We start from the raw sequence: 56,334 nt of genomic DNA on the forward strand, positions 1-56,334 counted from the left end.
TCCGGCCGCGACGACGCGACCTCCGGCCAGCACGACGAGACGCTCGCAGAGCCGCTCGACGAGGTCGAGCTGGTGGGACGAGAAGAGCACCGGGACGCCGGCCGAGGTGTGTTCGCGCAGCAGGTCGGCCATGCTGTCGACGGCTGCCGGGTCGAGCCCGCTGAACGGCTCGTCGAGCACGAGCGCGCGTGGTCGGCCCATGAGCGCGGCGATGATCTGGACCCGTTGCTGGTTGCCCAGCGAGAGCTTCTCGACGTGGTCCTTGGCGCGCTCGGCGAGGCCGAGCCGCTCGAGGTGGGTGGTCACCGAGGCCCGCGCCGCCGAGGCGCCGAGCCCGCGGAGCCGACCGAGGTAGACCAGCTGGTCGAGCACCGGCTGCTTCGGGTAGAGGCCGCGCTCCTCCGGCATGTAGCCGAAGCGGCGGCGGTCGAGCCGTGTGATCGGCCGGCCGTCCCAGATGACCTCCCCGGCGGTGGGGGACAGGACCCCCATGAGCATCCGCATCGTCGTGGTCTTGCCCGCACCGTTGCCGCCGACGAAGCCGGTGAGCCGGCCCGCCGGGACGGTGAAGCTGACGTCGTCGACGGCCCTGATGTCGCCGAACGTCCGTGTGAGGTGGCGCAGCTCGATGGCGGCCGTGGGCCGTGGCGTGGTGAGTCGTTCCCCGTTGTCGCTCATGACGCCAACGCTAGGCGGACGTGCCGCTCGACGGATCACCCCGGCGGGTGAGCCTCGGCCTCCCCCGGGAGGATGAGGCCGGCCTCGTAGGCGAGGACGACCGCCTGCACGCGGTCGCGCAGGTGCAGCTTGGCGAAGACGTTGGACAGGTGCGTCTTGACCGTGGCCTCGCCGAGGTGGAGGCGCGCGGCGACCTCACCGTTCGACAGGCCGCGGCCGACGAGCCCGAGGACCTCGAGCTCGCGCGGCGTGAGGTCCTCGAGGCGATGGTCCCGGTGTGGACGGACGCGTGCTCCGGCGCCGTCGCGCGACGTCATCTGCTCGATGACGCGCCGGGTCACCTCCGGTGCCAGCAGCGCGTGGCCGTCGGCCACCGTGCGCACCGCCTCGACGAGGTGCTCGGCGTCGGAGTTCTTGAGCAGGAAGCCGCTCGCACCGGCCGAGAGCCCGGCGAAGACGTAGTCGTCGCGGTCGAAGGTGGTGAGGATGACGACCTTCGACAGCCCGTCCGCGACGATGCGGCGGGTCGCCTCGATGCCGTCCATGACCGGCATCTGCACGTCCATGAGGACGACGTCGGGCCGCAGGTCCCGGGTCAGGAGCACGGCCTCCTCGCCGTCGCTGGCCTCGCCGACGACCTCGAGGTCGTCCTCCACCGAAAGGATGAGCGAGAAGCCCGAACGCACGAGCCGGTGGTCGTCGACGAGCAGGACGCGGGTGGGCCGCCCGGCCCCGGCGGCGGTCACGACAGGTCCTCGGGGAGCGGCATCCGGACGCGCACCCGGTAGCCGCCCGTGATGCGCGGGCCGATCTCGCTGACGCCTCCGTGGGCGGCGAGGCGCTCGCGGATGCCGAGCAGGCCCAGCCCCGTGCCGGACGTGCCCGTGCGTGGGCGGCCGTCGTCGAGCACCTCGACCTCGGCGTAACCGTGCGCGAAACCCGGCTCACCACGGCGATCGACCCGGACGAACACCGAAGCGGTCGAGGCGGTCGAGTGTCGGCGCACGTTGGACAGGGCCTCCTGCACGGTTCGGTAGAGCGAGAGCCCGACGGCGTCCGGGACCTCCGCGACGGCGCCCGGGGAGTCCTCGACGACCCGGCACACGACGCGTACCTCCCGGGTGGCCACCTGCTCGACGAGCGCCGGCACGTCGAGCAGACGGGGCTCCGGGGCGCGCCCCGCGGTGGTGGGCCCGTCCTCGCCCGTGCGCAGGGTGCCGAGGAGCTCGCGCATCTGCGTCACGGCCTCACGTGACGACGTCTCGACCGAGCGCAGGGCCGTCTCGGCCGCATCGGCGTCCCGTCGGAGCACGCGCCGGGCAGCGGCGGCCTGGATGCCGATCACCGAGACGTGGTGTGCGACGACGTCGTGCAGCTCGCGCGCGATGCGCAGCCGCTCCTCGACGACGGCCTGCCGTTGCAGGCTCGTGGCCTGCTCGTCGATGGTGCGGGCCTGCTCGGCGAGCCGGTCGCGCTGGAGCGCGGCCCGCCGGGCGGCCTGGCCGCCGAGGATGGCGCCACCGAAGTAGAAGAGGTTGATGGTGAGCGTGTAGACGACGTAGGCCGCGGCCGGGCTGAAGAGGCCCTGCCGGACCAGCGGCTCGTCGGTGTGGCTCATCGCCTCCTCGACGCCGCTGCCGACCGCGAACTGCCACGTCAGCCAGCCGAACATCAGCAGGACGACGCCGACGACGACCCACACCATCGCCCGGCGGTCGCGGGCCCACGCGACGCCGGTGAAGAGGGCGACGAAGTAGACGACCTGCATGGGCACCGACACCGCCACGGCGGGCATGGCCAGGCCGAAGCCGAACAGGTGCAAGGAGAGCCCCGCCGCGACGAGCAGCGGCCACCGTCGTCGCCAGACGAGCGGGACAGTGCCGACCGCGACCGCGACGTGGGGCCAGACCCACGAGTCCTGCAGCTGGCCGAGCGAGTCGATGCTGCGCAGGAGCTCGATGCCCAGCGACCCGGTCACGAGGAAGCCGACGGCGATCCACGTGTCGAGCCGACGGGTGCGCGCCGGGTCCGCGGGCACCCGCTCCCAGTCGGAGTCGGCGCCCGCCCACGTCTCGACGCGTTCGAGCAGCGTGCGACCCCGGGACATGCGGCCCAGCCTAGGCAGGCTCGCGGCCCGGCGGATCCGCCGGGAGGAGGAGCCGGTTCGCCCCGGGAGCGGCGGCGGTACCGTCGGCACATGGCCGTCACCACCTCCGCCCTCGACGTCCCGACCATGCGTTCCCGGCTGGACCGGCTCCGTCGCCACGCGTCGGACGCCGGTGTCTCGGCGACCGTCGTGTCGCCGGGGTCCGACCTGCGCTACCTCACCGGGGTGGCGGGCTCGTCCTTCGAGCGGCTCACCGTCCTCGTCGTACCGACCGACGACGCGGTCGCACCCGTCTTCGTCTCGCCGGCGCTCGAGTACGCCGGCCTGGGTCACGTGCCGCTCGGCGACCTCGGGGTCGAGGTGCGCACGTGGGTCGACGGCGAGGACCCGTACGCGCTGGTGCTGGCCGGGGTGCCGAACGGGCGTGTCGCCGTCTCCGACATGACGCCGGCACTGCACCTGCTCAGGCTGCGCGACGCGGGGGCTGCGGACCAGCAGCTCGCCGGTCCGGTGCTGCGCGAGCTGCGGATGCGCAAGGACGCCACCGAGCTCGCCGAGCTGCGCGCGGCCGGAGCGGCAATCGACCGCGTCCACGCGCGCGTCGGCGACTGGCTCCGGGCCGGTCGTACCGAGGCCGAGGTCGCGGCCGACATCGCGGCCGCGATCGTCGAGGAGGGCCACGCCGTGGCGGAGTTCGTCATCGTCGGGTCCGGCCCCAACGGCGCGAGCCCGCACCACTCCGTCAGCGACCGGGTCATCCAGGACGGCGACGTCGTCGTCGTCGACATCGGCGGCCCGCTGCCCTCGGGCTACGGCTCCGACAGCACCCGGACGTATGCCGTCGGGTCCCCGCGAGAGCCCGACGTGTCCGAGGCGTACGCCGCCCTTCAGGCGGCCCAGCAGGCCGCGGTCGACACCGTGCGCCCGGGTGTGACCTGCGAGGCCATCGACCGCGCCGCGCGGGACGTGCTGGCCGAGTCGGGACTCGCCGAGCACTTCATCCACCGCACCGGGCACGGCATCGGCCTCGACGGCCACGAGGAGCCCTACATCGTCGCGGGCAACGACCTGCCCGTCGAGCCCGGCATGACCTTCAGCATCGAGCCGGGGGTCTACCTAACCGGCCGGTGGGGCGCCCGCATCGAGGACATCGTGGCCGTGACCGCCGACGGCGTCGAGCGGTTCAACACGAGGCCGACCGACCTCGTCGTCCTCTGAGGGCGCGGCTCGTCAGGAGTCGAAGCCGATCCCGATCCGGTCGAGGGTCTTGAGCCACAGGTTGCGGCGGCCGGTGCGGTCCTCGGCAGCCAGCGACGAGCGCGTGGCCCGCACGGCGGCATACCGAATCGGCTCTGGTGGGAAGGGGATCGGCTTGCGGCGCACCATCCCGAGACGGGTCAGCTCGGTGTCGCGCCCGTCTACGAGGTCGAGCGCGACCGCTGCCCCGAAGCGGGTCGAGGCGACGCCCAGCCCGGTGTAGCCGACGGCATACGCCATGCGGCCGCCGAGGGCCGTGCCGAAGACCGGCGTGAAGCGCGACGTGGTGTCGATGACGCCGGCCCACCGGTGCGTGAAGCGGATGCCGTCGAGCTGCGGGAAGATGTCGACGAAGTGGTCGGCCAGCAGCCCGTGCGAGGCGTCCGACTGCTCGAGCCCGGGGTCGATGCGACCCGGGAAGTGGTAGTTGGCGTCGTAGCCACCGAAGAGCACGCGGTCGTCGAGCGTCCTTCTGTAGTAATGGAACTGGTTGCCGGCATCGGTCAGTCCCTCACGCCCCTCCCAGCCGACGGAGGCGAGCTGCGCGGGGGTGAGCGGCTCGGTCATGAGGACGTGGTCGTAGACGGGGAGAACCCAGGCGTTGAAGCGGCGGAGCACCCCCTGCGAGGCGTTCGTGCCGATGACGACGCGGTTGGCGTGAATCGCTCCACTGTCGAGCGTGATCCGCACGCCGTCGCCGTCGGAGTCGAATCCCGTTGCGCGCGTGTACTCGTGGAGTCTGACGCCGAGCGACTCGGCCGCCCTGGCGAGGCCCCAGACGAGCCGCGCCGGGTCGACCAGCGCAACCTCCGGGTCGTACATCCCGGCGAGGTAGCGGGGCGAGCCGACCCGGGCCTGCGACCCGGCGGCGTCGAGCAGCTCGACCGCGACCCCGTGGCGGCGGTGGAGCTCGTACGACTCGCGCACGGCCGGCACCTGGTGCTCGGTCAGCGCAAGCGTCAGCTCTCCAGGCACGTGGAAGTCGGCGTCGATGGCGTATGCCGTGAGCGTCCTCTCGATGCCGGCGAAGTTCTCCGCCGCGAGCCGGTCGAGCGTCCCCATCTCGCCGGGCCAGCACGCCACGCCCTGCGCGAGACCGTGCGTCAGGGACGGCGCCAGGAACCCGCCGTTGCGGCCGGACGCCCCGTCGGCGAGCCTCCCGGCCTCGATGACGACGACGTCGCGCGCCGGATCGGACTCCTTGGCCTGGATGGCCGCCCACAGCCCGGTGAACCCTCCGCCGACGACCAGCAGGTCGGTGCGGGCCGCGGTCCCGGTGAGGCGCGGACGCGGCTCGGGTCGCTCGGGGCGGTCGGTCCAGAACGGCACCGGCCGGGCATCGGCAAGCGCAGCGGCCGCACGCTCGCTGAGGGCACCCGGCGACCGACCGGGGTCGCGGGACGAGGTGCGGTGAGGGGAAACGGGCATGACGAGACGGATTCGACCATGCTTGGCTGGTGCCTGTGAACCCCAGTTCGTTCCAGAGCGATGGTGGACCGGCAACCTCCGACCTCATGCCGAGCCTCGGCCCCGAGGAGCTGCTGCGCGTCTTCCACGACCAGACCCGCGCCCCCGTGCCGCTCGGGACCGCCGCGCGACCCATCGAGCTCGACGGCCCGGTTCGCAAGCAGTACGACGTCGACCCCGTCGGCCACTTCGCAATGGTCGAGAGTCCCGACGGTCTCGGCGCCGACCCTGACGGGCTGATCGCCCGGGTCCGCGACTTCTTCGCCGACCGCGGCCAGCGCGTCGAGTGGAAGACGTACGACTACGACGGCCCCGCCGACCTCGGCGACCGGCTCGTCGCGGCCGGCTTCGTCCGTCAGGACGACGAGGCGCTGATCCTCGGCGAGGCGGCGCCGCTCGCAGCCCAGGACATCGACCTGCCCGACGGGGTCGTCGTCCGCGCGGCCGACGACTTCGCCGACTTCGCCCGGATGCGCACGATGTCCGAGACCGTCTGGGGTCAGGACCAGGCGTGGGTCACCGAGTCGCTCTACCCGGACTGCGTCGCCCGCCCGGAGTCGATGGACGTCGTCGTGGTCGAGGAGTCGCGCGACGGTCCGGTGCTCTGCGCGGCGCGTGGTGAGTACGACTCCAGCGGTTTCACCGGGCTCTGGGGCGGGTCCACCCTTCCCGGGTGGCGCGGCAGGGGCCTCTACCGGGCCACGTTGCTCCACCGTGCCCGGCTCGGGCTGGAGCGCGGCAAGGACTACGTCCGCGTCGACGCCTCGCCCGACTCCGAGCCGATCCTGCGCCGCCTCGGCCTGCACCGCGTCGCGACGACGACGCCGTACGTGTTCGACCCGCGCGCCTGACGCCCGGTGAGGGGCTGAGCGGGCGCTCACCGCTGGGTGGGCACCCATGGGCTCCTGACGGCATACGTGGCAGGATTCACGGCGAATCGTGAACCAGATCACTCAACAGCAGGAGTAGCAATGCCCATCGCCACCCCCGAGGTGTATGCCGACATGCTCGACCGCGCGAAGGCTGGCTCCTTCGCGTACCCCGCCATCAACGTGTCGAGCTCGCAGACGCTCAACGCGGCCCTGCAGGGGTTCGCCGACGCGGGCTCCGACGGCATCATCCAGGTCTCGACCGGCGGCGCCGAGTACCTCTCCGGCCCGACCGTCAAGAACATGGTGAGCGGCTCGCTCGCCTTCGCGGCGTACGCCGAGGAGGTGGCGAAGAACTACCCCGTCAACATCGCGCTGCACACCGACCACTGCCCCAAGGACAAGCTCGAGGGCTTCGTCCGCCCGCTCCTCGCCGCGTCGACCGAGCGCGTCAAGGCCGGCGGCAACCCGTGGTTCCAGTCGCACATGTGGGACGGCTCGGCCGTGCCGCTCGACGAGAACCTCTCGATCGCGCGCGAGCTGCTCGACCTCGCCAAGCAGGCCAACGTCGTCCTCGAGATCGAGGTCGGCGTCGTCGGCGGCGAGGAGGACGGCGTCGCCCACGAGATCAACGACAAGCTCTACTCGACGCCCGAGGACGCCATCGCGACGGTCCAGGCCCTCGGCGCCGGAGAGAACGGCCGCTACCTGACGGCGCTCACCTTCGGCAACGTCCACGGCGTCTACAAGCCCGGCAACGTCAAGCTGCGCCCCGAGGTGCTCCTCGAGGCCCAGAAGGCGGCGGCCAAGGAGCTCGGCCTGTCCGAGGACGCGCGTCCCTTCGACCTCGTCTTCCACGGCGGCTCGGGCTCGCTGCCCGAGGAGATCGCGGCGGCCGTCGACTTCGGCGTCATCAAGATGAACGTCGACACCGACACGCAGTACGCGTTCACGCGGCCGATCGCGGACTGGATGATCTCCGGCTACGCGGGCGTGCTCAAGGTCGACGGCGAGGTCGGCAACAAGAAGCAGTACGACCCGCGTGCGTGGGGCAAGGCCGGCGAGGCCGGCATGGCCGCGCGCATCGTCGAGGCCTGCACGGCGCTGCGGTCGGCGGGCACGCACCAGTGAGCGGCAACCTGCTCGGCATCCCGGAGACGCGACTCGCCGTCGACCCGGCCGCCGAGAAGCTCGACTCCGGGGTCGACCCGGTGACAGTCGCCTCCACCCACCCGGCGAGCTCGCTCGCGTGGGCGGTGCTCGCCGAGGACGCGCTGGCCGAGGGTGACCGCGACGTCGAGGCGTACGCGTACGCCCGCACCGGCTACCACCGCGCCCTCGACTCGCTGCGCAAGTCCGGCTGGCGCGGCCAGGGGCCGGTGCCGTGGTCGCACGAGCCGAACCGTGGGTTCCTGCGGGCGCTCGCCGCGCTCGCCCGCGCCGCGCGGGCGATCGGCGAGACCGACGAGGAGGCGCGTTGCGCACAGTTCCTCCGCGACTCCAGCCCCGAGGCTGCCCGCGAGCTCGGCTTCTGAACCGTCACCGGGAGGTCCGGGTGTCAGTGGTCAACCACTGACACCCGGACCTTTCCGTTGACACCTGTCCTGAGCGCTGTCCACATCCCCGCGCCCGCGGTCGGCGCTGTCCCCAGGTCGCGACCACTGGCTGGGCGGGCCTACCGTCCCGCGGGACGGTCAGCTCATGGACCTCGACCTGGTAGCGCCCCGGCGCGTGTTCTCGACCGAACGGGCCCGGCAGCTGGGCCTGAGCCGCGCCGAGCTGCGGCGGCACCTGGCCGACGGCACCGTGGTGCGCCTCCACAGGGGCTGGTACGCGGTGGGCCCGGTCGAGAGCGACCTGCACCGACACCGCCTCCGGGTCGAGGCACTGCTTCAGGAGTATGCCGGCACGGCCGTGGCGACGGGCGTCTCCGCACTCGTCCGGCTCGGTCTGCCGACGTACCGTCCCGACCTCGGTCGCGTGCAGCTCGTCCTGCTCGACCCGGCGATGCACCGGCACCGCAAGCCCGACCTCGTCGTCGCGGCAGCGGGCGTCGAGCCGGCGGGCCTCGGCCCGACCCCTCTCGGCACCGTGCACGCGGCCGTGGCCCTCGCGGAGACGGGACTGGCGGGCCACCGCGACCTCCTCGTGCCAGCCGATGCGGCGTTGCGGCGTCGGCTCGTGACGCCGACAGACCTCGAGGCAGCCGTCGCGGTGCGGACCAACCGGACGGGCATCGCCGCACTCCGGACCGCCGTCGGATGGTGCGACGCCCGCCACGAGTCTCCCGGCGAGACCCTGACCGCATACGTGCTCCGGATGCTCGGGCACGACCTCGAGCCGCAGTTCTCGGTGCCCGGGTCGGGGCAGTGGACGCCGGGCGGGCAGGGATACCGGGCCGACTTCCGCATCGCCGGCACGCAGGTCCTGGTCGAGTTCGACGGGCGCCAGAAGTATGCCGAGGCCAAGGACGTGTGGTCCGAGAAGCTGCGCGAGGACCGCATACGGTCGCTCGGATGGGAGGTCGTGCGGCTCACCTGGGCCGATCTGCGTGACCCTGCCGCGGTGGCGCGTCGCATCGAGCAGGCCATGGCCCGTGCAGCGGCCTGACGCAGCGGTCAGCGATCCGGCACCGACGTCAGTGGTAGACCGGCCTCCGACGGCCGCAACGGTGACAGGTGCGCGAAGCGGGCAGCGTCCGGGGCACGGGTCTCGAACCGATAACCTTGCCGTTGGCTTGGACCACAACCGGAAGGCAGACCGATGCCGGCAATCGTGCTCGTCGGAGCGCAGTGGGGTGACGAGGGCAAGGGCAAGGCGACCGACCTGCTGGGCAGCAGCGTCGACTACGTCGTCAAGTTCAACGGCGGCAACAACGCCGGCCACACCGTCGTCATCGAGAAGAACGGCAAGCGCGAGAAGTACGCGCTGCACCTGCTGCCGTCCGGCATCCTCAGCCCCAACTGCGTGCCCGTCATCGGCAACGGGGTCGTCATCGACATCTCCGTCCTCTTCCAGGAGCTCGACGGCCTCGAGGCCCGCGGCGTCGACACGAGCAAGCTGCAGGTCAGCGCCAACGCGCACGTCATCCCGCCGTACAACCGGACGCTCGACAAGGTGACCGAGCGCTTCCTGGGCAGCCGCCGCATCGGCACCACCGGCCGCGGCATCGGCCCGACCTATGCCGACAAGATGAACCGCATCGGCATCCGCGTCCAGGACCTCTACGACGAGGGCATCCTGCGGCAGAAGGTCGAGGCCGCTCTCTCCGTCAAGAACCAGGTCCTGGCCAAGATCTACAACACGCGTGCCGCCGACGTCGACGAGGTGGTGGCCGAGCTCTTGTCGTATGCCGCCCGGCTCGCTCCCATGGTCACCGACACGGCGCTCGAGCTGGGTCGCGCCCTCGACCGGGGCGAGACCGTGCTCTTCGAGGCCGGTCAGGCCACGCTCCTCGACGTCGACCACGGCACCTACCCCTACGTCACGTCGAGCAATGCGGTCGCGGCCGGGGCATGCACCGGTTCAGGTGTCCCGCCGACCCGCATCGACTCGGTCATCGCGATCCTCAAGGCCTACACGACTCGCGTGGGCGAGGGGCCGTTCCCGACCGAGCTGCACGACGACATGGGCGAGTTCCTGCGCAAGACCGGCGCCGAGTTCGGCGTGACCACGGGGCGTCCGCGCCGGTGCGGCTGGCTCGACGTCGTCATCGGCCGCTACGCCCAGCGCATCAACGGGGTCACCGACTTCGTCATCACCAAGCTCGACATCCTCACGGGCCTCGAGAAGGTCCCGGTCTGCGTCGCCTACGACGTCGACGGCGTCCGTCACGACGAGATGCCCGTCAACCAGACCGACTTCCACCATGCGAAGCCGATCTACGAGGAGCTGCCCGGCTGGTGGGAGGACATCACCCACTGCCGCACGTTCGAGGACCTGCCCGCCAACGCCCAGGCCTACGTGCTTCGCGTCGAGGAGCTCATCGGGGCGCGCGTGTCGGCGATCGGTGTCGGCCCGGGCCGTGACGAGATCATCGAGCGCTTCCCGCTCAAGCCCGCCGTCGCATCATGACCGAGCAGGTCGCCCCGCTCGACTGGGTCACCCGGCTGGCCGACGAGGTGGTCGCGGAGGCGCAGGAGCGAAACCCCGGCGAGACCATCGTGTGTGCGTCGGGCATCAGCCCGTCCGGCCCGATCCACCTCGGCAACTTCCGTGAGCTCATCACGCCGCACCTCGTCGCCGACGAGATCAAGCGCCGCGGCATCCCGTGCGAGCACATCCTCAGCTGGGACGACTTCGACCGCTTCCGTCGCGTGCCGAGGAACCTCGCCGGCGTCGACGACTCGTGGGAGCAGTACATCGGTATGCCGCTCACCTCCGTGCCGCCGCCCGCCGGGTCGCCGCACGCGAGCTGGGCCGACCACTTCAAGGCGCCGCTGCTCGAGGCCATGGCCGCGACCGGCATCGAGGTGCGCGAGATCAGCCAGACCGAGCAGTACCGTGCCGGCGTCTACCGCGAGCCGGTGCTCCTCGCGATGCGCGAGCGCACGGCCATCGACAAGGTGCTCGACCAGTACCGCACCCTCGAGGCCGTCGAGGCCGCGCGCCAGAAGTCGACCGGCAAGGGCAAAGGCAAGGGCAAGGGCGGCGGCAAGGCCGCGACGCTCACCGTGGAGCAGGCCGCCGCGGCGACCGAGGCCGAGCGCGGCTCGGGCGCCGCCCTGGAGGACGACGGCAGCGAGGGCAAGGCGGGCTACTTCCCGTACAAGCCGTTCTGCACCGTGTGCGGCACCGACTTCACCACCGTCACGGCCTACGACGACGACACCCACGAGCTGACCTACGACTGCACGAAGTGCGGCCACACCGAGACCGTCGACCTCGACACGTTCACGAACGGCAAGCTCGTGTGGAAGGTCGACTGGCCGATGCGCTGGGCACACGAGCACGTCATGTTCGAGCCGTCCGGCGTGGACCACCAGAGCCCGGGGTCGAGCTTCGTCGTCGGCAAGGACCTCGCGCCGATCTTCGGTTGGGAGCGCCCGGTCGGCCCGATGTACGCGTTCGTCGGCATCGCGGGCATGGCGAAGATGAGCTCGAGCAAGGGCGGCGTACCGATCCCGAACGACGCCCTCGAGGTCATGGAGGCGCCGGTGCTGCGGTGGATCTACGCGCGACGCCGGCCCAACCAGAGCTTCGACGTCGCCTTCGGTCCCGAGCTGCAGCGCCTCTACGACGAGTGGGACGCCTTGGGCCGCAAGGTCGCCGACGGTTCAGCCCAGTCCGGCGACCTCGCCGCGCACCTGCGGGCGACGTCGACCGCGACGGCGACGCTGCCGGCGACGCCGCGCCCCATGCCGTTCCGCACCATCGCGTCGGTCATCGACGTGACGCAGGGCGACGAGGACCAGGCGGTCCGCATCCTGTCGGACCTCGACCCCGACAACCCGGTCGAGTCGACGGAGGACCTGCGCCCGCGCCTCGACTGCGCCGAGCGGTGGATGCTCGGCTACGTGCCGGCCGAGGACCGCACGATCGTGCGGTCCTCGCCCGACACCGAGCTGCTCGGCTCGCTCGACGAGCAGCAGCGCGAGTCGCTGCGCCTGCTCGTCGAGGGACTCGACGACCACTGGTCGCTCGACGGCCTGACCCACCTCGTCTACGGCGTGCCGAAGATCCAGCGCGGCATCGACCCGGAGGCCAAGGTCAAGGACCCGGAGCTGTCAGCCGCCCAGCGCGCGTTCTTCGTCCTCGTGTACCGGCTGCTCGTGGGCAAGGACACCGGACCGCGCCTGCCCACCCTGCTGCTCGCCGTCGGCGCCGACCGCGTGCGGACCCTCCTCGGTCACTGAGCCCGCCGGCCAACGCGCCTCGACGCGAGCCCGGACGAGCCCGGACGAGCCTGGACGAGCCCGGACATGGAAGCGGGCGAGGGGCGAGATGCAGGGGGGTTGCATCTCGTCCCTCGCCCGGTGCGTCGTCCACATTGGGGGGCGGGACTTCGCCGAACGCCAAGGGTCTCAGGGGGGAGGAGACGGCGGGGAGGGTAGGTTCGCACGCCCTGGCGTTGGACCAATCATCCCTCTCGCTCGGGGCCCAGTCGATGGTTCGAGCAATCCTTGAACAACTCTTTACCTAGACGGAAACGCGCCACTGCAGCCCATCCTGCGGATGCACCCGGGGAGAACCTGACAATGGGCGACACGAGCGCTTGACGACGGCGAAGTCTGCGGCGATCGGGCCGGAAATCAGGATCACGCAATCCGGACAGGGCGTCCGCCCCTCGGGCACGGCCTCTGCTCCCGGCTGCTGTGCAATCAGGACAGGACGGTCATCCGGTGCGCGGCCCGTGTCAGAGCGACGTAGAGCACGCGGATGCCGCCGGGCGACTCGCGGGTGATCTCGTCAGGGTCGACGACGACAGTGGCGTCGTACTCGAGGCCCTTCGTCGACATCGGGTCGACGACCTGGACCCGGCCGTCGCCGAGCTCGGCGACCGGCGCGAGCGCTGCCGCGTGGGCGGCCGGCGCGACGACCGCGATGGCGCCCTCGACCTGCGCGAGCAGCTCGACGACGGCGGCACGGACCGACGAGAACGGATCGGTGCCCAGCGCCGCCTCGACGGGCTCGACGCCGGTCTCGCGGACCGCCTGCGGGATGTCCGCGTCGGGCACCTCGCGGCGCACGACCTCGGCGGCGTAGTCGAAGATCTCGCGCGCATTGCGGTAGTTGGTGTCCATGTGGAACTGCTGCCGCGCCTGCGAGCCGAAGGCCTCCTCCCGCGCGTCGGCGGCCTCGGCGGCGTCGGGCCACGACGCCTGCGCGGCGTCGCCCACGACGGTCCACGACGCGTGCCGGCCCCTGCGGCCGATCATCCGCCACTGCATGGGGGAGAGGTCCTGCGCCTCGTCGACGAGCACGTGGGCGTACTCGTCGGGCTTGCCGACACGGCCGGCGAGGAGGCGCTCACGAGGCTCGGTCAGCACGAGGGGCGCGCCCGCCTCGCGGGCGGCGCTGACGACGGGCTGCACCTCGGTGACGCCGTACTGGCTGAGGTCGTCGAGCTCCTCGATCTCGTAGAAGCCGCGCTCCTCCTTCGGGGCGTCCTGCACGGGTCCGACGCGCGCAGCGACGTCGTCGACGAGGGCGACGTCGGCGACCGACCAGGCACCGGTCTCGAGAGCGAGGCGGAACGACGCGGCGAGAGCCTCGACCTCGTCGTCGCGCAGCGTGCCGCGGGCGTGCCGGCGCACGAGGGCGGGGTCGCCGAGCCAGAGCAGCACCTCGCGCGGGTCGACCTGCGGCCACCAGGCCTGCATGAACGACTCGACGTCGAGGTGGTCCTCCCACCGGTCGAGGAACTCGGCCTTGGCCTCACGCTCGCCCGTGATGCCGAGCGAGGCCCAGGCAGCCTCGCCGAGGGCGGCCTGCGCGGCGGCCGTCGCCGTGTTGCGCTGGTGCTGGCGCAGGACCTGCGAGCGCACCCGGTCGAGGTCGCGGGCCTCGAGACGCACGGGTCGGCCGGCGACCATGGCGCGGAACTCGGTGGGTCCGTCCGGGACGCGACCGCGGGACGCTGCACCCAGCAGCGTGCGGATGCGGGTGGAACCCTTGATCCGGGCGACAGCCGGAGGGTCGAGGCGCTCGGTGTGCACGACGTCGAGGACGTCGCCGAGGGCGCGGAGGATGACGCTCTCCTCGCCGAGCGAGGGAAGCACGCGCTCGATGTATGCCGTGTAGGCCCCCGAGGGGCCGACGACGAGGATGCCGCCCGACTCGAACCGGCGCCGGTCGGAGTAGAGCAGGTAGGCCGCCCGGTGGAGTGCGACGACGGTCTTGCCGGTGCCGGGGCCACCGGTGATCTCGGTGACACCCCGCGCGCTGGCGCGGATCGCCTCGTCCTGGTGGGCCTGGATCGTGGCGACGATGTCGCGCATGCGCTCGCCGCGGCTACGGGTCAGTGCGGCCATGAGTGCGCCGTCACCGACGACGACGAGGTCGTCGGGTGCCTCGGGGACCATGAGGTCGTCCTCGACCCCGATGACGGTCGTGCCGCGGCTGCGCAGCACGCGACGGCGAAGCACGCCCATCGGCTGCGTCGGGGTCGCCCGGTAGAAGGGCGAGGCGGCCGGGGCGCGCCAGTCGATGACGAGCGGCTCGTAGTCGTCGTCGCGGACGCCGAGGCGTCCGATGTAGCGGACCTCGCGGTCCTCGCTCGTGGCCTCCGACGCGGGCCGGTAGCCGTTGCCGGAGACGTCGCCGGTGGCGGCGGCTGCAGCCGCTCGCAGCATCGCGTGGTCGATGTCGAGTCGACCGAAGACGAGACCCTCGTACTGCGTGTCGAGCGCGGTGCGCCTCTTGGCGGCGTGGAACATCAGGGCGTCGCGCTCGAACAGGCCGGCGCCCTCGGCGTCGCCGACCTCGACGGACCGGCCGAACTGGCCGCGCGCCAAGCCCTCGGCCTGGACGACGTCCGCCCGCAGGCCGGCCTTCTCGAGCTCCTCGTGGACGCGGTCGACGTGGGCCTGCTCGACGGCGATCTCGCGGGCGAGCTCGTCGGGGATGCTCTTGGTCGCCACCGACGAGACATCGCGCGATCGGGTCGCGCTGCTCCGCTGGGACGATGCGTTCGAAGTGCTCACTGACATCCAAGGACTCGAGGGGTGCCGCAGGCGGCGCGGGAACCATCAAGTCTACTGTCATGTCATGCCAGCCACGCCTTGTGTCCCGCCGACCGGCGCGCCGCTCGTCGGCCGCGTCGTCCGCCTCGACGTGACGACGCCAGACGACGCGGCCGCGCTCTTCGCCGTCTACTCCGACCCGCGTTGCTACGAGCAGGGATACGCGATGACACGGCCGCACGAGACCGTCGCTGAGACGGAGGCGCTCGTGGCGGCGGCGGTGGCGGCTCGAGAGGCCGGCCGGACGGCCTACACGATCAGGCTGGTCGCCGACGGCGACCTCGGCCCGGCCGGCACGGTCGTCGGCACCAGCTCGCTCGGCGACGTCGACACGGTGCGCGAGCACGTGCACCTCGGGTGGACGATGTACGGCTCGCGCTGGTGGGGCACCGCCGTCAACCCGGAGAGCAAGCTGCTGCTGCTGCAGCACGCCTTCGACACGTGCGGGTTCGGCCGCGTCAAGATCCAGACCGACGTCATCAACGCGCGCTCCCGCGCCGCGATCCTCAAGCTCGGCGCGACGTTCGAGGGGATCACGCGGCGCGACGTGAGACGCGCCGACGGGTCCTGGCGCGACTCCGCCGTGCACTCGATCCTCGTCGACGAGTGGCCCACGGTGCGAGCGGGTCTGAGGGCCCGCCTCAGCGACCAATAGGCTGTCGGCCGTGAAGGTCCTCGTGCTCGGCTCCGGTGCCCGTGAACACGCAATCGTCAAGGCGGTCGCGGCCGACCCCGAGGTGGACGCGGTGATCGCCGCGCCCGGCAACCCCGGCATCGACGCGACCGCGCTGTGCGTCCAGGTCGACATCCTCGACGGCGCCGCGGTGGCGGCGCTCGCTCGCGAGCACGGGGTCGACCTCGTCGTCGTGGGCCCCGAGGCGCCGCTCGTCGCAGGCGTCGCCGACGTATGCCGTGAGGCCGGGTTCGCCGTCTTCGGTCCCTCTGCCGAGGCGGCTCGTCTCGAGGGAAGCAAGTCCTTCGCCAAGGAGGTCATGGCCGCGGCCGACGTGCCGACCGCCCTCGCCCACGTGTGTACGACGATGGACGAGGTCGAGGCCGCCCTCGACGCGCTCGGCGCCCCGCACGTCGTGAAGGACGACGGCCTGGCCGCCGGCAAGGGCGTCGTCGTCACCGACTCCCGCGAGACCGCCGTCGAGCACGCCCGCGCCTGCCTCGCCAAGGCCGACGGCCGCCTCGTCGTCGAGGAGTTCCTCGACGGCCCCGAGGTCTCCGTCTTCTGCATCAGCGACGGCGAGACCGTCGTCGCCCTCTCGCCGGCCCAGGACTTCAAGCGCGTCGGAGACGACGACGCCGGCCCCAACACCGGCGGCATGGGTGCCTACTCGCCACTCGAGTGGGCGCCGGCCGGGCTCGCCGACGACATCGTCGCCCGGGTCGCGCAACCGACGATCGACGAGATGCGCCGCCGCGGCACACCGTTCGTCGGCGTCCTCTACGTCGGGCTCGCGCTGACGTCGCGCGGCCCCAAGGTCATCGAGTTCAACGCGCGCCTCGGCGATCCCGACGGGCAGGCGTCGATCGCCCGCCTCGAGACCCCCTTCGCGCAGCTCCTCTTCGCGGCGGCCACCGGCGGTCTGGCCGACTTCGGCCGGTTGCGTTGGTCGAGCGACCACGCCGTCGTCGTGGTCGTCGCGTCCGAGGGCTACCCGACGTCGCCGCGGACCGGCGACCCGATCATCGGGCTCGACGCCGCCGCCGAGGTGCCCGGCGTCGTCGTGCTCCACGCCGGCACCGCCCTCGACGGTTCGGGCACGCTCGTGTCAGCCGGGGGTCGCGTCCTCGACGTCGTCGCCGTGGCGCCGTCGCTGGCCAAGGCCCGCCGCGCCGCATACGACGCGGTGGACGTCATCGAGCTCGCGGGGTCGCACCACCGCACCGACATCGCGTCCAAGGCGGACCGCGGCGAGATCAGTCTCGGCTGAGGCGAACCCTCCCGGCCGAGCCGGACTCTCCCAGTCATGAGCACCGTGACCGTGGTCCGAGGAGGTCCGATGGCCGAGCCCGGCGGAGTGTCGGTCGATCGCGAGCTGTGGGTCCGGCTGGCCGACGCCGACGACGCAGCGCTGACCGAGCTGTACCGGCGGCACTGCGACGCCGTCTACAACTTCGCGTTCCGGCGCACGGCGTCCTGGGCCGCCGCGGAGGACGTCGTGCAGGCGACCTTCACCTCCCTCTGGCGACGCGCACGCGTCGGCACGGTGGACGAGCTGCGGGCCGAGTCGGCCCGGGCCGTGCTGCTGGTGATGGCGGGGCACGAGTGCGCCAACGTCGCGCGCTCGGCTCGGCGGCAGCGGCTGCTGCACGGGCGCCTCGAGGCTGACGCAGGGGGCGCGGTCTCGGCCGACCACGCTGCCTCCACCGCGGCGCGCGTCGACGACGAGCAACGCATGAGCGAGGTGCGCCGCGCCCTGAGCCTCATCCCGGTGGTGCAGCGGGAGGCGGTAGAACTGGTGGTCTGGTCGCACTGCTCCATGGCCGAGGCGGCCGGCGCGCTCGGCGTCCCGGTCGGGACCGTGAAGTCCCGGCTCCACCGGGCTCGTCAGAGCCTCACGAACCTGATCGAGATCGAGGCCCTCAAGGAGGCCCTGTCATGAACCTGCCCCTTCCCCCCGAACGCCCTCTGCCCGATCGTCTGAGCAGATGGCAGGCTGTGCGCGTGACCGACCTACCGCTTGACCTCCCCGGCTACGAGCACGTCTACTCCGGCAAGGTGCGCGACCTCTACGCGCCGCTGGGCGAGGGCGGGCAGGTGGTCGCCGACCAGCTGCTGCTCGTCGCGTCCAACCGGCTCTCGGCGTACGACTGGATGATGTCGCCCGAGATCCCCGACAAGGGCGCCGTGCTGACCCGACTCTCGCTGTGGTGGTTCGACCAGCTCGCGGACCTCGTGCCCAACCACGTCATCTCGACGGACGTGCCTGACGCCGTTGCCGGTCGCGCCGTCCTCGTGCGCAAGCTCGACATGCTCAAGGTCGAGGCCATCGCCCGCGCCTACCTCACCGGTGGCGGGCTGGAGGAGTACCGCGAGAAGGGCTCCGTCTCGGGCGTCGCGTTGCCCGAGGGTCTCGTCGACGGCTCGAAGCTGCCCGAGCCGGTCTTCACGCCCACGACCAAGGCGCCCGTGGGGGAGCATGACCTCCCGATGGGCCCGGAGGAGGTCGAGGCGGAGCTGGGCGCCGACGTGGCCGCGGAGGTGTCGCGACTGACCAGGGCGATCCTGGCGCGCGGCAACGAGATCGCTGTCGAGCGCGGCATCCTCATCGCCGACACCAAGGTGGAGTTCGGGGTTGCGCACGACGGCACCGGCGGTCTCGTCCTCGCCGACGAGGTGCTGACCCCGGACTCGTCGCGCTTCTGGCCGGCCGAGCTTTGGGAGCCCGGGCACCCCCAGCCGTCGTACGACAAGCAGTTCGTGCGCGACTGGCTCACCTCGCCCGAGTCGGGCTGGGATCGCAAGGCGGGCGGCCCCCCGCCGGAGCTGCCGGCGCACGTCGTCGAGCAGACTCGGGCGAAGTACGTCGAGGCGTACGAGCGTCTCACCGGCGAGTCGTTCTGACCGTCACCCGACGAGCTCGACGTGCACGTCGTGGCGCCGGTAGAGCTCGACACGTAGGAGTGGCCGGTCGGTGTCGTGACGGGAACGGTGTGAGGCCGCGAGCCTGCCACGCCGGCACCGCTCGTCACCGCACCACTCGCGCCTGGCCAGGTGCGACGACCGTTGACGTCCAGCCCGGCTACTCCTTGACGAGGTTGCGGCGCACGCAGAGTCCCTGGCCGTTGGCCGCGCTGCTCGCGCCGAGGGTTCCCGTGTCCGCGGCAGCACGCGCGGCCTTCGCGCGTTCGAGCGCGTCGATGCTCGAGATGAGGTCAGCGGGCGGGCCGTCGGCGTCGACTGCCTCCGCCTCACGATGCGCCACGCTGCTGGACATGTGTTCGACTCCAGCGTTTCCCTGCGACAGTCGCCCGCCTTCATCCACAGCGAGTTCGCTTGACCTTCAACGCATTCCGCGCTCACGTCCCATTGTCGGCACTGCGTGCGAAGATGACGGCATGTCTGCTCTTCCCGTGGCCGTCGCGCGAGGCTCCGTCAACGGCCAGGCACAGCCGAGCATCCCGGCTGGTGAGCACCTCACCCTCCGCCCCTTCCGCTACGCCGACGCCGAGGTGCTCGTGCGGGCGTACGCCGACCCGGCGATCCAACGCTGGCACCGTCGGTCCATGACCCACGACGAGGCCCTCGAGTGGGTACGCGGTCGCGCGCACGCGCGCTGGGCCGAGGAGACGGGCGCCGAGTGGGCGGTGGTCGACCGCGCTGACCGCATCGTCGGGCGCGTCGGCCTGCCCGTCCTCCACCTGCGCGAGGGTCTGTCCGAGGTCGGCTACTGGGTCCTGCCCGAGGGGCGCGGCAGGGGTGTCGCCGGGCGTGCGCTCACCGCGATGACGGACTGGCTCTTCGCCCTCGGCGTGCACCGGGTCGAGCTCATGCACTCGGTGCACAACGAGCCGTCGTGCCGCGTCGCCGAGAAGAACGGCTTCGAGCTCGAGGGCACGCGGCGCTCGGCGCTGTTGCACCCGGACGGCTGGCACGACATGCACCTGCACGCGCGCCTCGCGCCCGACTGACCGCGAGGAGTCCTCAGGCGCTGCTGTGGCACGCTGGGCGCATGACCGAACCCGTCGCCGACAAGGCCCCCGCCGCCGCCGAACGCTACGTGCTGCGGCAGAAGCTCACGCTCATGGTCAACCGCTACGAGATCATCCGCGCCGACGAGCACGGCAACGAGCTCGGTCTGCTCTGCTTCGCCGAGCAGAAGCGGATGGCGTTCAAGGAGCAGGTCACCTTCTACACGGACTCCGCCAAGACCCACCCGCTCTTCGGCTTCAAGGCCCGCAAGCGCATCGACCTCGGCTCCGGCTACGACGTGACCGACGGCAACGGCCAGCCGATCGGCTACTTCAAGAAGCAGTTCGGCGCCTCGCTCCTCAACTCGACGTGGACGCTCGCGCTGCCCGACGGGCGCGAGTTCATCGGGCGAGAGCGCAACAAGAAGGTCGCCATCGCGCGGCGTCTCTGGGAGGTGCTCCCCGTCGTCAACGACCTGCCGGGGCCGTTCCTCTTCCACTTCGACTTCACGGCCCCCGACGGGTCGGTCGCCCTCAGCTCCGACAAGAAGGTCGGGCTCAAGGACGTCTACCACGTGACGCTCCCGGCACTCGCCGACGGCAAGCCCATCGACTGGCGGGTCGGCATGGCGATGGCGGTCGCGCTCGACGCCCTCCAGTCCCGCTGAGACGGTGTCCGGGGGGCCCGCGGCGCCCGATATAGACTCTGGGCGTCCTCTGGGACGCCTCCATCCCCATCCAGCGCAGGGAGAAGCACCACTGATGGGAAGCATCGTCGTCGACGTCATGCTCAAGCCCGAGATCCTCGACCCGCAGGGACAGGCCGTCGGTGGCGCCCTTCCGCGCCTCGGGTTCAACGGTTTCACCGACGTCCGCCAGGGCAAGCGCTTCGTGCTCATCGTCGAGGGTGACGTCACCGACGCGCACCTCGACGCGGCCCGCGAGGCCGCCGAGACCCTCCTGTCCAACCCGGTCATCGAGGACGTCGTCTCGGTGCGCGCGCTCGACGAGAGCGGGACCGAGGGTGACGACGGGCAGGACGACGCACAGGACGACGCACAGTGAAGATCGGCGTCGTCACATTCCCAGGTTCGCTCGACGACCGTGACGCGGCGCGCGCCGTGCGCGAGTGCGGCGGCGAGGCCGTCTCCCTGTGGCACGGCGACGCCGACCTCAAGGGCGTCGACGCCGTCATCCTCCCCGGCGGCTTCTCCTACGGCGACTACCTCCGCTGCGGCGCGATCGCGCGCTTCGCCCCGGTCATGGATGCCCTCGTGCCCGCGGCGCAGGGCGGCCTGCCGGTCCTCGGCATCTGCAACGGCTTTCAGGTGCTCACCGAGAGCCACCTGCTCCCCGGCGCGCTGATCCGCAACGACCACCGCAAGTTCAACTGCGTCGACCAGCGCCTCGTCGTCGAGAACGCGACGACGGCCTGGACCGCCGACTTCGAGGCGGGCCAGGAGATCACCATCGTCCTGAAGAACGGCGAGGGTGGTTTCGTCGCCGACGAGCACACGCTCGACACGCTCGAGGGCGAGGGGCGCGTCGTCTTCCGCTACGTCCCCGATGAGCAGGGCCGCAACCCCAACGGGTCCTACCGCCACATCGCCGGCATCACCAACGAGCGCGGCAACGTCGTCGGCCTCATGCCGCACCCGGAGCACGCGGTCGAGGAGGGCTTCGGCCCGAGCCTCGACGGCCGCGGTTTCTTCACCTCGATCATCAAGCAGACCCTCGAGAGCGCAGCGAACGCATGAGCGACACCCAGACCGTCCCGCAGGCGCCGGCGGTGCCCGTCCTCGACACCGTCGAGCATGCCGCCGCCACTCCCGACGTCGACCAGCCGTGGGCCGAGCTCGGCCTCAAGCCCGACGAGTACGCCAACATCCGCGAGATCGTCGGCCGCCGCCCCACCATCGCCGAGCTCGCCATGTACTCCGTCATGTGGAGCGAGCACTGCTCCTACAAGTCGAGCAAGGTCCACTTCTCGCTCTGGGGCGAGAACACGACCGACGAGATGCGCGAGAAGCTCCTCGTCGGCATCGGTGAGAACGCCGGCGTCGTCGACATCGGTGACGGCTGGGCCGTGACCTTCAAGGTCGAGTCGCACAACCACCCGTCCTACGTCGAGCCCTACCAGGGCGCCGCGACCGGTGTCGGCGGCATCATCCGCGACATCATGTCGATGGGTGCCCGCCCGATCGCCGTCATGGACCCGCTCCGCTTCGGCAACCTGCACCATCCGGACACCCAGCGCGTCCTGCCGGGCGTCGTCGCCGGCGTCGGCGGCTACGGCAACTGCATCGGCCTGCCCAACATCGGCGGCGAGGTCGTCTTCGACGACTGCTACCAGGGCAACCCGCTCGTCAACGCCCTGTGCGTCGGCGCCATGCGCGTCGAGGACATCCACCTCGCCAAGGCGTCGGGCGTCGGCAACAAGGTCATCCTCTTCGGTGCCAAGACGGGCGGCGACGGCATCGGCGGTGTGTCGGTGCTCGCCTCAGAGACGTTCGACGAGGGCGGCCCGACGAAGCGCCCCGCCGTGCAGGTCGGCGACCCGTTCGCCGAGAAGGTGCTCATCGAGTGCTGCCTCGACCTCTACAAGGCGGGCGTCGTCGACGGCATCCAGGACCTCGGTGGCGCCGGGCTCTCGTGCGCGACAAGCGAGCTCGCCTCCAACGGTGACGGTGGCATGCAGGTCGAGCTCGACCTCGTGCCCCTGCGCGACGCGAGCCTGCAGCCGCAGGAGATCCTCATGTCCGAGTCGCAGGAACGCATGATGGCGGTCGTCGAGCCGAAGCACCTCGAGCAGTTCCTCGCGATCACCGACCGTTGGGACGTCGAGGCGACCGTCATCGGTGAGGTCACCGACGGCGACCACCTCGTCATCACGTGGCACGGGGAGGTCATCGTCGACGTGCCGCCGCGCTCGGTCGCCCACGAGGGGCCGACGTACAACCGCCCGCTGGCCCGGCCGGCATACCTCGACGAGCTCAACGCGTCGGGCACCGCCTCGCTCGCCAAGCCGGAGACGGGCGACGAGATCCGCTCCCAGCTGCTGACGCTCATCGGCTCGCCCAACCTCTGCGACAAGTCGTGGGTCACCGACCAGTACGACCGCTACGTCCTCGGCAACACGGCGCTCGCCCAGCCGGACGACGCCGGCGTCGTGCGCGTCGACGAGGAGACGGGCCGTGGCGTCGCCGTCGCGACCGACTGCAACGGCCGGTTCGCCAAGCTCGACCCGTATGCGGGTGCGCAGCTCGCGCTCGCCGAGGCGTACCGCAACGTCGCCACCGCCGGTGCAGCGCCGCTCGCCGTCACCGACTGCCTCAACTTCGGCTCGCCGGAGGACCCGGGCGTCATGTGGCAGTTCCGCGAGGCGATCCGCGGCATCGCCGAGGGCTGCAAGTTCCTCGGCATCCCGGTGACGGGCGGCAACGTGTCGTTCTACAACCAGACCGGTGACGTCGCGATCCACCCGACCCCCGTCATCGGGGTGCTCGGGGTCATGGACGACGTCTCGAAGCGGTCCGGCTCCGGCTTCCGCAGCGAGGACGCCCACGTCTACCTCCTCGGCACGACGCGCGACGAGCTCGACGGGTCCGAGTGGGCGCACGTGATCCACAAGCACCTCGGCGGCCTGCCGCCCCAGGTCGACCTCGCCGCCGAGCAGGCGCTAGGGCGGGTCCTCGTCGAGGCGGCCGGCGCCGGTGTCGTCGAGGCGGCGCACGACCTGTCCGACGGCGGGCTGGCCATCGCGCTGGCCGAGGCGTGCATGCGCCACGGCATCGGCGTGACGGTCGACGCCCTCGACCGCGTCGGCGTCGACGCAGACGGCAACCCGCTCGACGCGTTCACGGCACTCTTCTCCGAGTCGACGGCCCGCGCGCTCGTCGCGGTCCCGGCAGGCCGCGCCGCCGAGTTCGAGGCGATGCTCGGCGACGTGCCGCACGCCCGCATCGGCGTCACGGGCGGCCGCGACCTCGAGGTCCCGGGCGTCTTCTCGGTCTCCGTCGCCGAGCTCAAGTCCGCCCACGAGTTCACGCTGCCGGCGGTCTTCGGCGCCTGACCTGCCGCTGCCGGCCGGCTCGACGGAAGGCCCCGCCCGAATGCCGGGTGGGGCCTTCCCCCTTCAGGTGAGCTGGACGGGGCGGATCGGGGCGGCCCACGCCGCGTGCACGGTCGCGGATCCCTGCGTCTGGAGCTCGATCGTGGTGACCTCGTCGAGGTCGGTGGCCGCGGAGAGGCTGAGCAGGCCGTCGGCAGCGAAGACCTCCACGCTGCGGCGGTCGACCAGGACGGTGAGGCGGAGGCGACCTGCGTGCGACGGCACGGGACCGCGGTGGGCCGAGGTCCACGTCGGTCCGAGCCGGCGATCTCGTGCTGGTGTCCGAGTCACTGCGACGTCCCGGCCCGGGCTCGCCTCGAGGCTCACGGCGCCGCCTGCGCGGTCGAGCAGGTGAAGAGTCCACGCTGCCGCGCTCTCCACGTCGACCTCGAGGCGGAAGCTGTCGCTCGGTGTCGGCCGCCCGGCGGTGCTCCGGCTCGGGGCACCTGCCGTGCGGAAGGGGAGCGCGGTCGCGGCGCCGGTGATCGCGTCGAGCTCGTCCACCGGCCGGCTCGAGAGCAGAGGTCCACCGGGGTCCCCGGAGACCAGGGCGAGGCGCCGGACGACGGACTGCGCGCCTCCGGCATGGCTGCCGGAGGCTCGCTCGCGTGCGTAGGCCCAGTTGTTGAGCCAGCCGATCGCGAGGCGGGAGCGGAACCGGTCAGGCGGCGGCATGCGCTCGTCGGGCCAGGTCACGGCGGCATACAGGTCGGGCCCGTGGTCGAGCCAGCGCTCGGGCGTGCCGTCGGGTGTGAACCGCGTGCCGTCCCAGCGTCCGGTCCAGTAGGCGACGCCGGTCGTGCGTCCGCGCTCAGCGCCGTTCGCGCTGGCGAGAAGCACCCAGGTGCGTCGTGCCGGGTCACCGTCGACGTCGAGCTCGAAGAGGTCAGGACACTCGAGCACGCCGAGGCCTTCGATGCCGAGGTCGGAGCGGTACGTCCAGTCACGCAGGTCGGGGGAGGTGTAGAAGCCGAGCCGGTGGCCCTCGGCAAGGACCATGACCCACTGGTCGCGCTCGTCGTCGCGGATGATCTTCGGGTCGCGGAAGTCGGCGCTCGCCGGGGTGCCCGGGTTGTCGATCACCGGGTTGCCGGGCACTGCGGTGAAGGTCGCGCCACCGTCATCGGAGACGAAGAGCGACTGGCGTTGTATGCCGTCCGCCTGCTGGGTGGCCATCGCGACGACGGCGCCGACGCCGAGACCCGCGCTGCCAGACTGGTCGACGACGGCGCTGCCGGACTCGATGTCGCCCAGACGGTCGGTGTACTTCCGGATCGAGGTCCCGGCGTCCCGCCAGGCGACGAGGTCGGTGCTCGTGGCGCGTCGCCAGTCGGTGCCGTTCCCGGTCGGGTGGTCGGAGTTGTGGAGGTACCAGATGCTCCACACCCCGTCGACGAGAATCGGCCGTTGCGGGTCGTTCATCCACCGGGTCGGCGCGGTGAGGTGGTAGCCGGGCGCGTCGTCCGGTGCGCCTGCCGGGCGCGCGAAGCCGTCGGCCGGCTCCCCGGTGGCGCGGCCGGTTGCCGGACCGGGCGAGCACGCGGCCAGCGCGGCTGCTGCGGTCAGGCCGAGGCCTGTGGACAGGACTGCCCTGCGGGTGGGTGGCGAAGGATTCTCGGCCGCCCGGGGGAGTTGCATGAGCTGCTCCGGTTGGTTGACGGTCGGTCGGCCCGGCCGCAGGCGCCTCCCGTCCCCGGACGGAAGGGCACCCGCGCCGGGGACGCGGGGCCCGCACCTGGAGCCCAACCTGTTGACTGAACCAGAGCCTCGCGTCTCATCGACCGTAGGGGAGGCGAAACCTACGACCAAGTAGGGGCGTCCGGATCCCGGAAACCCCCGCGTCCCCCTCGTGGGCCGGGCGACCGGGATTTTGACAACGTTGTCACCAAGCCCCTACCTTCGTCGCCGCACCCGGAACCCGATCTCACCGCCCGACCCGCGCACCTCGAGCCGCGGGTCATCGAAGGGGAGAACATGTCGTTCCACACCCGCTCTCTCAAGGGAGCACTGGCCGCCGGAGTCGCGGCCGCCGGCTTGGTCATCACGGCCGGCGCCGGTGCCATGGCGGCACCGAACTCACCTGTCAGCAAAGCGGTTCCGGGATTTCCGGAGCCCACGACCCACTCGCAGCAGGCGTACGATCCCGAGTCCGACTTCACCGCGAAGTGGACCCGCGCCGACGCCCGCCAGCTCAAGGCGATGTCCGACCCCAGCGCGGGACCGCGCGAGAACTCCATGCCCGAGGACTACACGGCACCCACGGTGCCCCAGGACTTCCCGGACATGAGCAATGGCAAGGTCTGGGTCTGGGACACGTGGCCGCTCACCGACGCCGCGGCGCACCAGTACAGCTTCAAGGGCTGGGAGGTCGTCTTCTCGCTCGTCGCCGACCGCAAGCTCGGCTTCGACGCCCGGCACACGTACGCCAAGATCGGCTTCTTCTACCGGAAGGCCGGCATCCCCGCTTCGCAGCGGCCGGCCAACGGTGGCTGGACCTACGGCGGCCTCGCCCTTCCCGAGGGCGTGTCCGGCTCGGTCTTCGAGGACCAGTCGTACTCACACCAGACGCAGTGGTCCGGCTCGGCGCGCATCTTCAAGAACGGCGAGATCAAGCTGTTCTACACGGACGTCGCCTTCTACCGGAACTCCGACGGCTCGGACCGCAAGCCGTACGACCCGCGGATCGTCATGACCCCCGGGAAGATCCACGCCAACAGCAAGGGCGTGTGGTTCAGCGGCTTCGAGACCCAGAACGAGCTGCTCAAGGCAGACGGCAAGTGGTACCAGAACGGCGCACAGAACCCGTACTTCAACTTCCGCGACCCGTTCACGTTCCATGACCCGGCCCACCCCGGAAAGACGTACATGGTCTTCGAGGGCAACACGGCGACGCAGCGAGGCACACGCGAGTGCACCGAGGGCGACATGGGCTACCAGCCCGGCGACCCTCACGCCGAGACGGCCGACGAGGCGATGGACCGCGGTGCGAACCTGCAGATGGCGAACGTAGGCCTGGCCGTGGCGGAGAACAACGACCTGACGAAGTGGCACTTCCTGCCGCCGATCCTCTCGGCGAACTGCGTCACCGACCAGACCGAGCGACCGCAGATCTACCTCAAGGACGGCAGGTACTACCTCTTCACGATCAGCCACCGCAGCACGTTCGCGGCGGGCGTCGATGGTCCTGAGGGTGTCTACGGCTTCGTGGGCAAGGGCATCCGCAGCGACTTCCAGCCGGTCAACCGCGGCTCGGGGCTCGCGCTCGGCAACCCGACGAACCTCAACTACGCCACGGGGTTCCCGTTCGACCCGGACTACAACCAGCACCCGGGTGCGTTCCAGGCGTACTCGCACTACGTCATGCCGAACGGGCTCGTCCAGTCCTTCATCGACACGATCGGGACGAAGGACGACTTCCGGCGCGGCGGCACGCTCGGCCCGACGGTGCGCATCGACATCGAGGGTGACACCACCAAGGTCGACCGGTCGTACGGCAACGGCGGGCTCGGTGGCTTCGCCGATGTACCGGCCGACCGTGACCTCAAGCCGGGCGATCCGGTGAGCTGACCCGACCCGTCAGTCAGCGGGCCCGCCACTTCCCGGCCTCGGGCGGTGGCGGGCTCTGCATTCCCTTCTCGTCGAAGGGTTTCGCGCCGGCGAGCAACCGCGTCAGTGCGGCTCCCTCCCGTAGTCCCGTCGGGAGGTTGGCGCGCGCGACGGCGCGCCGGAGCGTCTCGCCCGGAAGGGGCGAGGCGCTCGCGAGGAGGACCACGTTGCCGAACCGGCGTCCCTTGAGCACCTCATGCGTCGCGACGAGCGCCACGTGCGGCAGGCAGCCCTCGACGGTCGCGACGACGCGGGCGACCCACCGCAGGCCCGGCTCGTCGGCGAGGTTCCACAGGGCCAGGCCGCCCGACCGCACGACCCTGCTGACCTCCTCGACGTATGCCGTGCCGACCAGCTCAGGCGGGACGCGCCCTCCGGCGTACGCGTCCGTCACGACGACGTCGGCCGAGTCCTCCCTGAGCGCGCGCACACCCGTGAGCCCGTCGACGGGCCGCACCCGGATGCGGTGGCGCCGGGGCAGCGGGACCTCACGACGCACGAGCTCCGTGAGCGCGGCATCGGGCTCGAGAACGATCTGCGGCGACCCGGGGCGCGTCGCCTCGACCCACCGGGGAAGGGTGAGCCCCGCGCCACCCACGTGCGTCACGCCGAGCGGGTCGGGCGCCGGAGCCACGGCCTCGACCGCGAGCGCCAGGTGCTGGACGTACTCGAAGACGAGGAGGGTCGGGTCGTCGGGCTGGACGTGCGACTGCGGCGAGCCGTCCATGTGCACGGTGACGCCGCCGCGCACGTCCCACTCGAGCGAGACCCGCTCGGCCGAGGGCGTCGTCACGAGAGGTCGAGGACGAGCTGGCGTTCCTCGCCGTACCGCGTGAACCCGGCTCTGCGGAGGATCGGCGACGACGTGTCGACCACGCCGTGGGTGAGGCCGAGCGTGGCACCGGTGGCGCGTGCGGCGCGCAGCCGAGCGTCGAGGACGGCGCGGTAGGCGCCCCGACCGCGGACCGAGCGGTGCGTGCTGCCACCCCAGAGACGGCATACCTCGCCGGCGAGCGTGTAGCCCCCCGTGCCCGCGGGACGTCCGTCGACGTAGGCGACCCACCGTCCGGTCGAGTCGTCGACGAGACCGCGCTGGACCTCGACGAGCGCAGTGGCGACCTGGTCGTCGGTCGGGGGCTCGCCGCCGAACGCGTCGGTGCCGACCACGATGGCGTCGCGCACCGTCTGCTCGTCGGTGACGCGGCGCACGTCAACGTCGTCAGGCACCGCGAGGTCGGGCACGCCGTCCGCCAGCAGCAGCGCGAGCACGTCCATCCGCTCCACGACGCTCGCGCCTCGCGCCAGGAGCACCTCCTCGAGGTCCGGCGGACGCGTGAACTCGGAGAGGCGCCACCAGAGCCGCTCGCGACGCCACCCGAGCGCGACCGCGCAGATCTCGTCGGCGAGCGAGGCGGCATCCCGCTCGGAGCCGAAGACCCGCGCCGATGTGGGAGTGAGGAAGTAGTCGGGGTAGGCGACGACGAGGTACTCCCCGTTGCGCACGTGGGGCGCGCCGTCCGGCACCCAGGTCCACTCGTTGGAGGCGGCGAGCACGGCCTCGGCGTCCCAGTTCGTCGTCACCCCGACAGGCTACGGTCGGCGCATGCGATTCGGTCTGGCGATCCTGCCCGAGCACCCCTGGTCCGTGGCCGAGCCGATGTGGCGCGAGGCCGAGCTGATGGGCTTCGACCACGCCTGGACCTTCGACCACGTCACCTGGGAGGGGCTGCCCGACTCCCCGTGGTTCGGTGCCGTGCCGACGCTCGCGGCGGCGGCCGCCGTCACGGAGCGGATCGCCCTCGGCACCTTCGTGTCGTCTCCCAACAACCACCACCCTGTCCAGTTCATGCGCGAGGTGCTGGCGCTCGACGACATCTCCGGTGGCCGCTTCCTCCTCGGTGTCGGCTCCGGCGGCGACCTCGACTCGCGCCTCACGGGTGAGGACCTCCCGCTGCGCGACCGCGTCGCCCGCTTCCACGAGTTCACCGGCCTGCTCGACCGTCTCCTCAGCGACGACCACGTCACCGCAGAGGGCCGTTTCTACACGGCGCGCGACGTGAGCACGCTCCCGGGCCCGGTCCGTGGTGGCGACACCGGCAACCGCGTGCCGCTGGTCATCGCCGCCAACGGTCCGAAGTCGATCCGGCTCGCGGTCGAGCGCGGTGACGGCTGGATGACCTACGGCGGCACCGCCGACACCGACGAGGACTGGTGGGCCCTCGTGGCGAGCCACAGCCGGCGCGTCGACGACGCGATCGAGGTCGCCGGCCGCTCGCCCTCGGAGCTCGACCGCTACCTCAACCTGGACTCCGCTCCGACGTTCTCCCTGACGAGTGCCGCCGCGTTCGAGGACGCCGTCGGCCGCGCCGCCGAGCTCGGCTTCACCGACGTCATCACGCACTGGCCGCGCCCGACCGAGCCGCTCCGCGGCAGCCGCGCCGTGCTCGACGAGGTCGCCGCGCACGTCATGCCTCGGCTGCGCTGACGCCCGGGCGCGCACTGACGGCCCCCTTCGATAGCCTGCCCGTATGCCGCCCCGCCGACGTACCCCGATCGCCGAGGGCAGTGCCGCGCTCGAGGCCTGCCGCGCTGCCGAGTTCGCGGCGGACCGGAGGACCACGGCGACGGCCGTCCGCTACACCCTCGAGGAGCTCGCGACGACCGCGCCCGGCCGCACCGTCGAGGTGCGGGTCCCGCCGCACGGTGCCGTCCAGTGCATCGAGGGGCCCGTCCACACCCGCGGCACGCCCCCCAACGTCATCGAGACGGACGCGGAGACGTGGCTTCGACTCGCGGTCGGCGACCTGACGTGGGAGGCGGCGGTCGACGCGGCACGCATCCGCGCGAGCGGTCAGCGCGCCCACCTCGAGGGACTCCTCCCGCTCGTCTCGCTTAGGCTTGGGCCGTGACCCAGCCGACCCAGCCGACCCCTCCACACCGGCCCGAGCGCTCGCGCATCCCGAACTTCAAGCGGTTCCTCATCACCGGCGCGCTCGTCGGGCTGGTGATCGGGGTCTGGGTCGGGCTCCGCGAGCCGGGCGGCCCGAGCTACACGACGACGAAGCCGTTCGACACGGGCGCCGCCGTGCTCTTCCTCGGGGCACTCGGCGCCTTCTTCGGCGCGGGCCTCGCGGGCATCCTCACGATCCTGCTCGAACGCGCCGGCCGCAAGGGCTCGTGACGCAGGCCGCACGCCCGGGTCCGCTCGCCGGGCTCCGCGTCGTCGAGCTCGCCGGCCTCGGACCCGCGCCGTTCGCGGGCATGCTGCTCGCCGACCTCGGGGCCGACGTGATCCGCATCGACCGGCCGGGCGAGGCGACCCTGCCGCTGCCCCTCCCGCCCGAGTCCGACCTCCTGCGCCGGGGCCGTCCCTCGGTGGCGCTCGACCTCAAGCACCCTGACGGCCTTGCGACCGCCCTGGCCCTCGTCGACCGCGCCGACGTCCTGGTCGAGGGCTACCGGCCGGGTGTCGCCGAGCGTCTCGGCCTCGGTCCTGACGTGTGCCTCGCGCGCAACCCCGGCCTCGTCTACGGGCGGATGACCGGCTGGGGCCAGGACGGCCCGCTCGCCCAGACCGCGGGACACGACATCGGCTACGTCGCAGTCACCGGCGCGCTGCACGCGATCGGTCGTGCCGGAGGCCCGCCGCAGGTGCCGGTCAACCTCGTCGGCGACTTCGGCGGCGGCGCGCTCTATCTCGTCGTCGGGGTGCTCGCCGCGCTCCTCGAGGCCCGGTCGAGTGGCCGGGGTCAGGTCGTCGACGCCGCGATCGTCGACGGCACCGCGCACCTCTCGTCGCTCGTCGTCGGGCTCGTCTCGGCGGGGCTGTGGTCCGACCGTCGGGGCACGAACCTCCTCGACACGGGCGCCCCCTTCTACGACGTCTACGAGACGAGCGACGGCGGCTGGCTCGCCGTCGGGCCGCTCGAGCCGGCGTTCTACGCCGAGCTGCTCCGCCTGCTCGAGCTCGGCGACACGGCACCGGACCGCCTCGACCCGTCGCAGTGGCCCGCCCTGCGCAACCTGCTCGCCGACACCTTCCGCACGCGCACCCGCGACGAGTGGACCGAGCTGCTCGGCGGCACCGACACGTGCGTCGAGCCGGTCCTCAGCTACGCCGAGGCACCCGCGCACCCCCACCTCGCCGCGCGCGGCACCTACGCCGAGCACCACGGCATCGTGCAACCCGCCCCCGCGCCGCGCTTCTCGCGCACCCCGGCGTCCCTGACGACGCCGCCCTCGACGCCGGGCGCCGACACGCGATCAGCGTTGGTCGCGTGGGGCATCGACGACGTGGACGCCCTCCTCGCCTCGGGCGCCGCGACCCAGTCATGAGGCTCTTCGTCGCCGTCGTCCCGCCCGACGAGGTCCTGGACGACCTCGAGGCGCACGTCGAGCCGCGCCGCGAGGCCGGCCCGGAGATCCGGTGGACCGACCGCCACCAGTGGCACGTGACCCTCGCCTTCCTCGGCGCGGTACCCGAAGCCCGCCTCGACGACCTCACCGAGGCGCTCGCCCGCTCGGCCGGCCGGCGAGACCCGCTCGTCCTGCGCCTGTCGGGTGCGGGGGCGTTCCCCAACCCGTATGCCGCGCGCATCCTCTGGGCGGGCGTCGAGCAGGTCCGCGGTGACCTCACGAGTGCAGCGGGCGGCATACGCAGTGCGGCGAGCTCCGTGGGGGCGACCCCCGACGGCACCCGCTTCCACCCGCACCTGACGCTCGGCCGCTTCCACCGCCCCGCGGAGGCGACCCGCTGGATCCGCGCGCTCGACGCCTGGGAGGGCCCGGCGTGGCGCGTCGAGCGGTTCGCGCTCGTCGAGTCGCACCTCGGCGAGGGGCGCGGGAGGCGTCCCCGCTACGAGGTGCTCGCCGAGCTGCCGCTGCGCGGCACCGAGGACTGACGGCGTCCTACGGGCGTCGGCACGTGTGGGACACTGGGGCAGTGGCACGTGGCGACGGTCGTTTGAACCATGACCTCATCCCCGGCGAGAAGGGCCCGCAGGACGCCTGCGGGGTCTTCGGCGTCTGGGCCCCCGGAGAGGACGTCGCGAAGCTGACGTACTTCGGGCTCTATGCGCTGCAGCACCGCGGCCAGGAGTCCGCCGGCATCGCGACCGGCGACGGCGAGAAGATCCTCGTCTACAAGGACATGGGCCTCGTGTCCCAGGTCTTCGACGAGACCGCCCTGTCGTCGCTGCGCGGGCACATCGCGATCGGTCACACGCGCTACTCCACGACGGGCGGCTCCACGTGGGAGAACGCCCAGCCGACCCTCGGCGGCACGGGCCACAGCACGCTCGCCCTCGCCCACAACGGCAACCTCATCAACACCGTCGAGCTCAAGGCCCTCGTCGACGAGCACTTCGGCGGCACCCGCGTCACGGGTGAGCTCGCGCGCGGCAACACGTCCGACACTGCGCTCGTCACGACGCTTCTCTCCGCCGACGAGGACCGCACGCCCGAGCAGGCCGCCCTCGAGCTGCTGCCGAAGCTGCGCGGCGCGTTCTCCTTCGTCTTCATGGACGAGTCGACCCTGTATGCCGCCCGCGACCCGTGGGGCGTGCGACCCCTCGCGCTCGGTCGCCTCGAGCGAGGCTGGGTCGTGGCCTCCGAGACGGCGGCCCTGCAGACGATCGGTGCGGCCGTCATCCGCGAGGTCGAGCCCGGCGAGCTGATCGTCATCGACGAGGACGGTCTGCGCTCGCACAAGTTCGCGGCGCCGCAGCCCAAGGGCTGCGTCTTCGAGTACGTCTACCTCGCCCGCCCGGATGCAGTGATCCGCGGCCGCGTCGTGCACGAGGCGCGCGTCGAGATGGGCCGCGTCCTCGCCCGCGAGCACCCCGTCGACGCCGACCTCGTGATCGGTGTGCCCGAGTCGGGCGTGCCTGCGGCCGTGGGGTATTCGCAGGAGAGTGGCACCCCGTTCGGCCAGGGCTTCGTCAAGAACGCGTACGTCGGGCGCACCTTCATCCAGCCGTCGCAGACGCTGCGCCAGCTCGGCATCCGGCTCAAGCTCAACCCGCTCGAGCACACGATCCGCGGCAAGCGCCTCGTCGTCGTGGACGACTCGATCGTTCGCGGGAACACCCAGCGCGCGCAGATCCGGATGCTGCGCGAGGCGGGTGCGGCCGAGGTGCACGTGCGCATCTCGTCGCCGCCCGTGCAGTGGCCCTGCTTCTACGGCATCGACTTCGCCACGCGGGCGGAGCTCATCGCGACCGGCCTCGGGGTCGAGGAGATCCGCGCGTCGATCGGCGCCGACTCCCTCGGCTACATCTCCGAGGAGGGCATGGTGGGTGCGACGAACCAGCCTGCCGACGAGCTGTGCTCCGCGTGCTTCACCGGTCGCTACCCGATCGAGCTGCCCGAGGACGGCCACATCGGCAAGCACGTCCTCGAGACGCTGCCCCTGACGGTCCGCACCGGCCACGACCGCTCGGTCGACGTCGAGGGCGTCAGCCTCGGCGTCGGCGTCGGCGGCGAGAACGCCCTCCAGCACCCCTGACCCTGCGATCCGTTCGAGGTGTGCGGGCGCGCTGGGGCGCGACGAGGTCCTCCGAACAGGCGTCCCGCGCACGCGTCCAGCTGTCGCGGCGGCGCCGGTAGGCTTGCCGGGTGAGCGAGACCCCCATCACCTATGCCTCTGCCGGAGTCGACGTCGAAGCGGGTGACAAGGCCGTCGAGCTGATGAAGGAGTCGGTCCGGCGCGCGACGCGGCCCGAGGTGCTCGGCGGGCTCGGCGGATTCGCCGGCATGTTCGACGCGAGCGCGATCGCCCGCATGACCCGCCCGATCCTGGCGACCAGCACCGACGGCGTCGGCACCAAGGTCGCCGTCGCCCAAGCCCTCGACAAGCACGACACGATCGGCTTCGACCTCGTCGGCATGGTCGTCGACGACATCGTCGTGTGCGGCGCCGAGCCGCTCTTCATGACCGACTACATCGCGACCGGCAAGGTCGTGCCCGAGCGCATCGCCGCCATCGTCGGCGGCATCGCCCGCGCGTGTGAGGAGGCCGGCGTCGCGCTCGTCGGCGGCGAGACCGCGGAGCACCCCGGACTGCTCGAGCCCGACGAGTACGACGTCGCCGGCGCCGCCACGGGCGTCGTGGAGTATGCCGCCGTGCTGGGGCCGCAGCGCGTCGCCGACGGGGACGTCGTGGTGGCTCTCGCGAGCAGCGGCCTGCACAGCAATGGCTTCAGCCTCGTGCGCAGAGTCATCGAGAGCGCCGGTTGGCAGCTCGACCGGCACGTCGACGACTTCGGCCGCACCCTCGGCGAGGAGCTGCTCGAGCCGACCCGCATCTACACGCGGCCGCTGCTCGAGCTCATCGCCGAGGACGGCGTCGACGTGCACGCCCTGAGCCACGTCACCGGCGGCGGCCTGGCGGCGAACCTCGCGCGCGTGCTGCCGACCGGCACCTTCGCCCGCCTCGACCGGTCGACGTGGACGCCGCCCGCCGTCTTCCGTACGGTCCAGGACCTCGGCCGCGTGCCGGAGGCCGATGTCGAGCGCACCCTCAACCAGGGGATCGGCTTCGTGGCCGTGGTGCCCGAGGCGCACGCCGACCGCGCCATCGAGCTGAGCGAGGCACGCGGCATACGCGCCTGGCGGCTCGGCGAGGTGGCACTGGAGGAACGTGCGTACGCCGGCGGTCTGGTCGCACCGGGCGTCGAGGTCGTCCGCGGGGCGAAGGGCGTCGACGGCGGCGCCGTGCAGGTCGTCGGGCAGCACCCAACCGCCTGAGCGGCGCGGGCTGGGCACCCACGCCATGACGCGACGATGCCCGCGCACCTTCGTGGGTGCGCGGGCATCGATGCGTTGACCAGACTCCCGCCGCCGGGGCGGAGGGCAGCACCGATCGCGCGTCGGGTGGGAACACTCGACGCACGAGGTGCAGACAGAAGGGGAAGGCGAGCTCAGCGCTCGCCCGAGGCCCACTTCCCGTATTCGTCGTACTCGTCGTCGTCGACGGACCGTGGCTGGTTGGTGCCGTCGCGTTGCGACGGTCCGTGCAGCTCACGCTCCAGCGCGCTCAAGTCCGTATCAGGTGTGTAGTACTTGAGCTGCCGTGCGACCTTGGTCTGCTTGGCTTTGGCTCGGCCGCGCCCCATGGCGTGACCCCCTCGTGCGTCGTGCCGGGACGGCATCGCTCCTCGGAGAACCGGGTGGCTCTTCGATGTCCGCGTAGCGGCCCCGGGAATGTGTGTGTTCTCGTGGTGCTAACGCTACATGAGTGAGGCAAATCCCGCGCCCGCCGCCACCCACCCAGCGCACTCCGCCGGCCAGCGAGCCGTCGGCGACCAACCCTGGTGAGGTCGAGGGCCATCGGACACCCCGGTCGCGCACGCACTTCGCGCGCATGGTATTGGGAGGCCACTCGACGTATACACCCTGTGTTGCAAAAGCGGGACGATTTGACTCTTTTCAGTGTTTAACCGCCATTGGGCTTGCCGAGACTTTACTCTGTCTTTACTGAGCCCCGGACTGGGGCGCATGCGTGTCGCTGCACCTAGCGACAGGGTGGTGGGGATATGACAATGACGACTCAGGATCGACACGAGACCGAGAAGCTGCTGACACCTGCCGAGGTTGCGGCCCTCTTCCGGGTGGACCCGAAGACGGTGACCCGATGGGCCAAAGCAGGCAAGCTGACTTCGATCCGGACCCTTGGTGGACACCGGAGGTACCGCGAGTCAGAGGTTCGCGACCTTCTGGGTGGCGGGCACTGAAGCTCGACCGTAGTTGGGGGTAAACCGGTCAACCAGTCGGGGGAGAGGCACCGCGCGGTGTCGCTCCCCCGACTGCTACCCGGGCTGATGCTCAGGCGTTCCCGCGGGGGACCGGGTTCACGGTGCACACGAAGTACCTGACGACGCCGTTGTCGACGAGCGCGCCGCCGTCGATGGCCGCCCGCACCTCGTCGGTCGCGTCGAGCACGCCGTTGCCGTCGAGGTCGCCAGCAGCCAGCGCGTCGGCGTACGAGCCGGTGAGCGAGACCGCGTGCACCTGCCAGCGCCCGCCGTTGTAGCCGGTGTCGCCGGGTGCTGCCGTCGCGACGCTCCGCTGGACCGCGCCGAAGCTGTAGATGGTGTCCCACGCCTGGTCGGGTGCGCCCGTGCCGCTGAGGTCGGTCGGCGTGGCAACGGTGCGGTAGAGCTCGTGGTCGACGTAGAACGCCGGCCCGGACACCCCGCCGGCCTGGGCGGCGGAACCTGCGGCCACGAGGCCGGGGAGGGCGAGGGCTACGATCCCGAGCGACCGGACGATCCCACGGGTCAGGTTGTGCGACATGGCTTTCCACCTTTCGGCCGGCCACCGTGACCAGCTCTCCACCGAGTCAAGCCGGATGGCGGCCGGCACTCCATGACGGCGTCCTTACCGGTCCTTACAGACCGGAGACGTCGGCGGAGCGTCCTATCGTGACGGGATGACCAGCCGCCCCGACATCACCGCCATCACGCTCGGCGTCCGAGACGTCGAGGTGTCGCGCACCTTCTACGTCGACGGGCTCGGCTTCCGGCCGGTGCTGCACCTGCCTGGACAGATCTGCTTCGTGCAGGGTGCGCCCGGCCAGCTGCTCGCGCTGTGGGACGTGATGCAGATGCCGAGCGAGTACGGCGACGTCGGCCATGGGCCGTCCGGACCACCGATGTCCCTCGGCCACAACGTCGCCGCCGAGGAGCAGGTCGAGCAGCTGTATGCCGCTGCCCTGGCCGCCGGTGCGTCCTCCGTCACCGCCCCCGCCAGGCGCGAGTGGGGTGGCGTGAGCGCGTGCGTGGCCGACCCTGACGGGTTCCGCTGGGACTTCGTGCACAACCCGGGTTTCCGCGTCGACCCCGACGGCACCGTGCACCTCGGAGACGAGTGACGCCCCGCCCGGCCGGGCCGGCTCAGTGCCCCAGCGCCCGCAGCTGGAGGCGCAGCGCGAGCCGCGTCTCGGGATCGTGCAGGTCGAGGTCCACGACGTCCGAGAGGCGCTGCATGCGGTAGCGCAGCGTGTTCGGGTGCACGTGGACGACGGCTGCCGCCGCACGCGGGTCCCCCGGGTGGTCGAGCCAGGCCGCAACCGTCTCGAGGTATACCGTCCGGTGGGCCTCGTCGTGGTCGCGCAGCGTCCCGACGGGGCCGAGGAGCTCCTCGGTCCAGATGCCGCTCAGGGCGCGGGCGTTCGTGACCGCGGCCCACGCGTCCTCGACCGTCGTCGTCGTGCCGGCGACCCTGCCGGCGTCGCGCAGGCGCTGGACCTCGGTGGCCTCACGTCGCGAGCGGTCGAGGTCCACGGTGCGTGAGACCCGTCCGCCGGCGCTCGCGGTGGCTGTCGGGCTGACCCCGGCCACCTCCTCGACGACACCGAGCAGCCACTCCCACGTGCCGGGCGCCGTGTCGCCGGGCACGTCGCGTACGAGGGAGAGAGCCACGCCGTCGAAGATCGCGAGGAGCGGCTGGCGCCACGACCTGCGGCGCGCCGCCGACTCCCAGACCTCGAGCTCACGCTCGGGGTCGCGCCCTGCGTCGTGGTCGGTGTCGTGGTCGGCGTCGCGGTCGGCCCGCACGGCCAGGTCGCGGTGGGCGCCCGAGAGCACCACGACCCGCCACGGTGGTGGCGGCAGCCATGCCTCGGCCTCGAGGGTGTCGCCGCTGAGCACGGCGCGGAGCCGGTCGGCCGCGACCCGGCGCGCGAGGTCGGCCTGCGAACGCAGCCGGAGCAGGTGAAGGGCCACGACGGACGCGGTCTGGGAGAGCGAGACGAGGACGTGCCGCGGTGGCTCCTCGTCGACGACGCCCCAGATCGAGCCGAGCCACTCCGTGCCGGCCCGCACCGGCACGACGACACGGGCCCGGAGGCCCCGCCCGGCCGGTACGAAGAACGGCTCGTCGGATCGGGCGAGCCGCCGGAAGACGCCGCGACCCCGGAGGCTGGCGATGACCTCGTCGGGCACGCGCCGGCCGACGATCGTCGAGACGCGGGCCGGGTCGGCGACGTCCTGGGTCGAGGAGTAGGCGAGCACCCGTGACTGGGTGTCCTCGATCGTGATGGGGGCGGTGACGAGCGCGGCGCACGCGTCGGCCAGGGCGAAGAGCTCGTCGAGCACGGGCCCCTCGGCGCGCAGGGCCGGCCCGCTCGCGGCGCGGTCGAGGACGCCACGCAGGAGCCACACGACGTGCGCCCACGAGGCGTGCTCGGCCAGCTCGACGAGACTGACTCCGAGACGCGTCGCCGCCGACCTGACCTGGGGGTTGCGGGCGGCGGCGCGCCGCATGACGACGGCCCCCGTGTCGACCGCCGCCGCACCCTCGAGCAGAGCCACGGCCTCGGCCGGACGCTCGACGCCGACCCCGAGGAGCAGGTCACCGGCCTGGCCGAAGACACCCGAGGCCGGCTCGGCCAGCGTCACGTCGTCGACGGGCGGGCCGCCCGCGTCGACGACGACCGTGAGCAGGCCACCTCCGATGGTGCCGACGAGCTGCCCGATCGGAAGGCCGACCGGAGTGGTCGAGGAGGTCCGGGTCGCGGACGTGCGGCGTGGTCGCGAGGAGGCGGACGGCATACCTCATGATGACCCACGGCTGTACTCCGGGCACAAGGAGAGCGGCCAACTCTGTCACCGGAGCACCACGGCTCGAGCCTGGATCGACCCCACCATGGACACAACGCACCACGCATCCCCGTTGACCACCCCTTGACCCAGGAGTCGATCGCATGGCCGCTGTCACCCCGTCCGGCACCCCCGTCCCCGAGCGCGTCGCCGTCGTCGGCGCCGGCATGGTCGGCCTCGCGACCGCGTGGTTCCTCCAGGAGCGCGGCGTCGAGGTCACCGTCATCGACCGCGACGGCGTGGCCGCCGGGGCGTCGTGGGGCAACGCCGGCTGGCTGACGCCGGGCATCGCGACGCCGCTGCCCGAGCCTGCCGTCCTGAAGTACGGCCTGCGCGCCGTCCTCAGCCCGAGCTCGCCCGTCTACGTGCCGCCGAGCGCCCGCCCCGACTTCCTGCGCTTCGTCACCGGCTTCACCCGCCACAGCACGATGAAGGCCTGGAAGAAGGCCATGGGGTCCCTCGTCCCGGTCAACGACCTGTCGCTGCAGAGCTTCGACCTGCTCAAGGCGGGCGGCGTCGACGCCGACACCTACGAGGCGAAGTCGTTCACCGCCGCCTACCGCACCGCCGAGGAGCGCCAGACGCTGCTCGAGGAGATCGAGCACATCCACGCGTCCGGCGGCGACATCGCGTTCGACGTCCTCACCGGTGACGAGGCACGTGCCATCGAGCCGGCCCTGTCCGACCAGATCGGCGCCGCGATCGTGCTCCACGGCCAGCGGTTCATCAACCCCGGCGCCTACGTCGCCGCGCTGGCCGACTCCGTCACCGGGCGTGGCGGCAAGATCGTCACCGGCAGCGCGGTCACGGCCATCACGGACACCGCCAACGGTGTCGTCATCACCAACGACTTCGGTGGCGCCGAGCACTACGACGCCGTCGTCGTCGCGACCGGCGCCTGGCTCGGCAAGCTCGCCCGCGAGTTCGGCGTCAGGCGTGTCGTCCAGGCCGGCCGCGGCTACTCGTTCAGCGTCGCCGTCGAGGACCTGCCCAACGGCCCGGTCTACTTCCCCGCCGCCCGCGTCGCCTGCACGCCGGTCGGAGACCGACTCCGCGTCGCCGGCATGATGGAGTTCCGCCGGCCCGAGGCCGCCCTCGACCCGCGCCGCATCGCGGCCATCGTCGAGTCCGCCCGCCCGCTGCTCACGGGCGCCGACCTCGACCACCGCCAGGACGAGTGGGTCGGCTCGCGCCCCTGCACCGTCGACGGGCTGCCGCTCATCGGCGCCACGAAGAGCTCGAAGGTCTTCGTGGCCGGCGGGCACGGCATGTGGGGGATCACGCTGGGTCCCGTCACCGGCCGCCTCCTCGCCGAGCAGATCGTCACGGGCACCGCGCCCGAGCAGCTGCGCCCCTTCGACCCGATGCGCTGACGTCAGGCGAGTCGGACCGCAGCCGTCCCGAACGCGACGTCGAACCGGTCGCACCAGATGACGACGGACGTCAGGCCGCCGAGGTCGGCGTCGGCCGGGATGACGTAGTTCTGGTTGCCGTCGGTGCCCTTGAGGTCGCCCAGCGCGACGTACCGTCCGTCGTCGTACCGGTGCCAGTCGGCGTCGCCCGCCGGCTGGTCGGTGAGCCACACGTCGACGTCGGGGCCGTCGCTCGTCGAGAAGCCCTCGAGCCGGAGCACGCGCGTGCCGTCGGCGAGGGCGAGTACCCGGGCCGTACCCGAGGTCGCGTGCTCCCCGTCCACGAACCGACCCTCACCGAGCACCCGGACGGATGCGGTGGTGCTCGGCCTCGTCGTGCCGCTCGGGTCAGCGGTCGGAGTCGCGACCATCGTCGCGGCGACAGGCAACGGCTCGTCGACCACGCTGCGCGTCAGCAGGCGCCACGGCTGGAAGAGCACGAGGCCGACCGCCAGCGCCACGACGCCGGCGACGGCGAGCCAGGCCACGAGAGGCCGCCGCAGCAGGCTCCGTCGGTTCGGGTTCGTCGTGCGGGTCGGCTGCTCGGACATGGTCGCTCCCGGTCTGTGCCGCCGGGCCGGCGCGCCCTGCGGTGCTCCCAGCCAAGCGCCGGTCGCCGGTCGGGTCCATGACGAAGCCCTTACGGATCGGTGACGGCGGGTCAGCCGACGACGAGGTATGCCGGGTGCTCGGGGACCCGCCCCGTCTCGAGCAGGTGCCGGGCGAGGAGGAGCGCACCGTCGAGCGCACCGCCCCGCGCAGGGCTCCGCCTCAGGCCGGCCCTGGTCAGCCGGGCGTCGAGTGCGGCGGTAACGGATGCCGCCGCGAGCAGCCCGCCCGTGGCGACGAGGGTCGGCTCGTCGAGCCCGTCGGCGGCTCGCAGCAGCGACTCGGCCAGCGCGGCGCCCGCCTGCTCGCACAGCTCGCTCGCGACCGGGTCGCCGTCGGCAGCGGCCGCCGTGACCAGCGGCGCGACCGACGCGAGGCGCTCGGGAGCATCGGGCGTCGTCATGACGAGTCGCGGCCACGTCTCCGGCACACCGAGCAGGCGGGTCGCCGCCCCGAGCAGGCGAGCCGAGCCACCTGGCAGGCCGTCGTGGGCCCGCAGTGCCGCGCGCAGCCCGGCCATGCCGAGCACCGCCGCCGACCCCGCGTCGCCGAGGACGTGCCCCCAGCCGTCGACCCGACGCCACTGCCGGTCGAAGTCCGTCCCGAACGCCACCGCTCCCGTGCCGGCCGCCACGACGGCTCCGGTGCCGAGGCCGCCGGTCGCGCCGACAAGGTTGGCGACGGCGTCGCTGACGACGACCGTGCTCCCGGCACCGAGGCCGTCGGCGACAGTCCGGAGCACCTTGGCGCGGTCGGCGAGGAAGAGCAGCCCGCGCATCGACCACACGACGACCTCGGGTGGCCTTGCGGCAGAGGCAGACTCGTCTGCGGCGAGCAGCGACCGGGCGTCCGCCACGAGCGCCGGCACGTCGATGCCGCCGGTCCGGACCCGTACGCCCGGGGCGCTGAGCACGGGGCCCGGCCCCACGGCATACGTCTGCAGGCGCAGTGCGGAACCGCCGACGTCGACGGCCACCACCGTCGGTGTCGTGGTCGGCTCGCTCACGCGAGCGAGCCGATCACTTCGCCATGCCGGCGGTCAAGCCCGCGACGATCTGCTTCGTGGCGACCAGGAAGAGCACGATGAGCGGGATCGTCGTGATGACGAGGCCGGCGAAGACCGCCGAGTAGTTCGTCGCGTTCTCGCCGAAGAACGTCGTGAGACCGACGGGCAGCGTGTACTTGTCCTCGCGGCGCAGGAGCACGAGCGGGAAGAGGAAGTCGTTCCAGATCGGTACGAAGCGGAAGACGGCCACGGTCGCCAGGGCCGGCCGGACGAGCGGGACCATGATCCGCCAGAACGTCTGCCAGCTCGTCGCGCCGTCGAGGGCCGCGGCCTCCTCGAGCTCCTCGGGCAGCTGCCGGAAGAACGTCGTCAGCACGAAGACCGAGAACGGGATGCCCGACGCGGCGTACATGAGCATCAGGCCGAGACGCGAGTCGATGAGGCCCAGACCGTCGAAGAGGTAGAAGATCGGCAGGATCGCGAGGTGGATCGGCAGCATGAGACCCGACAGGAAGAGCGACTCGAGCCAGCGGAAGATCCGCGAACGGGCACGGGCCAGGGCGTACGCCGCCATCGTCGCCACCGAGGTCGAGACCGCGACGGCCCCGACGGTGACGAGCAGCGAGTTGCCGAAGTACGTCGCGAAGTTGCCTGTCGTCCAGGCCTCGGCGTAGCTCGACGTCGTCGGGGGAGCGGGCAGCCCGAGGGGGTCGGTGATGAGGTCGGCGTTGGACCGGAAGCTGTTGCTCACCATGAGCAGCAGCGGCACGAGTGCCAGGGCGGCATACCCCCAGAGCAGCACGCCCGCGCCCGCGCCGCCGACGGGACGGTTGACCCGGGGCGCGCGCCGGCGGGGACGCGGGGCGACAGGCGTGGTGCTCGCCTCGCCGGGCGCCTCGGTGCTGACGACAGCCGTCGTCATGCGGTGATCCTCCGCTCGTGGCGTCGCAACACGGCCGTGGCGACGTAGGCACCGCCGAAGATGAGGAGGAAGAGCAGCGTCGCGAGCGCCGACGAGCTGCCGATCGCGTCGGCCGCGCCCGAGTCGAATGCTGTCCGGTAGAAGAGCAGTGACACGAAGTCCGTTGCACCCGCAGGGTTTCCGGTCGACCCGCCGAACGCGTACGGCAGCGCGAACGCCTCCATGGCGAAGATGAACGTCAGCACGGACACCGTGCCCACCGCCGGCACGAGCAGCGGCAGGGTGATCCTGGAGAAGGCCTGTCGGTTGCTCGCGCCGTCGACGCGGGCCGCTTCGGTCAGCTCCTCCGGCACGCCGCCGAGCGCCGCTCCGTACAGCAGGACCGGGAAGCCGATCCACTGCCAGACGCTGACGAGGATGACGACCCAGAGGGCCGTCTTCGGGTCGCCGAGCCACGGAAGTGCCCACGACTCGAGGCCGAGCCCCGTCAGCAGCGTGTTGACCGGGCCGAACGTCGGCGACAGCAGCAGCGTCCAGAGATAGCCGATGACGATCGGGCTGACGAGGTAGGGCATCGCGTAGAGCGTCTGCAGCATCCGGCGGGTGCGCGGGCGGCTGTGGAGCAGGTACGCGATGGTGAGGCCGATGGTGTTCTGGATGAGCAACGTGCCGACGAAGAAGAGCACGTTGTGCAGCACCGCTCGCGGCAGGTCCGTCGTGAACGGCGCCTTCGTGAAGAGCGTCGCGAAGTTCTCGAGCCCGGCGAACGCCCCGCGGGTCGTGCCCTGCCACTGGAAGAAGGCGTACGAGAACGCCGTCACCATCGGGTAGAGCACGAACACCGCGAAGAGCGCGAGCGCCGGGGCGACGAAGACGAGGCCGGTGCGGCGCCTCATGCCGTGTCTCCTGCGGGAGCCGTCATGCGGTCGGCTTGAACCACGTCTTGACGCCGGCGTCCAGGTCCTGGCTCACTTCGGCGGCGTCCTTCGAGCCGAGCAGCAGCTCCTGCAGGCCCTTGCCGAGCAGGTCGGTGCCCGACGGCGCGCCGTACCGGAAGTCGGTGAGGAGCAGGTACGGCGACCCGGAGCTCGCGTAGCTGTCGCTCATCTGCTTGAGCAGCGGGTCGGTCGGCTCGACGCCGGGCACGGCCGAGATCTGCTTGATGTCGTCGGTGACCATCTGGCCGAACTCCTTGGAGGTCATCCACGTGACGAGCTCCGTGGCCTCGGCCGGGTGCTTGGACCTGGCCGAGACGGCGAAGTTGCCATCGGCCCATCCTGCCGTCGTCGCGGTCGAGCCGCTCGGCGAGCCCGGGGCCGGCGGCACCTGGAAGATGCCGATCTTCATGCCCGGGTTGGCTTTCTGGAAGACGGACAGGTCGAACGAGCCGCCGGGGATCATCGCGGCCCTCTCGGCGGAGAAGAGCGTCTGGGCGTCGGTCTGTGCCACGCCGGTGACGTTCTTCGGCATGTACTTGGCGAGCTCTCCGACGACCTGGACCGACCCGACCCAGTCGGGGTCGGTGAAGGTCTTCTTGCCCGAGAGCACCTCGCCCTGGAACGCCTTGCCGCCGAAGCGCGGTGCAGCCAGCACCTCGTGGACGATCGGCAGCGTCCAGTCGTCCTTGGCGCCCACCGCGATGGGCGTGACGCCGGCAGCCAGGAGCCTGTCGTTGGCGGCGATGAACTCGGCCCACGTCGTCGGGGCCTTGAGGCCGTTCTTGTCGAAGAGGCCCTGGTTGTAGAACATCTGGACCGTCTGACGGGCAAGTGGCACGGAGTAGGTCTTGCCGTCCTCCTTGCCCTTGGCGCTCGCGACGACGTTGTCGTCCCAGCCGGAGAGGTCGACCTTGCCGTCGAGCGGCAGCAGCGACTTGCCGGCAACCGTGCCCTGCAGCTGGCCGTAGGACCGCACCTGCGGCACGTCGGGGCCGTTCGCCCCGGCGAGGCCGGTCGCGAGGATCTTGTTGTACTCCGTCGCCTTGAACGCCTTGACGTCGATGGTGACGTCGGGGTGGGCCTTCTCGTAGGCGTCGAAGATCCTGGTGTACGCGGCCTGGTCCTCGACCCGCCACGACCACACCGTCAGGGTGACCTTGCCGTCGCCGCCCTCGCCGCCCGAACCCGACGTGCCGGTCGTCGAGGGCGAGCAGGCGGTCACGACGAGCGCGCCGGAGAGGGCGGCGATCGCGAGGACCGAGCGGCGGGCCGGCCGGGACGAGCCGGTGAGACGGGGGGCGAACGTCATGGTCATGCTCCTGTCGGGTTCTGTTCCGTGCCGAGACGCTCGGCGCGTGCCTGGTGGGAGGGTGGAGTCAGCGTTCGGGGGTGCCGGTGGCGGGACCACCGAGTGCGGCCAGGGCCTGCGCGACCGAGCCGTCGTGCTCGGCCAGGGCCTCTCTCGCGGTGGCGACGTCGGCGCCCGCGAGCATCGCGAGGAGGGCGGGCTTGAGCTCACCATCGGCGTCGTCGAGGGCTCGGCGGGCGCGCTCGGCGTCGGCCCCGGTCGCCTCCTGGAGGATCCGCACGACGCGGCCGCGGAGCTTCGCGTTCGTCGCGACGACGTCGACCATGAAGTTGCTCCACGTGCGGCCGAGGCGGATCATCACGGCCGTCGAGAACGAGTTGAGGATGAGCTTCTGGGCGGTGCCCGCCTTGAGCCGGGTCGAGCCGGTCAGCGCCTCGGCCCCGGTGCGCGCCGCGAGCAGGTGGTCGGCGTGGACCGCCAGCTCCGCGGCCGGGTTGGCCGTGACGAGGGCAGTGACCGCGCCGAGCTCGCGGGCGCGGGCGAGCGCCCCCGCGACGAACGGGGTGCGGCCGGACGCAGTGAGCCCGATGGCGATGTCCCCGGCCACGAGCGCCTCGGCCTCGGACCGACCGAGCTCGACGTCGTCCTCGACGTTCTCGACCGGCTCGACGAGCGCCGCGGGGCCACCGGCGTGGTGTGCGACGACCAGGCCTGCGGGGGCGTTGAACGTCGGGCGCAGCTCGGCTGCGTCGAGGACGGCCAGGCGGCCGGACGTGCCGGCACCGAAGTAGTGGACGGTGCCTCCGGCGCGGAGCGACTCGACGGCTCGGTCGACGAGGCGGGCGAGCTCGGGGAGCACCTCGCTCACGGCGCCGGCCACCGTGGCGTCCTCGGCGTTGAGTGCCCGGAGGATGTCGAGGGAGGTTTGGGTGTCGATGGACCTCGTCCCCGGATGGCGCTGCTCGGTGGGGGCGTCCACGGTCACCTCGTTGCTCACCCGTGTGAGGTTAGTTTCCTACGCACAAGCCGTCAATGCCGTAAATCAGTAACATTCGCGACACGATGGCCTCCACCCAGGTCGAGTGGGCACCTCGCATCGTGCCTGCGGCGACTCAGTCGGTGAGGTGATGGCCGGCGACGGCCTCACGGGTGTCGACGACGGCCTTGCGCACCTTACGGAGGTTGCGCTGGGCGACGGCGATGTAGAGACAGTCGACGACGGTGAGCGCCGCGATACGGCTGGCGGTGGCGCCGGAGCGCAGGCTCGTCTCGCGGGCCGCGGTCGTCAGCAGGTAGTCGACACCGGACGCGAGCCGGGACAGCGGGAAGTTCGTGATGGCAAGCGTCTTCGCGCCGGTCGAGCGGGCCGCGGCGAGCGCCTCGATCGTCTCCGTCGTCGTGCCGGAGTGGGAGATGCCGATGGCGATGTCCCCTCGGGTGAGCAGGGTCGCGCTCGTCAGGGCGATGTGCGGGTCGTTCCACGCGAAGGCGACGATGCCGATGCGGTGGAGCTTCTGCTGCAGGTCGGTGCCGACGATGGCGCTGGCGGCGACGCCGTAGATGTCGACGCGACCGGCCTTGGCGATGAAGGCGGCCGCGGCAGCGAGCGCCTCGCGGTCGAGCTGCTGCGCCGTCTCCTCGACGGCGCTCGCATCGGTGAAGGCGACCTTGGCCACGATGTCGTCGATGGTGTCGCTCGCGCTGATGTCGGTACCGCTGCCGCGCATCGTGCGCGGCTGGGCCGACTCCTCGGCGAGGGCGAGGCGCAGCTGCGGGTAGCCGGGAAGCCCGAGACGGCGGCAGAAGCGCAGCACCGTCGTCTCCGACGTGCGTGCCGCCGTGGCGAGCTCGCTGATGGTCAGGCCGGCCGCGCGCCGCGCGTCGGCGAGCACGATGTCGGCAACGCGGTCCTCGGCGGGCGACAGCGAGGGCTTGATCCCACGCAGGCGGATGAGCAGCGACGCGCCGGCCACGCCTGCGGGGGACGAGGCCCCGTCCTCGGTCCTGGGCATGGGGCTACGCTACGGCGTCGCGGCCCGCGAGCCGCCACCCATCGGCCGTGAACGCCTCGGGTGTCTTCTCGCCGTCGAGCAGGATGCCGCCCGGCCCGCTGACGAGCACCTCGTCGACAGCGACGCCTCTGCCGAGGTAGCCGCTGTCGGTCGTGTGCCGCCAGCGGACCTGCTGGGCACCGGGCCGCAGGTCGGCGCGCACCTGGACCCAGCGCCGCGTACCGGAGCCGGCGATGACTCCGTCGCAGGCCGCGGCCTCCCCGCGGTCGACGACCTCGAACGGCACCGCCGTCCAGGTCTGGCCCTCGTCGGTCGAGCGCTCGAGGTGGAGCAGGTCCGTCTCCTCCGTGTCGAGGAAGAGGTCGAAGCCGAGGCGGGCGCCGCCCGCGCCCACCGGGAGGGTCAGCGTCGTCAGCGTCGTCGTGGCGGCGTTCTCCCCGCCGGTGAACCAGGCCGTGTCGCCGTGGCGCGGGCGGAGGCCCATGGACGCGGCCAGCCCGTGGGCCCACTCGCGGCGGGCGATGTTGGTCGAGCCCCAGCTGCGTGACGGGTGCACACGGTTGGTCAGCAGGATCGCGAACGAGCGCGACGTGAAGTCGATGACGATAGAGGTGCCCGTGTAGCCGGTGTGGCCGGCCGTGCGCGGGCCGGCCAGCGCGTCCATGTACCACCGCTGGTCGAGCTCGAAGCCGAGGCCGTGGTCGTCTCCCGGGAAGTCGCCGTTGACGTTGGTGACCAAGGCCTCGACGCTCCTGCGACTGAGGATGCGGTGGCCCTCGTAGGTGCCGCCGTTGAGCAGCGCCTGCGACAGGGTCGCGAGGTCGTCGGCCGTCGAGAAGACCCCAGCGTGCCCGGCGACGCCGCCGAGCGACCACGCGTTCTCGTCGTGCACCTCACCGCGCACCATGCCGCGCGGCGGTGCCGTCTGGTACTCCGTGGCCGCGGTCCGGCCCTTGTCGGTGGGGTTGTAGCCGGTGTCCGTCATGCCGAGCGGCGCCGTGATGCGGTCGTGCACGACGACGTCCAGCGGCGCGCCGCGAAGCCTCTCGACCAGGACCCCGAGGGTGATGAGGTTGAGGTCGCTGTAGAGGTAGGTGGAACCGGCCGGGTTGGTGAGCGGCTGGTCCATGACGGCCTTGATCCGCGAGGCCTTGTCGGGGTACCTGCTCCAGAGCGGCAGCCACGACGTGAAGCCGGACGTGTGGGCGAGCAGCTGGCTCACGGTGACTCTCGACTTGCCGTTCGCCGCGAACTCCGGGAGGTATGCCTCCACCGGGCTCTCGAGCGAGACGCGGCCCTCCTCGACGAGCTGGACGACGGCGATCGACGTGAAGAGCTTGCTGACCGACGCGAGGTCGAAGATCGTGTCGGTGCGCATCGGCTCCCACTGGTCGCGGGGCAGCTCTGTCGTCGCGTCGGCGTAGCGCAGGGCCCAGCCGCTCGCGTCGCGCTCGACGACGTGGCCCTCGTGGCCCATGAGTGCGACCGCCCCGGCGAAGAGCGGGTGCGCGCCGGCGAGGGCCTCCTCGTGCGCGTGCACCTGCGCGACGGACTCCGCGATCGGCGCGGGGTCGAGCCCGAGCGAGGCTGGGCTCGCGTCGGTCAGCACGGTGTTGGGCGGCGCGAAACCGCGGTCGGGCTTGCTGAAGTCGTCGGCGGCCGCCGGCCCCGCTGTCACGAGGCTGCCCGCCAGGGCGAAGCTGCCGAGGGCTGCCGGGACGAGGGTGCGCAGGCGCATGTCACTCCTTGATCGTGCAGCAGTCGAAAGGGCAGGTCACTGCGCCGGGCCGGGGTAGATGAGGTACGGCTGTCGCCGGGCGTCGAAGTCGGCCAGCTCGTCCCGCCACGAGCCCACAACCTCGTCGGCCGAGGCGCCCGCCGAGATCTGCGTGCGCAGGCGCTGCGACCCGGTCAGCTTGTCGATCCAGTACGGCCGTGCCGGGTCGTAGGAGTCGTAGCGCCACGCGAAGTCGCTGTAGAGCGCCCGCGCCGCCACCAGCATCTCGACGGCGGACCGGACCGGGTCGAAGCGGGACGGGTCGGTGACGTGCAGCTGGACGCCGCCGCAGACGACCCCGGCGTGCTTGTTGAACGTGGGCGTGAAGTAGGCCTCACGGAAGACGACGCCCGGAACGTCACGTGCCGCAAGGCGTTCGGCCCACGTGTAGTCCACGTACGGTGCTCCGATGAGCTCGAACGGGCGTGTGGTGCCGCGTCCCTCGGAGAGGTTCGTGCCCTCGAACATGCCCGTGCCCGGGTAGGCGAGCGCGGTGTCGGGCGTCGGCATGTTGGGACTCGGCGTGACCCACGGCAGGCCGGTGACGGCATACGGCACGTCCCGGCGCCAGCCCTTGACCTCGACGACGGAGAGCTCCTCCAGCCGCGCCCCTGCATCGGCCGCGAGGAGCTCCCCGTCGAAGAAGCGCGCCAGCTCGCCGACCGTCATGCCGTGCGCCTGGACGATCTCCTTCGCGCCGACGCCGGAGGTCCACGGCGTCGTCATCATCGGGCCGATCGCCCTGCCGCCGATGGGGTTGGGGCGGTCGAGCACGACGAAGCGCGCGCCCACCGCAACGGCCGCTCGCATCGCCGTGTACATCGTCCAGATGTAGGTGTAGAAGCGCGCGCCGACGTCCTGGATGTCGAAGACGACGGTCTCGACGCCTGCCGTGCGAAAGAGCGTCGTCATCTTCGTCGCGTCGGCGCCGTAGGCGTCGTAGACCGTGAGGCCGGTGCGCGGGTCGGTGTGCGTGCCCTCGGAGCCGCCGGCCTGGGCCGTGCCCCGGAAGCCGTGCTCGGGGCCGAAGACGCCGACGATGTCGACGGAACCGGACTCGTGCATCTCGTCGACGATCGTGCGGAGGTTCGTGAGGATGCCGGTCGGGTTGGTGATGATGCCGACCTTCTGGCCCGCGAGCGTCGACCAACCCGCAGCCGCCGCGTTCTGGGCTCCGGTCGTCACGGGGTTGACCGGGTAGCTGCTCGCGTATGCCGTCGGGTTGGGTTGCGCCGCAACGGCACCCGCCGCCGTGGCCGGGATGACGACGGCGCCGAGGGCACCGGCGGTGAGCAGCTGCCTGCGGGTGGGACTGGTCATCTGGAGCTCTCCGATCGCGTCAGTAGGTCAGCCCGTGCCCGAACGGGTAGAGCACGGTCGCGGGGTCATCGGCCACCGGGATGTCGACCGGCAACGATGCCGTCGGTGCGACGTCGCCCGTGATGACGCGCGCGGCCGCCTCGACGGCCACCGGGCTGAAGGAGTACGTCGCGACGTAGGTCGGCGCGTCGGTGAAGTACGCGATGTCGTAGGGGTCGCGCACCGCCACGACGACGACGGTCCTTCCCGTCGCGAGCAGCTGCTTGACGAGCTTCTGCTGGCCACCACGGGGGTCGGTGACCCTCGTGTCCCAGGCCTTCATGGTCGTGACGACGACGACGTCCTTGTCGGCGGCAGCAGCCACGGCGGCAGCGACCTGCGTGTCGGTCGGCGACGAACCGGTCTGGAGGTTCTGCACCGTCCCACCCTTCGCGGTCAGGGCCGCCGCGAGGGTCGCGGTCGTCGAGACTCCGTAGCCGGTGACGAGCACCTTCTTGCCGCTCGGGTTCATCGGCAGCGCCGTGGCGTCGTTCTTGACGAGGGTCGTCGTGCGCGCCGTCACGGCGTTCGCCGCGGCGAGGTGAGCGGGGATGCCGACGACCGACGCGACCCGGGCAGGGTCGGCGTACGGCTGGGCGACGACCCCGCGGCGGTACTTGAGGCGGAGCACCCGACGCACCTTCTCGTCGAGCTCGTCGGGCCGGATGCGGTGGCTGCGCACGGCGGCCAGCACGGCGGCGTACGCCTCGTCCATGGCGGGGCTCATGAGCAGCTGGTCGACGCCCGCGAGGAGCGCGCGCACCGGCACCTCGGCGTCACCGTACCTGTCACGGACGCCTTGCATGCCGAGCGAGTCCGTGACGATGACGCCGTCGTAGCCGAGCTCCTCGCGCAGGACCCCGGTGAGGATCGGGCGGCTCAGCGTGGCGGGGTCGCCGGAGTCGTCGAACGCCGGGAACGCGAGGTGCGCGGTCATGATCATGTCGATGCCCTCGCGGATCGCGGCCTTGAACGGCGGGGCGTCGATGCTCTCCCACTGCTCGCGGGTGTGCGTGATGACCGGGAACGCGACATGGCTGTCGGTGGCGGTGTCGCCATGGCCGGGGAAGTGCTTCGCCGACGACGAGACGCCGCCGTCGCGCTGGTACCCGGCGACCTGTGCCGCGGCGAGCTCGGCCGCGAGGTCGGGGTGCGACGAGAACGACCGCGTGCCGATGACGGGGTTGAGCGCGTTGACGTTGACGTCGCAGACGGGCGCGAAGTTCGTGTTGACGCCCATGGCGAGCAGCTCGCGCCCGGTGATCGCGGCGGCGGTGCGCGCGTCGGGGGCGCTGTCGCCGGCTCCGAGAGCCATCGACCCGGGGAACTGGGTGGCCGGCGGGCCGATCCGGGTGACGACGCCCTGCTCCTGGTCGATCGCGACCTGCAGCGGGACCGGCGCGCTGGTGCGCCGGCCCAGCGACGCGCGTTGCAGCCCGTTCGACAGCCGTACGATCTGGTCGGGGTCCTGGACGCTGTCGGTCCACGCGAAGTAGATGACGCCGCCGAGGTGGTACTTCTGCACGACCTCGGCCGGGCTCGCGACACCGTAGAGCGGCAGGTTGCGGCTGTCAGGGGCCGTCGCGTCCTTGCCGTAGACGTTCTGGATGAAGAGCTGACCGACCTTCTCCTCCAAGGTCATCCGGCTCATCGTCGCGGTGACCCAACCGTCCTCGCCGGCGCGGCCGGTGGGAGCCGTCGTCCCTGCGGCGCGGGCACTGCCGGCTGCGACGCCCGTGGCCGCGGTGGCGAGTCCTCCGGCGAGCACGGACCGACGAGAGGGGTCTGAGATGGACATGGTGCCTCCGTTGAATGTGAACAATTCACGCATTCTGCCGTTGGGCCGGAACTTACCTACGTAGCGTGGCGAAGGCAACAGCCAGCGGCGCGTCAGCTGACGACGCGCGCGCCGGGGCGGCCGCGCTCACCAGCCCGCGAGCGACCTCACGGTCTGGACGGTGTCGATCTCGGATACCGGCTTGTCGTCGCGGTAGCGCAGCACCCGCGCGAACCGCAGCGCCATGCCCCCGGGGTAGCGGCTCGAGCGCTGCACGCCGTCGAACGCGATCTCGACCACCTGCTCGGGCCGCAGCGGCACGACGCCCCACTGCTGGCCCGATCGCCCGGCCTCGACGTCGGCCGGGTCGACCGCCAGCTCGCCGAACCGCTCGGTCTGCCAGGCGAGCATCTCGTCGGTCATGCCCTTGAACGTCTTGCCGAGCATGACGAGCTCGCCCGTCTCGGCATCGCGCGCGCCGAGGTGGATGTTGGAGAGCCAGCCACGCCGCCGTCCGCTGCCCCACTCGACGCCGAGCACGACGAGGTCGAGCGTGTGTCGCGGCTTGACCTTGACCCACCCGGGGCCGCGGCGGCCGGCGGCATACGGCAGGGCAGGGTCCTTGACGACGACGCCCTCGTGGCCCGCGGCGACGAGGGCGTCGAAGAACTGCTGCGCCCGCTCGGGGTCGTCGGTCAGCTCACGTGGCACGAGCCACGCCGGCGGGACGGTCCGGGCCAGCCGCGCCCAGCGGGTCGCGGCCGGCTCGTCGAGGAGGTCCTCGCCGTCGAGGTGCAGGATGTCGAAGAAGTACGGCGTGAGCGGCACCTCCTCGCGCAGCCGCTCGACGTCGGCGCTGCTCGCGGTGCGCGCTCCCGTCACCTGGAACGGCTGCGGCCGGCCGGCGCGGTCGAGCGCGATGACCTCGCCGTCGAGCACCAGCGTCTCGACGTCGAGGCCGACCAGCGCCTCGGTGATCTCGGGCATCCGGTCGGTCACCTCCTCGAGCGTGCGCGTGAAGAGGCGCGCGCTGCCCGGGTCGGTGCGGTTGTCGACGTGCGCCTGCAGCCGTATGCCGTCCAGCTTGGTCTCGACGACCACCTCGCCGCCCAGCGTGGTGAGCGCCGCGGCGACGTCGGGAGCCGACCCGGCGAGCATCGGCCGCAGCGGACGGCCGACCTCGAGGGTCAGGGCGTCGAGCGCCTCGGTGCCGCCGATGAGGGCGGCCCGGGAGACCGGTCCGGCGAAGCCCGCGAGCATCACGGCACGCCGCACCGCAGCATCGGGCACATCGGCTGCCTTGGCGATGGCCTGGAGCATGACGCCGTCGCCCGCTCCTTGGCGGGTCTCGCCGGTGATGAGCCCACGCAGCCACGCCTGCTCGTCGGAGGTGGCCCGCGAGAAGAGGTCGCGCACCGCTGCAGACCGGCTCGCCCCCGACCCGGCGCCCGAGACCGAGGCGATGCGTGTCGCGGCGGCGTCGACCTCCTCGACCGTCAGGGTCGACGTCTGCGCCGGCTCGGGGAGGGACTGCAGACCCCGCCAGCTGACACCCAGCCGTCGCTGGGGGAGCACGCCGGACAGGTGCGACGTCACGACCTCGATCGTCCTCGGGCCGTCCGCGGCGGCACGGGCGAGGCACGTCGCCAGGGCCTCGACCTTCGCCGTGCGCGAGGCGGTGGCGGCGACCGTGTGAGACGTGGCGACGACGTCGGAGAGCTGCATGTCCCGATCCTGCCCCTAGCCACCGACGCCCGGCGTCACTTGACGTGGACGCCGCGAGTCGCCAAGGTAAGCAAGCGCTTAGTCGATCCAGAGGAGCACCATGCCCGACACCGCCGTCGTCACCGGGGCCGCCCGAGGGATCGGCCGTGCGATCGCCGCGCGGCTCGCGCGAGAGGGCTGGCAGGTCGTCGTCGCCGACCGCGACGCCACCGAGCTCGCGGTGGTTGCCGACGAGACCGGCGCGATCGCCGTGCCAGGTGACTCGTCGACCGACGCGGGCGTGCGGCATCTCGTCGACACGGCATACGAGCACCTGGGGCACGTCGACGTCTTCTTCGCCAACGCCGGCATCGGCACGCTCAAGGGACTCGACGCGTCGGACGCCGAGTGGGCCCGCGCCCTCGAGACCAACGTGCTCGCCCACGTGCGCGCCGCCCGGCTGCTCGTGCCCCGCTGGCTGACGGCCGGCGGCGGCCGCCTCGTCGTCACCGCCTCGGCCGCCGGGTTGCTGACGATGCTCGGCGACGCGCCCTACTCCGTCAGCAAGCACGGCGCCGTCGCCTTCGCCGAGTGGCTGAGCGCCACCTACCGGCACCGCGGGATCGTCGTGCAGGCGATCTGCCCGCAGGGCGTGCAGACCCGGATGCTCGAGGAGTCCGGGCCGCTGCGCGACCTGCTGACCCGCGATGCCACCGTCAGCGCCGACGACGTGGCCGACGCGGCCTGGGAGGCGCTCGCCGGCGACGACTTCCTCGTGCTGCCGCACCCCGAGGTGCGCGACTACTACGTCCAGCGAGCCGCCCACCCCGACGCATGGATCGCGGGCATGAACCGCCTCCAGCAGAAGCTCGACCACCACACCGCCGACCAGCAGGAGAACGCATGACCGTCCAGCCCAGCCCCGACCCGACCACCCAGCGCACCGCCATCGTCACCGGGGCCGCGCGCGGGATCGGCGCGGCCGTGGCCCGGCGCCTCGCCTCGGACGGGTTCGCCGTCGCCGTCCTCGACCTTGACGAGTCCGCCTGCGCCGCAGTCGTCTCCGAGATCGAGGCAGCGGGCGGCCGGGGCCTCGCCGTCGGCGTCGACGTCTCGGACGAGGCCGGCGTGCAGGCCGCCGTCGACCGCGTCGCGGCAGAGCTCGGTGCGCCGACCGTCCTCGTCAACAACGCAGGGATCATCCGCGACAACATGCTCTTCAAGATGACGGCCGGCGACTGGGACGCCGTCATGAACGTCCACCTGCGCGGCTCGTTCCTGATGACCCGCGCGACGCAGAAGCACATGATCGACGCCACGTGGGGTCGCGTCATCAACCTCAGCTCGACATCGGCCCTCGGCAACCGCGGCCAGGCCAACTACTCCGCGGCCAAGGCAGGCCTGCAGGGCTTCACGAAGACCCTCGCCATCGAGCTCGGCAAGTTCGGTGTCACGGCCAACGCGATCGCGCCCGGCTTCATCGCGACCGACATGACGCGCCAGACGGCCGAGCGCATGGGCATCACGTTCGAGCAGTTCCTCGAGGGGGCCGCGAAGGAGATCCCCGTCGCCCGCGTCGGCCAGCCTGAGGACATCGCGGCGACGGCGTCGTTCCTCGTGCGCGACGAGGCGGGCTTCGTGTCCGGCCAGGTCATCTACGTCGCCGGCGGGCCGAAGGACTGACGTGACCGAGGCCGCCCGCCGCCCTGACCACGACCCGCCCGGTCTGCCGCTCGACCGGCTCGCCGGCTTCATCGACGCCGAGGTGCCGGGCCTGCTCACCGGGCCGCTCACGGGACGGGTCGTGGCGGGCGGCAAGTCCAACCTCACGTACGAGGTCGGCGACGGCACGCGCACGGTCATCGTGCGCCGGCCCCCGCTCGGCCACGTGCTCGCGACCGCGCACGACATGGCCCGCGAGCACCGCGTCATCACCGCCCTGCGCGACACCGTCGTGCCGGTGCCGCAGACGTATGCCGTGTGCGAGGACCCCGACGTCGTCGGCGCGCCGTTCTACGTCATGGAGCGCGTCGAGGGCACGCCCTACCGCTTCGCGGTGCAGCTCGAACCCCTCGGCGCCGAGCGCGTGCGCGCGATCAGCGACCGGATGGTCGACACGCTCGTCGCCCTCCACTCGGTCGACCCGGCGGCCGTCGGCCTCGACGACTTCGGCCGTCCGGAGGGCTTCCTCGAGCGGCAGGTCCGCCGCTGGAAGCAGCAGCTCGACGCCTCACGCAGCCGCGACCTGGCAGGCATCGACGAGCTGCATGAGCGCCTCGCCGGATCCGTTCCGGCTCAAGGCGATCCGACGATCGTCCACGGGGACTTCCGCCTCGACAACCTGCTCGTCACCAACGCCGACGAGGTGTCGGCCGTGCTCGACTGGGAGATGGCGACGCTCGGCGACCCGCTCACCGACGTCGCCCTCCTCGAGGCGTACCAGACGCTCCCGCTCATGATGGACAGCGTCGCCGTCTCCGACGTGT

Annotated in this window: 53 protein-coding genes (2 of these 53 only partly in view); 30 read left to right on the forward strand and 23 right to left on the reverse strand. The window is 72.0% G+C overall.

Features of this window, described 5'->3' with window-relative positions:
* The 3 genes in view from H9I49_RS06540 to H9I49_RS06550 are tightly spaced (at most 35 nt apart) and all read right to left on the reverse strand, a layout consistent with a single transcriptional unit that may run on beyond the window.
* A protein-coding gene (locus H9I49_RS06540; RefSeq protein ID WP_188029447.1) for an ABC transporter ATP-binding protein crosses the window boundary here: on the reverse strand, positions 1-678 show its 5' portion. 249 nt of this gene lie to the left of the window's left edge; the window shows 678 of its 927 coding nt (coding positions 1-678); it begins with the start codon at positions 676-678; its stop codon lies beyond the left edge, outside the window.
* Between the two features lie 35 nt (positions 679-713).
* A complete protein-coding gene (locus H9I49_RS06545) occupies positions 714-1,424 on the reverse strand; it encodes a response regulator transcription factor (protein ID WP_188029448.1) in 711 nt (236 codons plus the stop codon).
* Positions 1,421-2,785, reverse strand: a complete 1,365-nt coding sequence (locus H9I49_RS06550; protein ID WP_188029449.1) for a sensor histidine kinase — start codon at positions 2,783-2,785, stop codon at positions 1,421-1,423. Before H9I49_RS06550 ends, H9I49_RS06545 begins: the two co-directional genes overlap by 4 nt.
* Before the next feature lie 90 nt (positions 2,786-2,875).
* On the opposite strand from H9I49_RS06550, the gene H9I49_RS06555 reads away from it, so the two are divergent.
* Positions 2,876-4,003 carry a Xaa-Pro peptidase family protein gene (locus H9I49_RS06555; RefSeq protein WP_188029450.1) on the forward strand — a complete coding sequence of 376 codons (1,128 nt, stop codon included), beginning with the start codon at positions 2,876-2,878 and terminating at the stop codon, positions 4,001-4,003.
* 12 nt (positions 4,004-4,015) lie between these two features.
* Here the strand turns inward: H9I49_RS06555 and H9I49_RS06560 are convergent, their stop codons facing one another.
* A complete protein-coding gene (locus tag H9I49_RS06560) occupies positions 4,016-5,470 on the reverse strand; it encodes an FAD-binding oxidoreductase (RefSeq protein WP_188029451.1) in 1,455 nt (484 codons plus the stop codon).
* A 29-nt stretch (positions 5,471-5,499) separates the two neighbouring features.
* On the opposite strand from H9I49_RS06560, the gene H9I49_RS06565 reads away from it, so the two are divergent.
* The 6 genes from H9I49_RS06565 to lysS all read left to right on the forward strand — a co-directional run bounded on the left by H9I49_RS06565 (position 5,500) and on the right by lysS (position 12,233).
* Positions 5,500-6,360, forward strand: coding sequence for a GNAT family N-acetyltransferase (locus tag H9I49_RS06565; RefSeq protein ID WP_223128267.1), 861 nt, complete (start codon positions 5,500-5,502; stop codon positions 6,358-6,360).
* 120 nt (positions 6,361-6,480) lie between these two features.
* Positions 6,481-7,509, forward strand: coding sequence for a class II fructose-bisphosphate aldolase (gene fbaA, locus H9I49_RS06570; RefSeq protein ID WP_188029452.1), 1,029 nt, complete (start codon positions 6,481-6,483; stop codon positions 7,507-7,509).
* Entirely contained in the window at positions 7,506-7,913 is a 408-nt protein-coding gene (locus H9I49_RS06575) for a DUF3151 domain-containing protein (RefSeq protein ID WP_188029453.1), read from the forward strand. The genes fbaA and H9I49_RS06575 overlap by 4 nt, the downstream gene beginning before the upstream one ends.
* Before the next feature lie 166 nt (positions 7,914-8,079).
* Positions 8,080-8,988 (forward strand): type IV toxin-antitoxin system AbiEi family antitoxin domain-containing protein, encoded by a 909-nt coding sequence (locus H9I49_RS06580; protein WP_188029454.1) that lies wholly within the window; start codon positions 8,080-8,082, stop codon positions 8,986-8,988.
* A gap of 153 nt (positions 8,989-9,141) precedes the next feature.
* Positions 9,142-10,452 carry an adenylosuccinate synthase gene (locus H9I49_RS06585; protein WP_188029455.1) on the forward strand — a complete coding sequence of 437 codons (1,311 nt, stop codon included), beginning with the start codon at positions 9,142-9,144 and terminating at the stop codon, positions 10,450-10,452.
* The gene (gene lysS, locus H9I49_RS06590) at positions 10,449-12,233 is read left to right on the forward strand and encodes a lysine--tRNA ligase (protein ID WP_188029456.1); all 1,785 of its coding nucleotides are present in this window, start codon (positions 10,449-10,451) and stop codon (positions 12,231-12,233) included. The genes H9I49_RS06585 and lysS overlap by 4 nt, the downstream gene beginning before the upstream one ends.
* 465 nt (positions 12,234-12,698) lie before the next feature.
* Here lysS and H9I49_RS06595 read toward each other — a convergent pair whose 3' ends face one another.
* Complete coding sequence (locus tag H9I49_RS06595; protein ID WP_370587455.1) at positions 12,699-14,960, reverse strand: UvrD-helicase domain-containing protein; 2,262 nt, start codon at positions 14,958-14,960, stop codon at positions 12,699-12,701.
* A 127-nt stretch (positions 14,961-15,087) separates the two neighbouring features.
* Between H9I49_RS06595 and H9I49_RS06600 the strand changes: the two genes are divergently transcribed.
* The 4 genes from H9I49_RS06600 to H9I49_RS06615 are packed head-to-tail and all read left to right on the forward strand — an operon-like array spanning position 15,088 to position 18,639.
* Positions 15,088-15,717, forward strand: coding sequence for a GNAT family N-acetyltransferase (locus H9I49_RS06600; protein ID WP_188029458.1), 630 nt, complete (start codon positions 15,088-15,090; stop codon positions 15,715-15,717).
* Between the two features lie 10 nt (positions 15,718-15,727).
* Positions 15,728-17,005, forward strand: coding sequence for a phosphoribosylamine--glycine ligase (purD, locus tag H9I49_RS06605; protein WP_188029459.1), 1,278 nt, complete (start codon positions 15,728-15,730; stop codon positions 17,003-17,005).
* Positions 17,006-17,041: 36 nt separating this feature from the next.
* Entirely contained in the window at positions 17,042-17,677 is a 636-nt protein-coding gene (locus H9I49_RS06610) for an RNA polymerase sigma factor (RefSeq protein ID WP_255523616.1), read from the forward strand.
* A 56-nt stretch (positions 17,678-17,733) separates the two neighbouring features.
* Positions 17,734-18,639 (forward strand): phosphoribosylaminoimidazolesuccinocarboxamide synthase, encoded by a 906-nt coding sequence (locus tag H9I49_RS06615; RefSeq protein WP_188029460.1) that lies wholly within the window; start codon positions 17,734-17,736, stop codon positions 18,637-18,639.
* A gap of 178 nt (positions 18,640-18,817) precedes the next feature.
* On the opposite strand, the gene H9I49_RS06620 is transcribed toward H9I49_RS06615, so the two are convergent.
* Entirely contained in the window at positions 18,818-19,012 is a 195-nt protein-coding gene (locus H9I49_RS06620) for a hypothetical protein (RefSeq protein ID WP_188029461.1), read from the reverse strand.
* Positions 19,013-19,133: 121 nt separating this feature from the next.
* Between H9I49_RS06620 and H9I49_RS06625 the strand changes: the two genes are divergently transcribed.
* The 5 genes from H9I49_RS06625 (at position 19,134) to purL (ending at position 23,778) form a co-directional block, all read left to right on the forward strand.
* Positions 19,134-19,706 carry a GNAT family N-acetyltransferase gene (locus H9I49_RS06625; RefSeq protein WP_188029462.1) on the forward strand — a complete coding sequence of 191 codons (573 nt, stop codon included), beginning with the start codon at positions 19,134-19,136 and terminating at the stop codon, positions 19,704-19,706.
* A gap of 41 nt (positions 19,707-19,747) precedes the next feature.
* Positions 19,748-20,374: a hypothetical protein gene (locus H9I49_RS06630; RefSeq protein ID WP_188029463.1), complete on the forward strand. Its 627-nt coding sequence runs from the start codon at positions 19,748-19,750 to the stop codon at positions 20,372-20,374.
* Between the two features lie 94 nt (positions 20,375-20,468).
* The gene (purS, locus tag H9I49_RS06635) at positions 20,469-20,771 is read left to right on the forward strand and encodes a phosphoribosylformylglycinamidine synthase subunit PurS (protein WP_188029464.1); all 303 of its coding nucleotides are present in this window, start codon (positions 20,469-20,471) and stop codon (positions 20,769-20,771) included.
* Complete coding sequence (gene purQ, locus H9I49_RS06640) at positions 20,768-21,463, forward strand: phosphoribosylformylglycinamidine synthase subunit PurQ (RefSeq protein WP_188029465.1); 696 nt, start codon at positions 20,768-20,770, stop codon at positions 21,461-21,463. The genes purS and purQ overlap by 4 nt, the downstream gene beginning before the upstream one ends.
* Positions 21,460-23,778 (forward strand): phosphoribosylformylglycinamidine synthase subunit PurL, encoded by a 2,319-nt coding sequence (gene purL, locus H9I49_RS06645; RefSeq protein ID WP_188029466.1) that lies wholly within the window; start codon positions 21,460-21,462, stop codon positions 23,776-23,778. The genes purQ and purL overlap by 4 nt, the downstream gene beginning before the upstream one ends.
* A 63-nt stretch (positions 23,779-23,841) precedes the next feature.
* On the opposite strand, the gene H9I49_RS06650 is transcribed toward purL, so the two are convergent.
* Entirely contained in the window at positions 23,842-25,455 is a 1,614-nt protein-coding gene (locus tag H9I49_RS06650; protein ID WP_188029467.1) for a glycoside hydrolase family 32 protein, read from the reverse strand.
* 336 nt (positions 25,456-25,791) lie between these two features.
* On the opposite strand from H9I49_RS06650, the gene H9I49_RS06655 reads away from it, so the two are divergent.
* On the forward strand, positions 25,792-27,384 hold the full coding sequence (locus H9I49_RS06655) for a glycoside hydrolase family 68 protein (RefSeq protein ID WP_188029468.1): 1,593 nt from the start codon (positions 25,792-25,794) through the stop codon (positions 27,382-27,384).
* A 13-nt stretch (positions 27,385-27,397) separates the two neighbouring features.
* On the opposite strand, the gene H9I49_RS06660 is transcribed toward H9I49_RS06655, so the two are convergent.
* Positions 27,398-28,216, reverse strand: a complete 819-nt coding sequence (locus tag H9I49_RS06660; protein ID WP_370587456.1) for a spermidine synthase — start codon at positions 28,214-28,216, stop codon at positions 27,398-27,400.
* Positions 28,213-29,004, reverse strand: a complete 792-nt coding sequence (locus tag H9I49_RS06665; protein WP_188029469.1) for a GNAT family N-acetyltransferase — start codon at positions 29,002-29,004, stop codon at positions 28,213-28,215. The genes H9I49_RS06660 and H9I49_RS06665 overlap by 4 nt, the downstream gene beginning before the upstream one ends.
* Positions 29,005-29,026: 22 nt before the next feature.
* Here H9I49_RS06665 and H9I49_RS06670 point away from each other — a divergent pair, with 22 nt between their 5' ends.
* The 7 genes from H9I49_RS06670 (at position 29,027) to purM (ending at position 35,169) form a co-directional block, all read left to right on the forward strand.
* Positions 29,027-29,908, forward strand: a complete 882-nt coding sequence (locus H9I49_RS06670; RefSeq protein ID WP_188029470.1) for an LLM class flavin-dependent oxidoreductase — start codon at positions 29,027-29,029, stop codon at positions 29,906-29,908.
* A gap of 43 nt (positions 29,909-29,951) precedes the next feature.
* On the forward strand, positions 29,952-30,332 hold the full coding sequence (locus H9I49_RS06675) for a sterol carrier family protein (protein WP_188029471.1): 381 nt from the start codon (positions 29,952-29,954) through the stop codon (positions 30,330-30,332).
* On the forward strand, positions 30,329-30,604 hold the full coding sequence (locus tag H9I49_RS06680) for a hypothetical protein (RefSeq protein ID WP_188029472.1): 276 nt from the start codon (positions 30,329-30,331) through the stop codon (positions 30,602-30,604). Before H9I49_RS06675 ends, H9I49_RS06680 begins: the two co-directional genes overlap by 4 nt.
* Entirely contained in the window at positions 30,601-31,758 is a 1,158-nt protein-coding gene (locus H9I49_RS06685; protein ID WP_188029473.1) for a CaiB/BaiF CoA-transferase family protein, read from the forward strand. The genes H9I49_RS06680 and H9I49_RS06685 overlap by 4 nt, the downstream gene beginning before the upstream one ends.
* Positions 31,755-32,324: an RNA 2',3'-cyclic phosphodiesterase gene (thpR, locus tag H9I49_RS06690; protein ID WP_188029474.1), complete on the forward strand. Its 570-nt coding sequence runs from the start codon at positions 31,755-31,757 to the stop codon at positions 32,322-32,324. Before H9I49_RS06685 ends, thpR begins: the two co-directional genes overlap by 4 nt.
* Before the next feature lie 41 nt (positions 32,325-32,365).
* Positions 32,366-33,928 (forward strand): amidophosphoribosyltransferase, encoded by a 1,563-nt coding sequence (gene purF / locus H9I49_RS06695; protein WP_188029475.1) that lies wholly within the window; start codon positions 32,366-32,368, stop codon positions 33,926-33,928.
* 110 nt (positions 33,929-34,038) lie between these two features.
* The gene (gene purM / locus H9I49_RS06700) at positions 34,039-35,169 is read left to right on the forward strand and encodes a phosphoribosylformylglycinamidine cyclo-ligase (protein WP_188029476.1); all 1,131 of its coding nucleotides are present in this window, start codon (positions 34,039-34,041) and stop codon (positions 35,167-35,169) included.
* A 173-nt stretch (positions 35,170-35,342) separates the two neighbouring features.
* Here the strand turns inward: purM and H9I49_RS06705 are convergent, their stop codons facing one another.
* The gene (locus tag H9I49_RS06705; protein ID WP_188029477.1) at positions 35,343-35,537 is read right to left on the reverse strand and encodes a DUF3073 domain-containing protein; all 195 of its coding nucleotides are present in this window, start codon (positions 35,535-35,537) and stop codon (positions 35,343-35,345) included.
* A gap of 426 nt (positions 35,538-35,963) precedes the next feature.
* On the opposite strand from H9I49_RS06705, the gene H9I49_RS06710 reads away from it, so the two are divergent.
* Positions 35,964-36,155: a BldC family transcriptional regulator gene (locus tag H9I49_RS06710; protein ID WP_045191048.1), complete on the forward strand. Its 192-nt coding sequence runs from the start codon at positions 35,964-35,966 to the stop codon at positions 36,153-36,155.
* A gap of 91 nt (positions 36,156-36,246) precedes the next feature.
* On the opposite strand, the gene H9I49_RS06715 is transcribed toward H9I49_RS06710, so the two are convergent.
* Positions 36,247-36,717 (reverse strand): hypothetical protein, encoded by a 471-nt coding sequence (locus H9I49_RS06715; RefSeq protein ID WP_188029478.1) that lies wholly within the window; start codon positions 36,715-36,717, stop codon positions 36,247-36,249.
* Positions 36,718-36,853: 136 nt separating this feature from the next.
* Between H9I49_RS06715 and H9I49_RS06720 the strand changes: the two genes are divergently transcribed.
* Positions 36,854-37,294, forward strand: coding sequence for a VOC family protein (locus H9I49_RS06720; protein ID WP_188029479.1), 441 nt, complete (start codon positions 36,854-36,856; stop codon positions 37,292-37,294).
* Between the two features lie 22 nt (positions 37,295-37,316).
* Here H9I49_RS06720 and H9I49_RS06725 read toward each other — a convergent pair whose 3' ends face one another.
* Positions 37,317-38,975, reverse strand: coding sequence for a CdaR family transcriptional regulator (locus tag H9I49_RS06725; protein WP_188029480.1), 1,659 nt, complete (start codon positions 38,973-38,975; stop codon positions 37,317-37,319).
* 152 nt (positions 38,976-39,127) lie between these two features.
* Between H9I49_RS06725 and H9I49_RS06730 the strand changes: the two genes are divergently transcribed.
* Positions 39,128-40,396: an FAD-binding oxidoreductase gene (locus H9I49_RS06730; RefSeq protein WP_188029481.1), complete on the forward strand. Its 1,269-nt coding sequence runs from the start codon at positions 39,128-39,130 to the stop codon at positions 40,394-40,396.
* Positions 40,397-40,398: 2 nt separating this feature from the next.
* Here H9I49_RS06730 and H9I49_RS06735 read toward each other — a convergent pair whose 3' ends face one another.
* The 11 genes from H9I49_RS06735 to H9I49_RS06785 form a co-directional block, all read right to left on the reverse strand.
* The gene (locus H9I49_RS06735; RefSeq protein ID WP_188029482.1) at positions 40,399-40,986 is read right to left on the reverse strand and encodes a DM13 domain-containing protein; all 588 of its coding nucleotides are present in this window, start codon (positions 40,984-40,986) and stop codon (positions 40,399-40,401) included.
* Positions 40,987-41,096: 110 nt separating this feature from the next.
* Positions 41,097-42,050 carry an N-acetylglucosamine kinase gene (locus H9I49_RS06740; RefSeq protein ID WP_370587457.1) on the reverse strand — a complete coding sequence of 318 codons (954 nt, stop codon included), beginning with the start codon at positions 42,048-42,050 and terminating at the stop codon, positions 41,097-41,099.
* Positions 42,051-42,063: 13 nt separating this feature from the next.
* Positions 42,064-42,972: a carbohydrate ABC transporter permease gene (locus tag H9I49_RS06745; protein WP_188029483.1), complete on the reverse strand. Its 909-nt coding sequence runs from the start codon at positions 42,970-42,972 to the stop codon at positions 42,064-42,066.
* Positions 42,969-43,868, reverse strand: a complete 900-nt coding sequence (locus H9I49_RS06750) for a carbohydrate ABC transporter permease (RefSeq protein WP_188029484.1) — start codon at positions 43,866-43,868, stop codon at positions 42,969-42,971. Before H9I49_RS06750 ends, H9I49_RS06745 begins: the two co-directional genes overlap by 4 nt.
* Positions 43,869-43,890: 22 nt before the next feature.
* Entirely contained in the window at positions 43,891-45,219 is a 1,329-nt protein-coding gene (locus tag H9I49_RS06755) for an extracellular solute-binding protein (RefSeq protein ID WP_188029485.1), read from the reverse strand.
* 67 nt (positions 45,220-45,286) lie between these two features.
* Positions 45,287-46,216 (reverse strand): N-acetylmuramic acid 6-phosphate etherase, encoded by a 930-nt coding sequence (locus H9I49_RS06760; RefSeq protein WP_188029486.1) that lies wholly within the window; start codon positions 46,214-46,216, stop codon positions 45,287-45,289.
* A 115-nt stretch (positions 46,217-46,331) separates the two neighbouring features.
* Positions 46,332-47,231 carry a MurR/RpiR family transcriptional regulator gene (locus H9I49_RS06765; protein ID WP_188029487.1) on the reverse strand — a complete coding sequence of 300 codons (900 nt, stop codon included), beginning with the start codon at positions 47,229-47,231 and terminating at the stop codon, positions 46,332-46,334.
* Positions 47,232-47,235: 4 nt separating this feature from the next.
* On the reverse strand, positions 47,236-48,969 hold the full coding sequence (locus H9I49_RS06770; protein ID WP_188029488.1) for a serine hydrolase: 1,734 nt from the start codon (positions 48,967-48,969) through the stop codon (positions 47,236-47,238).
* A gap of 36 nt (positions 48,970-49,005) precedes the next feature.
* On the reverse strand, positions 49,006-50,328 hold the full coding sequence (locus H9I49_RS06775) for an exo-beta-N-acetylmuramidase NamZ domain-containing protein (protein WP_188029489.1): 1,323 nt from the start codon (positions 50,326-50,328) through the stop codon (positions 49,006-49,008).
* A gap of 19 nt (positions 50,329-50,347) precedes the next feature.
* A complete protein-coding gene (locus tag H9I49_RS06780) occupies positions 50,348-52,165 on the reverse strand; it encodes a glycoside hydrolase family 3 protein (RefSeq protein ID WP_188029490.1) in 1,818 nt (605 codons plus the stop codon).
* A gap of 126 nt (positions 52,166-52,291) precedes the next feature.
* The gene (locus H9I49_RS06785) at positions 52,292-53,869 is read right to left on the reverse strand and encodes an ATP-dependent DNA ligase (RefSeq protein ID WP_188029491.1); all 1,578 of its coding nucleotides are present in this window, start codon (positions 53,867-53,869) and stop codon (positions 52,292-52,294) included.
* Positions 53,870-53,969: 100 nt separating this feature from the next.
* Here H9I49_RS06785 and H9I49_RS06790 point away from each other — a divergent pair, with 100 nt between their 5' ends.
* The 3 genes in view from H9I49_RS06790 to H9I49_RS06800 are tightly spaced (at most 1 nt apart) and all read left to right on the forward strand, a layout consistent with a single transcriptional unit that may run on beyond the window.
* Positions 53,970-54,755, forward strand: a complete 786-nt coding sequence (locus H9I49_RS06790) for an SDR family oxidoreductase (protein ID WP_188029492.1) — start codon at positions 53,970-53,972, stop codon at positions 54,753-54,755.
* Positions 54,752-55,531 carry a 3-oxoacyl-ACP reductase FabG gene (fabG, locus tag H9I49_RS06795; RefSeq protein WP_188029493.1) on the forward strand — a complete coding sequence of 260 codons (780 nt, stop codon included), beginning with the start codon at positions 54,752-54,754 and terminating at the stop codon, positions 55,529-55,531. The genes H9I49_RS06790 and fabG overlap by 4 nt, the downstream gene beginning before the upstream one ends.
* Before the next feature lies 1 nt (position 55,532).
* A protein-coding gene (locus H9I49_RS06800) for a phosphotransferase family protein (RefSeq protein ID WP_188029494.1) crosses the window boundary here: on the forward strand, positions 55,533-56,334 show its 5' portion. 242 nt of this gene lie beyond the right edge of the window; the window shows 802 of its 1,044 coding nt (coding positions 1-802); the start codon lies at positions 55,533-55,535; its stop codon lies off the right edge, out of view.

It is taken from the genome of Terrabacter sp. MAHUQ-38 (assembly GCF_014518425.1).
Classification (GTDB): domain Bacteria; phylum Actinomycetota; class Actinomycetes; order Actinomycetales; family Dermatophilaceae; genus Terrabacter.

What these genes read in the sequence shown, in the direction of transcription:
- H9I49_RS06620 (WP_188029461.1), bottom strand. Translation starts at nt 19,012, where the DNA reads ATGTCCAGCAGCGTGGCGCATCGTGAGGCGGAGGCAGTCGACGCCGAC.
- H9I49_RS06650 (WP_188029467.1), bottom strand. Translation starts at nt 25,455, where the DNA reads ATGCAACTCCCCCGGGCGGCCGAGAATCCTTCGCCACCCACCCGCAGG.
- H9I49_RS06725 (WP_188029480.1), bottom strand. Translation starts at nt 38,975, where the DNA reads ATGCCGTCCGCCTCCTCGCGACCACGCCGCACGTCCGCGACCCGGACC.
- H9I49_RS06560 (WP_188029451.1), bottom strand. Translation starts at nt 5,470, where the DNA reads ATGCCCGTTTCCCCTCACCGCACCTCGTCCCGCGACCCCGGTCGGTCG.
- H9I49_RS06770 (WP_188029488.1), bottom strand. Translation starts at nt 48,969, where the DNA reads ATGCGCCTGCGCACCCTCGTCCCGGCAGCCCTCGGCAGCTTCGCCCTG.
- H9I49_RS06655 (WP_188029468.1), top strand. Translation starts at nt 25,792, where the DNA reads ATGTCGTTCCACACCCGCTCTCTCAAGGGAGCACTGGCCGCCGGAGTC.
- H9I49_RS06790 (WP_188029492.1), top strand. Translation starts at nt 53,970, where the DNA reads ATGCCCGACACCGCCGTCGTCACCGGGGCCGCCCGAGGGATCGGCCGT.
- fbaA (WP_188029452.1), top strand. Translation starts at nt 6,481, where the DNA reads ATGCCCATCGCCACCCCCGAGGTGTATGCCGACATGCTCGACCGCGCG.
- H9I49_RS06765 (WP_188029487.1), bottom strand. Translation starts at nt 47,231, where the DNA reads ATGCCCAGGACCGAGGACGGGGCCTCGTCCCCCGCAGGCGTGGCCGGC.
- lysS (WP_188029456.1), top strand. Translation starts at nt 10,449, where the DNA reads ATGACCGAGCAGGTCGCCCCGCTCGACTGGGTCACCCGGCTGGCCGAC.
- H9I49_RS06780 (WP_188029490.1), bottom strand. Translation starts at nt 52,165, where the DNA reads ATGTCCATCTCAGACCCCTCTCGTCGGTCCGTGCTCGCCGGAGGACTC.
- H9I49_RS06730 (WP_188029481.1), top strand. Translation starts at nt 39,128, where the DNA reads ATGGCCGCTGTCACCCCGTCCGGCACCCCCGTCCCCGAGCGCGTCGCC.
- purS (WP_188029464.1), top strand. Translation starts at nt 20,469, where the DNA reads ATGGGAAGCATCGTCGTCGACGTCATGCTCAAGCCCGAGATCCTCGAC.
- H9I49_RS06580 (WP_188029454.1), top strand. Translation starts at nt 8,080, where the DNA reads ATGGACCTCGACCTGGTAGCGCCCCGGCGCGTGTTCTCGACCGAACGG.
- H9I49_RS06710 (WP_045191048.1), top strand. Translation starts at nt 35,964, where the DNA reads ATGACGACTCAGGATCGACACGAGACCGAGAAGCTGCTGACACCTGCC.
- H9I49_RS06745 (WP_188029483.1), bottom strand. Translation starts at nt 42,972, where the DNA reads ATGACGACGGCTGTCGTCAGCACCGAGGCGCCCGGCGAGGCGAGCACC.
- thpR (WP_188029474.1), top strand. Translation starts at nt 31,755, where the DNA reads ATGAGGCTCTTCGTCGCCGTCGTCCCGCCCGACGAGGTCCTGGACGAC.
- H9I49_RS06705 (WP_188029477.1), bottom strand. Translation starts at nt 35,537, where the DNA reads ATGGGGCGCGGCCGAGCCAAAGCCAAGCAGACCAAGGTCGCACGGCAG.
- H9I49_RS06585 (WP_188029455.1), top strand. Translation starts at nt 9,142, where the DNA reads ATGCCGGCAATCGTGCTCGTCGGAGCGCAGTGGGGTGACGAGGGCAAG.
- H9I49_RS06600 (WP_188029458.1), top strand. Translation starts at nt 15,088, where the DNA reads ATGCCAGCCACGCCTTGTGTCCCGCCGACCGGCGCGCCGCTCGTCGGC.
- H9I49_RS06625 (WP_188029462.1), top strand. Translation starts at nt 19,134, where the DNA reads ATGTCTGCTCTTCCCGTGGCCGTCGCGCGAGGCTCCGTCAACGGCCAG.
- H9I49_RS06785 (WP_188029491.1), bottom strand. Translation starts at nt 53,869, where the DNA reads ATGCAGCTCTCCGACGTCGTCGCCACGTCTCACACGGTCGCCGCCACC.
- H9I49_RS06715 (WP_188029478.1), bottom strand. Translation starts at nt 36,717, where the DNA reads ATGTCGCACAACCTGACCCGTGGGATCGTCCGGTCGCTCGGGATCGTA.
- H9I49_RS06775 (WP_188029489.1), bottom strand. Translation starts at nt 50,328, where the DNA reads ATGACCAGTCCCACCCGCAGGCAGCTGCTCACCGCCGGTGCCCTCGGC.
- H9I49_RS06550 (WP_188029449.1), bottom strand. Translation starts at nt 2,785, where the DNA reads ATGTCCCGGGGTCGCACGCTGCTCGAACGCGTCGAGACGTGGGCGGGC.
- purL (WP_188029466.1), top strand. Translation starts at nt 21,460, where the DNA reads ATGAGCGACACCCAGACCGTCCCGCAGGCGCCGGCGGTGCCCGTCCTC.
- H9I49_RS06610 (WP_255523616.1), top strand. Translation starts at nt 17,042, where the DNA reads ATGAGCACCGTGACCGTGGTCCGAGGAGGTCCGATGGCCGAGCCCGGC.
- H9I49_RS06630 (WP_188029463.1), top strand. Translation starts at nt 19,748, where the DNA reads ATGACCGAACCCGTCGCCGACAAGGCCCCCGCCGCCGCCGAACGCTAC.
- H9I49_RS06755 (WP_188029485.1), bottom strand. Translation starts at nt 45,219, where the DNA reads ATGACGTTCGCCCCCCGTCTCACCGGCTCGTCCCGGCCGGCCCGCCGC.
- H9I49_RS06720 (WP_188029479.1), top strand. Translation starts at nt 36,854, where the DNA reads ATGACCAGCCGCCCCGACATCACCGCCATCACGCTCGGCGTCCGAGAC.
- fabG (WP_188029493.1), top strand. Translation starts at nt 54,752, where the DNA reads ATGACCGTCCAGCCCAGCCCCGACCCGACCACCCAGCGCACCGCCATC.
- H9I49_RS06555 (WP_188029450.1), top strand. Translation starts at nt 2,876, where the DNA reads ATGGCCGTCACCACCTCCGCCCTCGACGTCCCGACCATGCGTTCCCGG.
- H9I49_RS06735 (WP_188029482.1), bottom strand. Translation starts at nt 40,986, where the DNA reads ATGTCCGAGCAGCCGACCCGCACGACGAACCCGAACCGACGGAGCCTG.
- H9I49_RS06675 (WP_188029471.1), top strand. Translation starts at nt 29,952, where the DNA reads ATGCCGCCCCGCCGACGTACCCCGATCGCCGAGGGCAGTGCCGCGCTC.
- H9I49_RS06670 (WP_188029470.1), top strand. Translation starts at nt 29,027, where the DNA reads ATGCGATTCGGTCTGGCGATCCTGCCCGAGCACCCCTGGTCCGTGGCC.
- H9I49_RS06750 (WP_188029484.1), bottom strand. Translation starts at nt 43,868, where the DNA reads ATGAGGCGCCGCACCGGCCTCGTCTTCGTCGCCCCGGCGCTCGCGCTC.